The 47,159-nt window shown below is 73.3% G+C and carries 40 protein-coding genes and 1 pseudogene; 12 read left to right on the forward strand and 29 right to left on the reverse strand.

Annotated features, from left to right (window positions below; translation table 11 throughout):
* Positions 1–208, reverse strand: a pseudogene (locus ACFV1L_RS22660) (IS110 family transposase); the annotation flags it as partial.
* A gap of 244 nt (positions 209–452) precedes the next feature.
* On the opposite strand from ACFV1L_RS22660, the gene ACFV1L_RS22665 reads away from it, so the two are divergent.
* Entirely contained in the window at positions 453–1,022 is a 570-nt protein-coding gene (locus ACFV1L_RS22665) for a DUF4240 domain-containing protein (RefSeq protein WP_380368377.1), read from the forward strand.
* Between the two features lie 28 nt (positions 1,023–1,050).
* Here the strand turns inward: ACFV1L_RS22665 and ACFV1L_RS22670 are convergent, their stop codons facing one another.
* A complete protein-coding gene (locus ACFV1L_RS22670) occupies positions 1,051–2,727 on the reverse strand; it encodes a PP2C family protein-serine/threonine phosphatase (protein WP_380368380.1) in 1,677 nt (558 codons plus the stop codon).
* A 331-nt stretch (positions 2,728–3,058) separates the two neighbouring features.
* On the opposite strand from ACFV1L_RS22670, the gene ACFV1L_RS22675 reads away from it, so the two are divergent.
* From ACFV1L_RS22675 to ACFV1L_RS22685, 3 genes are all read left to right on the forward strand, one after another.
* Positions 3,059–4,165 carry a TerD family protein gene (locus tag ACFV1L_RS22675; protein WP_380368383.1) on the forward strand — a complete coding sequence of 369 codons (1,107 nt, stop codon included), beginning with the start codon at positions 3,059–3,061 and terminating at the stop codon, positions 4,163–4,165.
* Between the two features lie 385 nt (positions 4,166–4,550).
* Entirely contained in the window at positions 4,551–5,567 is a 1,017-nt protein-coding gene (locus ACFV1L_RS22680) for a LacI family DNA-binding transcriptional regulator (protein WP_380368386.1), read from the forward strand.
* Between the two features lie 129 nt (positions 5,568–5,696).
* The gene (locus ACFV1L_RS22685; RefSeq protein WP_380368389.1) at positions 5,697–6,083 is read left to right on the forward strand and encodes a hypothetical protein; all 387 of its coding nucleotides are present in this window, start codon (positions 5,697–5,699) and stop codon (positions 6,081–6,083) included.
* 17 nt (positions 6,084–6,100) lie between these two features.
* On the opposite strand, the gene ACFV1L_RS22690 is transcribed toward ACFV1L_RS22685, so the two are convergent.
* Positions 6,101–6,958, reverse strand: a complete 858-nt coding sequence (locus ACFV1L_RS22690) for a sigma-70 family RNA polymerase sigma factor (RefSeq protein ID WP_380368392.1) — start codon at positions 6,956–6,958, stop codon at positions 6,101–6,103.
* Positions 6,959–7,112: 154 nt separating this feature from the next.
* On the opposite strand from ACFV1L_RS22690, the gene ACFV1L_RS22695 reads away from it, so the two are divergent.
* Positions 7,113–7,469, forward strand: coding sequence for a DoxX family protein (locus ACFV1L_RS22695; RefSeq protein ID WP_380368394.1), 357 nt, complete (start codon positions 7,113–7,115; stop codon positions 7,467–7,469).
* Between the two features lie 484 nt (positions 7,470–7,953).
* Here the strand turns inward: ACFV1L_RS22695 and ACFV1L_RS22700 are convergent, their stop codons facing one another.
* From ACFV1L_RS22700 to ACFV1L_RS22725, 6 genes are all read right to left on the reverse strand, one after another.
* Positions 7,954–9,387 (reverse strand): dihydrolipoyl dehydrogenase family protein, encoded by a 1,434-nt coding sequence (locus tag ACFV1L_RS22700; protein WP_380368397.1) that lies wholly within the window; start codon positions 9,385–9,387, stop codon positions 7,954–7,956.
* 93 nt (positions 9,388–9,480) lie between these two features.
* On the reverse strand, positions 9,481–10,068 hold the full coding sequence (locus tag ACFV1L_RS22705; RefSeq protein WP_380368398.1) for a hypothetical protein: 588 nt from the start codon (positions 10,066–10,068) through the stop codon (positions 9,481–9,483).
* A gap of 95 nt (positions 10,069–10,163) precedes the next feature.
* Complete coding sequence (locus ACFV1L_RS22710; RefSeq protein ID WP_380368401.1) at positions 10,164–10,328, reverse strand: hypothetical protein; 165 nt, start codon at positions 10,326–10,328, stop codon at positions 10,164–10,166.
* 112 nt (positions 10,329–10,440) lie between these two features.
* Positions 10,441–11,286: a hypothetical protein gene (locus tag ACFV1L_RS22715; protein ID WP_380368403.1), complete on the reverse strand. Its 846-nt coding sequence runs from the start codon at positions 11,284–11,286 to the stop codon at positions 10,441–10,443.
* A complete protein-coding gene (locus ACFV1L_RS22720) occupies positions 11,283–15,866 on the reverse strand; it encodes an AAA domain-containing protein (protein ID WP_380368404.1) in 4,584 nt (1,527 codons plus the stop codon). The genes ACFV1L_RS22715 and ACFV1L_RS22720 overlap by 4 nt, the downstream gene beginning before the upstream one ends.
* 158 nt (positions 15,867–16,024) lie before the next feature.
* On the reverse strand, positions 16,025–16,441 hold the full coding sequence (locus ACFV1L_RS22725) for an SsgA family sporulation/cell division regulator (RefSeq protein WP_380368407.1): 417 nt from the start codon (positions 16,439–16,441) through the stop codon (positions 16,025–16,027).
* A gap of 146 nt (positions 16,442–16,587) precedes the next feature.
* Between ACFV1L_RS22725 and ACFV1L_RS22730 the strand changes: the two genes are divergently transcribed.
* Positions 16,588–17,013: an ATP-binding protein gene (locus ACFV1L_RS22730; RefSeq protein ID WP_380368409.1), complete on the forward strand. Its 426-nt coding sequence runs from the start codon at positions 16,588–16,590 to the stop codon at positions 17,011–17,013.
* Between the two features lie 90 nt (positions 17,014–17,103).
* Here the strand turns inward: ACFV1L_RS22730 and ACFV1L_RS22735 are convergent, their stop codons facing one another.
* Complete coding sequence (locus tag ACFV1L_RS22735; RefSeq protein WP_380368412.1) at positions 17,104–17,655, reverse strand: YceI family protein; 552 nt, start codon at positions 17,653–17,655, stop codon at positions 17,104–17,106.
* A 407-nt stretch (positions 17,656–18,062) separates the two neighbouring features.
* On the opposite strand from ACFV1L_RS22735, the gene ACFV1L_RS22740 reads away from it, so the two are divergent.
* A complete protein-coding gene (locus tag ACFV1L_RS22740) occupies positions 18,063–19,265 on the forward strand; it encodes an IS110 family transposase (RefSeq protein ID WP_380368414.1) in 1,203 nt (400 codons plus the stop codon).
* A 44-nt stretch (positions 19,266–19,309) separates the two neighbouring features.
* Positions 19,310–19,588, forward strand: coding sequence for a hypothetical protein (locus ACFV1L_RS22745; RefSeq protein WP_380368416.1), 279 nt, complete (start codon positions 19,310–19,312; stop codon positions 19,586–19,588).
* A gap of 156 nt (positions 19,589–19,744) precedes the next feature.
* Here the strand turns inward: ACFV1L_RS22745 and ACFV1L_RS22750 are convergent, their stop codons facing one another.
* The 10 genes from ACFV1L_RS22750 to ACFV1L_RS22795 all read right to left on the reverse strand — a co-directional run bounded on the left by ACFV1L_RS22750 (position 19,745) and on the right by ACFV1L_RS22795 (position 31,528).
* Complete coding sequence (locus tag ACFV1L_RS22750; protein WP_380368419.1) at positions 19,745–20,638, reverse strand: phosphate ABC transporter ATP-binding protein; 894 nt, start codon at positions 20,636–20,638, stop codon at positions 19,745–19,747.
* 59 nt (positions 20,639–20,697) lie between these two features.
* On the reverse strand, positions 20,698–21,582 hold the full coding sequence (locus ACFV1L_RS22755) for a sortase domain-bontaining protein (RefSeq protein ID WP_380368422.1): 885 nt from the start codon (positions 21,580–21,582) through the stop codon (positions 20,698–20,700).
* Between the two features lie 91 nt (positions 21,583–21,673).
* Positions 21,674–23,356: a substrate-binding domain-containing protein gene (locus ACFV1L_RS22760; RefSeq protein ID WP_380368423.1), complete on the reverse strand. Its 1,683-nt coding sequence runs from the start codon at positions 23,354–23,356 to the stop codon at positions 21,674–21,676.
* Between the two features lie 41 nt (positions 23,357–23,397).
* Positions 23,398–24,570, reverse strand: coding sequence for a phosphate ABC transporter permease PstA (gene pstA / locus ACFV1L_RS22765; RefSeq protein WP_380368426.1), 1,173 nt, complete (start codon positions 24,568–24,570; stop codon positions 23,398–23,400).
* A gap of 14 nt (positions 24,571–24,584) precedes the next feature.
* The gene (pstC, locus tag ACFV1L_RS22770; RefSeq protein WP_380368429.1) at positions 24,585–25,598 is read right to left on the reverse strand and encodes a phosphate ABC transporter permease subunit PstC; all 1,014 of its coding nucleotides are present in this window, start codon (positions 25,596–25,598) and stop codon (positions 24,585–24,587) included.
* Positions 25,599–25,718: 120 nt separating this feature from the next.
* On the reverse strand, positions 25,719–28,256 hold the full coding sequence (locus ACFV1L_RS22775) for a hypothetical protein (RefSeq protein WP_380368432.1): 2,538 nt from the start codon (positions 28,254–28,256) through the stop codon (positions 25,719–25,721).
* A 320-nt stretch (positions 28,257–28,576) separates the two neighbouring features.
* The gene (locus ACFV1L_RS22780) at positions 28,577–29,161 is read right to left on the reverse strand and encodes a hypothetical protein (protein ID WP_380368434.1); all 585 of its coding nucleotides are present in this window, start codon (positions 29,159–29,161) and stop codon (positions 28,577–28,579) included.
* A 236-nt stretch (positions 29,162–29,397) separates the two neighbouring features.
* Positions 29,398–30,420, reverse strand: coding sequence for a substrate-binding domain-containing protein (locus ACFV1L_RS22785; RefSeq protein ID WP_380368437.1), 1,023 nt, complete (start codon positions 30,418–30,420; stop codon positions 29,398–29,400).
* A gap of 341 nt (positions 30,421–30,761) precedes the next feature.
* Positions 30,762–31,160: a hypothetical protein gene (locus tag ACFV1L_RS22790; RefSeq protein ID WP_380368440.1), complete on the reverse strand. Its 399-nt coding sequence runs from the start codon at positions 31,158–31,160 to the stop codon at positions 30,762–30,764.
* A complete protein-coding gene (locus ACFV1L_RS22795) occupies positions 31,157–31,528 on the reverse strand; it encodes a DUF1508 domain-containing protein (RefSeq protein ID WP_380368443.1) in 372 nt (123 codons plus the stop codon). Before ACFV1L_RS22795 ends, ACFV1L_RS22790 begins: the two co-directional genes overlap by 4 nt.
* A gap of 616 nt (positions 31,529–32,144) precedes the next feature.
* Here ACFV1L_RS22795 and ACFV1L_RS22800 point away from each other — a divergent pair.
* Positions 32,145–34,247, forward strand: coding sequence for a hypothetical protein (locus ACFV1L_RS22800; protein WP_380368445.1), 2,103 nt, complete (start codon positions 32,145–32,147; stop codon positions 34,245–34,247).
* Positions 34,248–34,389: 142 nt separating this feature from the next.
* On the opposite strand, the gene ACFV1L_RS22805 is transcribed toward ACFV1L_RS22800, so the two are convergent.
* Together ACFV1L_RS22805 and ACFV1L_RS22810 are read right to left on the reverse strand one after the other, a co-directional pair.
* A complete protein-coding gene (locus tag ACFV1L_RS22805; protein WP_380368448.1) occupies positions 34,390–34,923 on the reverse strand; it encodes a hypothetical protein in 534 nt (177 codons plus the stop codon).
* A gap of 139 nt (positions 34,924–35,062) precedes the next feature.
* Positions 35,063–35,707: a GNAT family N-acetyltransferase gene (locus tag ACFV1L_RS22810; RefSeq protein WP_380368451.1), complete on the reverse strand. Its 645-nt coding sequence runs from the start codon at positions 35,705–35,707 to the stop codon at positions 35,063–35,065.
* A gap of 184 nt (positions 35,708–35,891) precedes the next feature.
* On the opposite strand from ACFV1L_RS22810, the gene ACFV1L_RS22815 reads away from it, so the two are divergent.
* Both ACFV1L_RS22815 and ACFV1L_RS22820 read left to right on the forward strand, forming a co-directional pair.
* Entirely contained in the window at positions 35,892–36,944 is a 1,053-nt protein-coding gene (locus tag ACFV1L_RS22815) for a sensor histidine kinase (protein ID WP_380368454.1), read from the forward strand.
* Positions 36,941–37,591 carry a response regulator gene (locus tag ACFV1L_RS22820; RefSeq protein WP_380368457.1) on the forward strand — a complete coding sequence of 217 codons (651 nt, stop codon included), beginning with the start codon at positions 36,941–36,943 and terminating at the stop codon, positions 37,589–37,591. The genes ACFV1L_RS22815 and ACFV1L_RS22820 overlap by 4 nt, the downstream gene beginning before the upstream one ends.
* 83 nt (positions 37,592–37,674) lie before the next feature.
* Here the strand turns inward: ACFV1L_RS22820 and ACFV1L_RS22825 are convergent, their stop codons facing one another.
* The 5 genes from ACFV1L_RS22825 to ACFV1L_RS22845 form a co-directional block, all read right to left on the reverse strand.
* Entirely contained in the window at positions 37,675–38,316 is a 642-nt protein-coding gene (locus ACFV1L_RS22825; RefSeq protein ID WP_380368459.1) for a hypothetical protein, read from the reverse strand.
* A gap of 196 nt (positions 38,317–38,512) precedes the next feature.
* The gene (locus tag ACFV1L_RS22830; RefSeq protein ID WP_380368462.1) at positions 38,513–40,897 is read right to left on the reverse strand and encodes a beta-glucosidase; all 2,385 of its coding nucleotides are present in this window, start codon (positions 40,895–40,897) and stop codon (positions 38,513–38,515) included.
* A gap of 76 nt (positions 40,898–40,973) precedes the next feature.
* Positions 40,974–41,849 (reverse strand): carbohydrate ABC transporter permease, encoded by an 876-nt coding sequence (locus ACFV1L_RS22835; protein ID WP_380368464.1) that lies wholly within the window; start codon positions 41,847–41,849, stop codon positions 40,974–40,976.
* 3 nt (positions 41,850–41,852) lie between these two features.
* Positions 41,853–42,827, reverse strand: a complete 975-nt coding sequence (locus ACFV1L_RS22840; protein WP_380368467.1) for a carbohydrate ABC transporter permease — start codon at positions 42,825–42,827, stop codon at positions 41,853–41,855.
* 2 nt (positions 42,828–42,829) lie between these two features.
* On the reverse strand, positions 42,830–44,101 hold the full coding sequence (locus ACFV1L_RS22845; RefSeq protein ID WP_380368468.1) for an extracellular solute-binding protein: 1,272 nt from the start codon (positions 44,099–44,101) through the stop codon (positions 42,830–42,832).
* A gap of 290 nt (positions 44,102–44,391) precedes the next feature.
* Here ACFV1L_RS22845 and ACFV1L_RS22850 point away from each other — a divergent pair, with 290 nt between their 5' ends.
* Complete coding sequence (locus tag ACFV1L_RS22850; protein WP_380368470.1) at positions 44,392–45,423, forward strand: LacI family DNA-binding transcriptional regulator; 1,032 nt, start codon at positions 44,392–44,394, stop codon at positions 45,421–45,423.
* A 244-nt stretch (positions 45,424–45,667) separates the two neighbouring features.
* Here the strand turns inward: ACFV1L_RS22850 and ACFV1L_RS22855 are convergent, their stop codons facing one another.
* Positions 45,668–46,321: an ankyrin repeat domain-containing protein gene (locus tag ACFV1L_RS22855; protein WP_380368471.1), complete on the reverse strand. Its 654-nt coding sequence runs from the start codon at positions 46,319–46,321 to the stop codon at positions 45,668–45,670.
* Between the two features lie 84 nt (positions 46,322–46,405).
* On the reverse strand, positions 46,406–46,852 hold the full coding sequence (locus ACFV1L_RS22860) for a DUF6210 family protein (RefSeq protein WP_380368473.1): 447 nt from the start codon (positions 46,850–46,852) through the stop codon (positions 46,406–46,408).
* Between the last annotated feature and the right edge of the window lie 307 nt (positions 46,853–47,159).

The following is a 47,159-nucleotide window of genomic DNA, read 5'->3' on the forward strand; positions in this document are numbered from 1 at the left end:
TGCCTTCCACGCCGACGGCGATCACCTGGCCGTGCGCGTTCAGGAAGGCCAGGGCCGCCGCGTATCCCGCGGCGGTGGTGGTGAACTCGGCGTCCACGAGGTGGCCGCCGTTGTCGCTGATGACCGCGACGTGGAGGGTGTCGGCATGGGAGTCGACCCCTCCGAACACGTACTGGTCCGCGGTGTCCGCTGCGACCGCTGATGTCATGCCGATGACGCCTTCCCGCCGGTGGACGGCACCGGCCGGGGGCGCAGACAGGACATTGAGGAGGCTTCCGGCCAGGCTCCTATCAGGTCATGTTCCACCCGGCCGGAGCCATGAGAACAGGTCCCGGTGGTCGGACAGAACAGCTTGAGGACAACCCAGCAGGGCGTCAGTCAGTGCCCGAGCCACGACCACCGGAACCTGAGTATCAGCATCAATGTCAGTGCCTGCGGGCAGGCTGACCGCCATGGACAACGACGAGTTCTGGCAGCTGATCGACACCGCGCGGGCGGCGGCCACCCCCGGCCTCCCCGTCGAGCAGGCGCTGGTGGACGTGCTGGCCGGCCTTCCCGAGCAGGAGATCTTCCGCTTCGAGGACCGCTTCGTGCGCCTGCACGACGCCCTGTACCGGTGGGACGTCTGGGCGGCGGCGTACCTGATCGGCGGCGGCTGCTCCGACGACTCGTTCATGGACTTCCGGGCGGGCGTGATCTCCGAGGGCCGCACCTGGTACGAGAAGGTCCTCGCCGAGCCGGACGCGATCGCCGAACACCCCGCCGCCGCGGGCGAGGACCCCTTCGACGCGGAGGGGGTGTTCTTCAACGAGGCCGTCAACTACGCGGCCGCGCACGCCTTCGAGCGCCGCACCGGCGACCGCTCCGCCTTCTACCCGGCGTACGACCTGCACCGCACCGAGCAGGGCCTGGAACGGCCGGCCGACCCGGAGGCGGGCATGGGCGAGGAGTTCGACTTCGACGACGACGCCGAGATGGAGCGCCGCCTGCCCCGGCTGGCCGCCCGCTACCTGCTCGACTGACCTCCCCCGCCGCCTGCCCGACGGCCCGTCAGCGGTCGAAGCGGAACGCCAGCAGCGTCGCGTCGTCCTCCGACAGCGGGCCCGACATGTCGCGGACCACGGCGTCCACCAGCGTCTGCAGGACGGGCTCGGCGGCGTGCGCCTCGACCGCCGCGCAGAGGTCGTCGAGGCGCACGTCGATGTCCTGGTCGCGGCGCTCGATCAGGCCGTCGGTGTAGAACAGCACGGTGTCGCCGACCCGGACCAGCGTCTCCACGGCCCGGTAGGCGACCGCCTGGAGCACGCCGAACGGCGGGCCGACCTCGGTGGGCAGCAGCGAGGCACGTCCGTCGCGGAGCAGGACCGGCGGCGGGTGGCCGGCGCAGATCCAGCGCAGCAGGTGCCGGTCGGGGTAGTAGCGGGAGACGATCGCGGTGGCCGTGGACTCGTCGCTGTCGTCGCAGGCGATCCGGTTGAGCCAGCCTCCGAGCGACTCCACCAGCGCGCCGGTGAACGCCAGCCCCGCCAGCGCGTGCCGCAGCATCGACATCAACGCGACCGCGTCCAGCCCGTGCCCGCGGGCGTCGCCGACGGCCAGCAGGGCACGCCCGTCCGGGAGTTGACGGACCTTGAACCAGTCGCCGCCGACCCGGCCCTCGGCCGGGCGGTAGGCGACGGCGGAGGTCACACCGAGGCCGACCAGGGTGGCGGAGCGCGGCTGCAGGGCGTCCTGGAGGCGCTGGACCACGCTGTGCTCGGCGTCCGCCCGGCGGGCCTGACGCTCCGTCTCCTCCTGCTGCTCGCGCAGCCGGCGCTGGCTCTCGTACAGCTCGGTGACGTCCTGCAGGACGGCGCGCAGGCCCTCGATCGGACCGTCCTCGTCGCGCAGCACCTCGGCGACCAGCCGGATCCGGCGGGGCCGGCCGACGCCGTACAGCTCGGTGAGCACGTCGATGTCCGCGCCGCTGGTGAGCAGCCGGTCGAGCTCCCGGTACAGCGCGGGACGGGCGGTCTCGGTGACCCGGCCGAGCACCTCACGGGTGGTCAGCGTCTCGGTGTCGGGGCTGCGGCCGAGCAGCACGGCGAGTCCCGGCGAGACGTCGAGCCGCCCGTCGCGCAGGTTCCACTCGGCCCAGCCGACCCGGGCGATCCGCTGCGCGGCGCGGGCCACCTCCTCCCTCCGGTCGTCGGTCCACAGCAGCAGCAGACGGCGGCCGAGGCGGTGCACGGTGAGCCGTTCGCGACGGCTGCGGGCGCTGCCGTCCGGGCCCGCGCCCTCCCACCGGACCGCCAGGCCGTGCGCGGCGTGCCCGGTGCGCAGCACCTCGGCGACGGCCACCGCGACCTGTTCGGTCCACAGTCCGGGGTACGACTCGCGCAGCGACACGCCGTGCCCCTCGGCGGCCCGCCCCGCCAACTGCTCCGGGTGGTACGGGTGCCGGGCGGCGGACTCGTTGACGATCACCACGGCCAGGTCGCGCAGGGCGCCGTCGCCGTCGCGGACGGGTTCGGCGAGCAGCGACGCCTGCGGGACGGCGTCCAGCAGGCGGTGCAGGTCCTGGTCCGGCGGGCGGGCGAGGTCCGGGTCGAGGGCGGCGTCCGGCACGATCTGCGGCGGCGGGCCGGGCGGTCGGCCCGAGGCCCGGCCGGGGAGCTCCTCGCGCAGCCGGCGGACGGTCCGGCGCAGCGCCTCGCCCCAGTCGGCCTGTTCGGCTCGCCCGTACAAGCCCCGCCCCTCTCCGCTCGGCGTTCCCTGACACTGTTCCGGCCCGCCCCACCGCCCGGCGACCGCACCGGCCCGGACGGGTGAGCCCGGCCGTCCGGCAGGTCCGACGATACGTCACCACCCGCCCCGTGGACCGGGAACTGCCTGCTCAGGCGGGGCGTTGTCGACTCGGAACGATCTTCGGAGCGCTCCTCGGACCGACCGTCCGGCCGGTCTTCGGACAGGCCCCGGGCGGGCCTGCCGGACTGGTTGCCGGACGGCCTGCCGGTCGGTCCCGGGGAGCGCGTCGGACGATCTCCGGAACGATTCACGGCTCGACTGGAGGAGCAGCATGTCAACGGCCTTGGCGAAGGGCGCCAACGTTCCCGTGCTCCGGGACGGCAAGGGCCCGGCGACCGTCCTGATCGGCCTCGGCTGGCAGGCCGCCGACGCATACGACCTGGATGCGAACGCGCTGCTGTGCGACAACGACGGGAAAGCCCTTTCCGACCAGCACTTCGTCTTCTTCAACAACCTCACCAGCCCCGACGGCGCCGTCACCCACCTCGGTGCTCCCGGCGACGGCACCGACCGCGAACAGCTGCGCGTCGACCTCGGCGCGGTCGAGAGCGCCGTCCAGCGGATCGTCTTCACGGTCGCCATCTACCAGGCCGACCAGCGCCGCCAGGCGTTCGGCTCGGTGCGCGGCGCGTACGTCCGTGTGGCGGACGCGGCGGGCGGCGCCGAACTCGCCCGCTACGAGCTCGGCCCCGAACTGACCACCGAGACCGCCGTCGTCTTCGGCGAGCTCTACCGGCACGGCGGCGGCTGGAAGTTCCGCGCCATCGGCCAGGGCTACTCCTCCGGCCTGGCCGGCATCGCCACCGACTTCGGCGTCGCGGTCCTCGCGCCGGCGCCGGCCCCTGCCGCCGCCCCCGCCGCCGTGCCGGCCCCTGCCGCCGCCCCCGCCGCCGTGCCGGCGCCTCCCGCCCCGCCGACGCCCGCAGCCGCGCCCGCCGTCGCACCCGCGGCGGCCGCGCCGTTCCCCGCCCTGCCCGACTCCTCCGGAGGTTCCCCGGTGACCTGCTTCTTCGACCCCTCCCACGGCCCCGGCACCACGGCCGTCCTCTGGTCCCCGCAGTGGGGCGTGCCGCGCCAGATCCACTCGTGCGGGGCCTGCGCCCAGCGCGTCCAGACCACCCCGCCGCCGTACTACACGGCTCCCGCCGCCCCCGGGTACCCGCAGCAGGGCTACCCCGCTCCCCAGCACGGCTACCCGGCCGCCCACCAGGGCGGCTACCAGGGCGGCTATCCCTCCGAGCAGCCCCAGGGCCGCCGCTACGGCACCGGCGCCCTGATCGGCGCCGGCGCCGCCGGCCTGGTCGGCGGTGTCCTCCTCAACGAGGCGCTCAGCGACGACAGCCCCGACGTGATCGTCAACAACTACTACGAGGAGTAGCCCCTCACGCGGGCGCCCCCGGTCCCGCACCCGTCCGGGCCCCGGGGGCACCACGCGACCGCGAGGCAGCCGGTTCCGCGGCCCTCCGTCGGGCACCTGGTCGTCGCACGTCCCGACGGCCCCTCGACTTCTCAGCCGGATCCGCTGCCCCTGGTGTCCCTCGTGTCTCGAACCGGTCGGTCGGGCTCCGGGGGCGGAGGCCGGTGCTGTGCGAAGTCTTGACGGTCCACCGACGACGCCCCTACGGTGCGGACACCGGTGGCCCCGGGCGGGTGGCCACGGCATCCCCCGTTCCGCGCCAGGAAGGGCGGCCGTGTTGCCCGTTCACCCGCTCCCCCACCCGAGCGGTACCAGCCCCGTGCCGGGCGGTGCCGTCCCGTCGCCGATGTCCGACCGGTCCGGTCCGGACGGCCCGCCGGGCTGCCCAGGGCCGACGCTCGCTCAGGTCGCCGCCCGCGCCGGCGTGTCCAGCGCCACCGCCTCGCGGGTGCTGAACCGGTCCGCGCCGGTCTCGGCGCAGATCGCCGCCCGCGTCGAGTCCGCCGCCCGCGAGTTGCACTACGTGCGCAGGCGGGCGCCCGCGGCGACGGCCCGCGACACCGGGGCGATCGCCGTCGTCGCGTTCGCCGACGTGCTCCGCTTCCACGCCGACCCGTTCCCGGTGCGGCTCCTCGCGGGCGCGCAACGCGGCGTCCCCGACCGGGAGTTGGTGGTCCTGACGGCAGGACCGGGGCCGGCCCGGCCGTCGCTGGTGCGGTACCTGTGCGGCGGCCACGTGGACGGGGTGCTGCTGGTCGGGCGGTGGGGGGACCCCGCGCTGCCGGGGCTGTTGCAGGCGGCGGGCGTGCCGGTGGTCTCGCTGGGGCGGCCGCCGAAGTCGCAGCGGCTGGCGCACGTGGACGCCGACAACCTGAGCGGGGCGCGGGCCGCCGTCCGACTGCTGCACCGGGCGGGGCGGCGGCGGATCGCCACCATCGCGGGGCCGCCCGACACCGCCGCCGGCGCGGACCGGCTGGCCGGCTACCGGCGCGCCCTGCTCGACCACGGCGACCCGGCCCGGTGCGCCGTCGCGTACGGCGACTTCGGGTCACGCTCCGGCGAGCACGCGATGCTCCGGCTGCTCGACCAGTACCCGGACGTGGACGCGGTGTTCGCCGCCTCCGACGCGATGGCGGTCGGCGCCCTGCGGGTCCTGCGCCGGCTGGGCCGGCGCGTCCCGGACGACGTCGCGGTGGTCGGCTTCGACGACTCCCCGGCCGCCGCGACCGCCCGACCGGGCCTGACCACCGTCCGCCAGCCCGTCGAGGACCTCGGCGCCCGGGCCGTCGAGCTCCTCCGCGACCCGTCCCCCACCCGCTCCGTCGTCCTCCCCACCCACCTGGTGGTCCGTCAGTCCTGCTGACGCCAGTGCCGACGGCCCGCCGACCGGAACCGGCGGGCCGCGGGCGGTCCGCGACGCGCGGCGCGGGCCTGCGATCATGGGCAGCCGGGTCCGCGCGCGGGCGCCGGAACGACGGAAGGGGGGAGCCGGGTGGAGCGGAGCGGGACGTGGCGCCGGCTGCAGCCGCTGCGGGTGGCGCCCAGCTGGGTGATCGACATGAACAGCCTGTACGGCGTGGACCCTTCGCCGGAGACCATGGAGTGGTTCTACGGATCCGTCCTGGTGAGCGGCCACTGCCGCCACGACGGGCTGTGCTTCGACGTGCGGTGGGAGCCGGAGGGCGATCCCGACGGCTGCTTCACGGCCGACTTCCTCCGGCTCGGCGGCTTCGGGCGGCGCGGACCCGCTCCCGGCGACCACACCCACCTCGGCACCTGGACCACCCGCAGCCGATCCGAACTCGTGGCGGTCCTGGAGGAGTTCATGTTCACCAGGAGACCGCCGGCCGGCCTCACGCCGCCGCCCGAAGCGACGTGACCTGACGCTCCTTCAGGTCACGGACGCGGATCGGACAGCGGTCGGCGAGGGCGCCGCCGCGCGGGGACGATCTCGATCCGGGTGACCAGGCCGTCGCCGTCGAGCCGCAGGCGGATCAGTGCGAACGGACGGCCGCCCGGGGCGATCACCGCGCCGGGGCGGCCGTCCAGCAGCAGCGGGACGGCGAGTGCGATGCGGGCGGCGAAGGCGCGGGTCTCGGTGGCGATCGCCGCCGCGCCGTGCACCTCGGTCGGGGCGCCGGGCGGGAGCAGGCCGGGATCGGCGAGGCGGACGGCGTCGGGGGCCAGCAGGGCGACCAGCCGAGCCAGGTCGCCGCCCCGGGCCGCGGCCAGGAAGGCGTCCACGATGCGCAGGTGGGACGCGGCGGGGGTGCCCGGCGCGGGCCGGGCGGCCCGCAGCGCGGCGCGGGCCCGGCTGGCGAGTTTCTTCGCCGCGTCCGGGCGGACGTCGAGGACCTCGGCGATCCGGTCGAACGGGACGGTGAACAGGTCGTGCAGGACGTACGCCACCCGCTGGCGCGGCGGGAGGGCGTCGAGCAGCACCAGCAGCGCCCGGGAGACCTCCTCGCGGCGCAGGAAGGCCTCCTCGGCAGCGAGTTCCTCGGACTGGAAGTCCTGCTCCGGCAGCGGGAGTTCGGGGCGGCGGGCCCGGGACCGCAGGAGGTCGACGCAGAGCCGGGCGGTGACGGTGGTGAGCCAGGCCTCCGGGTTGTCCAGGGTGTCGGCGTCGACGCCGTTCGCCCTGGTCCAGGTGGTCTGCACGGCGTCCTCGGCGTCCTGGTGGGAGCCGAGGATGCGGTGGGCGAGCGAGAGCAGCCGGGGCCGGGCGGCCTCGAAGTGTGCGATCAGTTCCACGAGGGGGTCACCTTTCGGGTGCCGGGGTCGTCGGGAGGGGTGAGAGAGACCGACGGTCGGCCGTGCGGGCCGATGACCTGGCCCTTCGAGGAGTCGAGATGAGTCTAGCGTTCATGGATCTGCCGTTCCGGCAGGCGGGACCGGCCCGGGAACGGTGGGGGCGGTGAGCGCGGCGGTGCTGTTCGCCCTCACGGTGTGCTGCGTGCTGGCGAACGCCTTCGAGGTGGGGGCGAAGCTGCTTCGGGCCCGGTTCGTGGTGCAGAACGCGACGGAGATCGGGCTGGACCCGCGCCGGCTCCCGATCCTCGCCCTCCTGGAGGGCGCGGGCGCGTTCGGCGTGCTGGCCGGCCTGTTCGGACTCCGGCAGCTGGGCCTGGCGGCGGCCGTCGGCCTGGTGCTGTTCTTCGTCGGCGCGGTCCTCGCCCATCTACGCGCGCGCGTCCTGCACAACCTGGCGTTCCCCCTGGTGTTCCTGGCGCTGGCGATCGCCCCGGTGCTCCGCTTCGGGTAGTCGCCGGTGGACAGCAGCACCGCGAGGACGCCCGTGGCTGCCTTGAGCAGCGCCGGGTCGACGGCTGCCAACTTCTCCAAGGCGGGCGGGCGTTCGGCCAGGCGACCGGTCAGCCGGTTCCGCGGGGCGTCCGCCGCGGGCAGGTCGGCGCGGCGGGCGAAGGCGTCGGCCGGGGCTGGTTCCCGCGCGCTGGTGGACCGGTCGCTCCCGCGTCGAGCTCGGCCGACGGCAGCGGGCGGTTGGTGCGCGACTCGGCGCGGACGGTCCGTCGGCGGAGAAGCCGTGGGCGTGCACGCGGGGCGCGCCGCGCGTACGTGGCGCTGTGGCGGGTGGACGACGCCGCGTACGCGCAGACCGGGGCGAGCACGGGCCCGGCGGTGGAGCCGCGGCGGACCGGGCACCGCCAACGCCGCGGCTCCACCGTCGGGCCGGCTCACCCCCTTCGCTCCTGCTGGAACGTCACCTCGGATCCGCAGGGCGGCCGTCAGCCCCGGTAGGCCTCCAGCAGGCGCAGCCAGACCTCGCTGATCGTCGGGTAGGCCGGCACGGCGTGCCAGAGCCGGGACAGCGGGACCTCTCCGGCGACGGCGACCGTCGCGGAGTGCAGCAGTTCGGCGACGCCCGGGCCGACGAAGGTGACACCGACCAGGGTCTCCCGGTCGAGGTCGACGACGGCGCGGGCGCGGCCCCGGTAGCCGTCGGCGTACAGCGAGGCGCCGGCCACGCTGCCGAGGTCGTAGTCGACGGCGCGCACCCGCAGGCCGGCGTCCTCGGCCTGCTGCCGGGTCAGGCCGACGGCGGCGACCTCGGGGTCGGTGAAGACGACCTGCGGGACGGCCGCGCGGTCGGCGGTGGCGACGCTGCGGCCCCAGGGGGCGAGGTCGAGCGGGCGGTCGGCGGCGCGGTCGGCGATCACCTGGCCGAAGATCCGCCCCTGGTACTTGCCCTGGTGGGTGAGCAGCGCGCGGTGGTTGACGTCGCCGGCGGCGTACAGCCAGCCGCCGGGGACGTCCGTGGCGAGGCCGGTGTCGTCGGTGGTGATCCAGCTGCCGGGGGTGAGGCCGACGGTGTCCAGGCCGAGGTCGGCGGTGTTCGGGACGCGGCCGGTGGCGAACAGCACCTCGTCGGCGGGCAGTCGGGTGCCGTCGTCGAGTCCGAGGGTGATCGTGCCGTCCTCGGCGCGGTGCACGGAGGTCGCGGACACGCCGAGGCGGATGTCGACGCCGGCCGCGCGCAGGCCGTCCGCGACCAGCTGCCCGGCGAAGTCCTCGGTCCGGTCGAGCAGTCGGCCGCCGCGCACCAGCAGCGTCACCTCGCTGCCCAACGCCCGCCACGCGTAGGCCATTTCGACGGCGACGACACCGCCGCCGACCACCGCGAGCCGGCCCGGGACGCTGCTCGCGGACGTCGCCTCCCGGCTGGTCCACACCTTGGCCTCGGCGAGGCCCGGCAGGTCGGGCAGCGCGGCGCGGGTACCGGTGCAGACGGCGACGGCGTGCCGGGCGGTGAGCGTGCGCCGGCCGCCGTCCGGCGTCTCGACGGTGACCCGACGTTCGCCGTCGAGGCGCCCGCGGCCCCGGACCAGGTCGATGCCGGCGGAGGCGAGCCACGCCGCCTGCCCGTCGTCCTGCCAGTTCGACGCGAACCCGTCCCGCCGCTTCAGCACCGCCCCCGCGTCCAGCTCCCCGGTGACGGCCTCACGCGTCCCGGCCAGCCGGCGGGCGTCGGCGAGTGCGGCGGCCGGGCGGAGCAGCGCCTTGCTCGGCATGCACGCCCAGTACGAACACTCGCCGCCCACCAGTTCACTCTCGACGATCGCCACGCTCAGCCCGCCGGCCCGGGCCCGGTCCGCCAGGTTCTCACCCGTCGGCCCGGCCCCGACCACCACCACGTCGTAGCCGTCCCCGTCCGCACCCATCAGCAGCCGCCCTCCCGTCCGTCTCCCGCCGGCCGCACCATGACGGCCCGTCAGCCCATTCGTACACCACGGGCGGCCCCGTTCCCGTGCGCCTCACTGACCGGACACTGTCCCCACAGCGCCACGTCCATCCGGAGGCCAGTGGATGACCCCCTCGAAGCGCCGCTCGGTCTCCTCGTCCGACAGGTCACCCCCGACGACGTGCCAGCGCGTGAACCTTCCGGCCACGGCGAGTGGGATGCCGAACCCCCGTGCCATGTAGGTGACGACCTGGAACGCCGTTCCCGCACGGTCGTCGGACGGGCCCAGCTCGTCGACCAGCTTGCGCAGCACCGCGACGACCGAGCGCTCGGAGATCCAGCAGCCCCGGATCGACCGAATGACCCGGGCGCGAGTCCTCTCGTACTCCTCGGCCTCCAGATCGCCGCCCGGCCCACCCGACGTCTGCGCACTCCCGCCGCCGGGCCGCCCAGCCGTGCTCGCGGCCTGCTGCAGTGCCTGTCGCAGATTGTCCGGCAGCCGGTCGACCAGCGCCTGCGCGCGTTCCCGGTTCTTCGATCCCGCCGGGTGGCGCAGGGCCCAACGCAGTGTCGGCACGGCATCGGGTGTGCGCAGGAACTCCCGCACAGCGGCGGCCTCGTCGCCCACCTCGGCCAGGGCGATCCACGCGGTCAGAGCCACCGGCACGTCCGTGACGGACCCGTCGAGGTCGGCGTCCCGTGGCCGGGAGCTCAACCGCAGCCTGCCGTCCCGGGTCTCCCCCAGCACCACACAGGTCAGTCGCTGCCCGATCGCCGGCCAGTCTCCGCGCCGCTCGCCGGGTCGTCCGAGACGGCCTCCGCAGCGACGAATCCGGGAACGTCGCCGGACGTGGTCCGTGTCCGCGGCCCGTAGTGCTGATGCCCGATCACCACACAGTCCACCAGCGCGTACTTGTCCATGTGCGAGCCCCCCTTCGCGTCCTCCTCGGAATTCGTGGCGCGTGCGGCGGGTTCCCGCCGGAACGGGCGGCCTGCCTCCACCGCGGCCGCCCGTTCCTTCCTGCCGACGCGGCTACCTGGCCGGTGCCGAAGCCGCGAGATCGTTCAGAGCGGCATTGACGACCTGCCAGCCGATCCCGAGGGTGTCCCGGTCGGGACGGCTCGGCTCGTCGGCTTCGGCGGCGGGGTGGACGAAGTTGCGGTAGCGGCGCAGAACGTGACTGAACTTCTGCGCGTCCGCATCGAGCCAACCGGCCTTGTGGCACACGTCGATGAGCGTCTCGAACCTGGCGTTGCGCACCGAGCTGTTGCCCAGCAGGGAGCGATCGCGCTCGAGTACGACCTGGAGCAGGACGCCTTCGAGCAGGCTGCCGAGCATCACCAGGGCCGCCACGTGTGCGCCGTTGGCGTAGCAGGTGCGGGCCTCGTCGAGGCGGCGTTGGAGCAGCAGGGCCATCTTGGGGTCGGCGACGATGTCGGTCATCGCGGCCTTGAGTTCGGAGGCACCGTACTCGGAGGGGTGCGCGAGGGCCGGGTCGCAGGGCAGCAGGCGGGGGCCTCCGCCACTGCTCTCCAGCCGGTAACCCTCGTGCACGAGGAAGGAGTTCACTGCGGTGACCACGTCGGCGAGCAGTTCCGGCTCGTCCAGGTATTCGCGGGCGTCGGCCAGCCGCAGCAGGACCTTCTCGATCTCGGCGGGCTGGTCGCGTCGGCCCATCAGCAGTTCGAGCGACCACTCGCGCCGGAACTGTCCGTCGTACTCGGGCACGTCCTGCCAGCCGGCGCGGCGCAGGAACCCGGCGATCTCGTAGCCCTTGCGGTAGTACAGGTCGTCCTCGCCGGTGACCACTCGGGACAGTTCGACGATGGTCTTCTCGTCGAGCGGCGGGTTGTCGGGCAGCGTGCGTGCAGAGCTCATCGGTTTCCTTCGGTGGTGACGGTCTGAGTGTTGTAGGTGGAGGGGTCGGTGTCGTCGGCGGTGTCGGTCTCCTCCGACGCCTGCTCGTCGCCCGGTTCGGGCAGCTGCAGCGGCGACCAGGGCTCGTCGTGGGCGGGGGCGGGGCGCGGCTGGTGGTAGTTGGCCGGCCGGATGCCCTGGCGGTCGAGCTCCTGCCAAAGGCCGGCCAGTGCCTGGTCGGGATCGAAGCGGAACTCGCTCTCCGGGATCCGCCAGAACCGCCAGCCGACGCGCTGGAGTTCGCGGTCGCGCTGCTGGTCGTGGCGGAGCTGTTCGAGTGTGGAGTGGTAGCGGTCGCCGTCGCACTCGACGCCGAGCCGGCCGCGGGCGCCGACCACGACCAGGTCGATCCGCTTGTTGCCCGCGGGGTACTGGGGGACGACGTGGTAGCCGCGCTCCTTGATCCGCAGGTAGACCTGCTGCTCGAACAGCGAGTCGAAGGGCTTGCGCGGGACGTCCGGCAGCACCGGGCCGAGGTCGTCCGCCTCGGCGAGCGCGGCAGGCGGGTTCTGCATGTAGGAGAGCAGGTTGAGCCGCAGGTCGCCGGACTTCAACTGGTCAGGCGGAACGGAGTAGAACAGCCGCATCTGGTCCTGGGCGCGGCTGGCGGCGACGTTGTACGCCTGCTGTTCGCTGCGCTGGCCACCGGCGATCTTGCGGACCCGGTCGACCACCATGGACAGCAGGATGACGTGGCGTTCGTCGCCCTGGAACATCGCGGCGGTGCCGACCCGAATGTCGTGCCGCTCCCGTACGGGTGCCGGGATTCGTTGCTGGATCAGCTGCTCCAGAAGTTTCACCTGGCCGCCGAAGCCGCCCTGGAGCACGATGACGCCCATGGTCCGGCCTTCGTAGGCGGGGTCGGCGGTGAGTTCGGCCAGGCAGTCGACGATCGCCTCGGCCTCCTTGCGGTTGCGGATCCGGTGGTCGCGGCCCTCGGCGACGCCGTCGGCGACGTAGTGGGTCAGCAGCGGGTCGAGCCGGTCGCCACCGTACTGGCGCAGCGGGATCAGTCCGGGCGGGTTGTAGAAGGTGGCGGAGGACCAGCCGATGATCTCCGGCATGCAGCGAAAGTGCTCCTGGAGGCGGATGGTGGACGGGAAGAAGGTGGACAGCAGCTGGTAGAGGTTCGAGTGCGGCATGTACAGCTGCCTCAAGTGCCTCGGTACGTCCGGGAGGTGGGCAGTGAGGCGGTCCTGGATCTGCTGGGTGCGGCCGAACCCGGTGACCGGCGGGGTGCACTGCTTGTCGTCGCCGACGACGATGATCCGGGGTGCCAGCCAGAGCAGGAACAGGGCGTCCATGCCGGCCTGGCTCGCTTCGTCGACGATCACCACGTCGAACGCGTCCTGGCGGGGTTCGATCATCTCGGCGACCCGGGAGATCGGCATCACCCAGGCGGGGACGGCGCTCTGCGCCACCTGCATGGCGCTGCGGGCGGCGGCCCCGAACTGGGCGGCGCTCTTGCCGGTGCCCCTTCCGTAGGACGCCATGTGGGAGCGGTAGGCCTGCAGGGCGGAGCGCTGCTCGTTGGTCATCCGCTCCAGGCAGTGCAGGCGGCCCTTCGCGGCGGCCAGATCGCCGGTCAGCTCCTCCAGCTTCGCTTCGTGTTCGGTGAGTTCGGCGTCCAGTCGCTGTTCCCGGCCGGGGGCGCGTTCGTCCTCGACGAACCTGCGGGCGGCGGCCCAGGCCCAGGCGTCGTCGAGGCGGGCCAGGCGCTGCGGCCACTCGGGATCGTGGCATTCGTCGGCGAGCCGACCGGCCAGGGCGGGGGACGCGGCGGCGAGTGCGTCGAGCAGCTGGGTGCAGCGTTGGCCGCGCATCAGCCGGCTGTGGGCGGCGGCGTAGGCGTCGAGTTCCTTGGTGTACCGGTCCAGGTCGCGGTCGGCGACGGCCTCGGCCATGGCGAGCGACTCGGGTGTCGGTGACGAACCGTCAGCGGGTGCGCGCAGGGTCCGTTCCCAGGCCGCCAGCCGTTCGGCGGCGTCCTCGGCGCGTTGACGGCCGGCCATCGCGGTGACGGCGGAGGCGAAGTCCTGCCATGCCTGGGGGCTGGTCAGATCGAGGAACATCGCGCGGCCGACGAGCAGTTCGTCGATCCGCTCGCGCAGCCCGCCGAATTCGGTGATTGCGGCGAGGTGCCGGTAGCGCTCCTGGAGGTCGGCGAGGCGCACCTCGAGCGGTCCGTCGTCGAGCGGCGCACCGGCCTGGGCCCAGCGAACGGTGACGGTGGTCAAGGTCAGGTGGGCGCGCAGGTGGGTGAGGACGGCGTCCAGGTCGGCGGGATCGGCGGGGCGGCGGCCGTCGACCCGGCAGCCGCCCAACAGCTCCTGGGCCTCCCGCAGTGACCTGGGGGTGAACAGTCCCCGCAGGCTCCGCGCTCCGGCGAGGTGTCTGCGCAGTTCGAGGGCGGCGGCGGCGATCCGGTCCGCGCTCTCCGGTGTGAGGCCGGACGGCAGGGTGACGGTGCGGACGCCGACGGAGTTCAGGGCACCGGCGGTGGCGGCGACGACGGGCTCGGCCTCGGCGACGCGCTGCCACAGGTCGTGACGGCGACGGGCCAGACGGTCGGCCAGGGCGCGCCGGCGCCACTCGGCGTCTCCCCAGTGCCGGGCGTCCCAGGGCACACCGAGCCGGTGCAGCAGGCCGCGTCCGGCGTTGAGCAGGCTGACCAGGTGATCCGTGGTGGGGGTGTCGAGGGTGGCGAGCCGGGCCCGGAGGGCGGTGGCCTCGGCGGACAGGCCGGAGACGCCGGGCCGGGCGTCGGCGATGGCGGTGGCGACCTGGCCGGGGGTGGGCAACAACCCCGGTGCGGGCGGCAGCGGGCCGGTGGACCGGTCGGCGGCGCCGTCGCGGAGCAGGACGAGCACCTCCTCCGCTTCGACGGGGGTGAGCGGCGGCCGGGCGGGTGCCTGGTCGGACAGGCTGCCGATCCATTCCAGCGCGGGTGCGGCGTCCTGGACGCGCTGCACGATCGCGGCGAGGGTGCCGGAATAGCCGGGTGCCACCTCGGGGTGCTGGTAGAGCTCGGCCTCTCGCAGCGCGATGATCTTTTCGGTGAGGAGCTTCTGCCGGCTCTGCAACTCCTGTCGGCTGCGGGTCAGCCGCCGGATCTCGTCGCGCAGTTGGGCGGGGTCGCCGGAGGCGGCCTGGTCGCTGAGCGCGTTGACGGTGCGTTCCAGTTCACTCGCGCCGTCCTGCCGGGCTCCGGACAGCAGCAGGACGCACAGGTCCCGGATGGCGGGCGGCAGTTTGTCGCGCAGCACGGTCAGGGCGTGGTCGCGGGCGCTGGTCACCAGGACCCGCTGGCCCTGCGCGAGCAGTGCGCTGAGCAGGTTGGCGATGGTGTGGGTCTTGCCGGTGCCGGGCGGGCCCTGGACCACCACGCCGGTGTCGCGTTGCAGGCGGTCCAGGACGGCGCGCTGTTGGGCGTTGGTCTTGAGCGGGAACAGCGGATCCTCGTCGAACAGGCCGCGGGTGGGGGTGTCGCTCCAGGCGGCCCGCTCCTGCGGGTCGAGCGTCATCACCAACTGGGCCAACCCGAGCGGGGCCTGGCGTTCGGACACCACGGCCTGGGCGATCCGCTCGTAGCAGCGCAGTACCGCATTGCGGTCCAGCGGACGCAGCATGAGCGCCGGGGCGAAGGTCAGCCGCAGGCCCGCGTCGGGAGCGGCCGGGGGCCGCCAGCCGGCGTTGAACGAGACCGGCCGCGGCAGCACCAGCTCCTGCCAGCGGGTCAGGCACTCGAGGGCGGCCTCGCCGAGCGGGTGCACGGGGTTGGCGGAGAGTTCCTCGGCGAGGGCGGTGGAGCGCTCCTGCACCAGACCGTCGTCGCTGTCCAGGAAGTCCTGGTCCTCCAGCCGCATCTCGCCGTCGGTGGTGAGGTCGACGGTGATCCGGGCGGTCCGACGGTCGATGTGGGTGACGACCCGGCGGGTGAAGATGTGCCGGTGCAGGGTTGTGCCGCGCGGCTCGCTCCAGGTCAGCAGGCCCGTCCCGAGGACGAGTTCGACCTGGTCGTCCTGCTGCACCAGGCGCTGGTGCCAGCGATACACGGTCTCGTACAGCGCACGCAGCGGCCGCTCGGCCCGCTCACGTTCCGCCCACCGGCGCCAGCGGCCCAGCCAGTTGCCGTACGCGCGCAGCACCTCGCCGGCAGCCTCGCGCTCCACCGTCGCGCCGGTGTCCTGCCAGAGCTCGAGTTCGCCCCGGCTCCGTTCCGGGCCCTGCTCGGCCAGCAGGGGATCGCCGCCGTCCGGGTCGCCGCAGGCGTGCTCGTCGAGCCAGCCGCGAAGTTCTGCGGGCACGTCGGGCGGCGCGCTCTGCGGGACGGGATCGAGCACCAGCAGCGAGCGGTCCGGTTGGTCACTCGGCCTGGCGAACACGGCGGGCAGGTCACTCAGCCACAGCTGCTCCCAGGAACGGGTGTCCCGGGCCCGCTGGGTGCCGCTCTGCACCACCTCGCGCAGGAAACCGAGCAGCGCGGCGGTCTGTGCGATGACCTCCGGATTCCGCGCGTGCAACCGTTGAACGTCCACCATTCTCCCCTCGGTCGGTGACGAACGTTCCAGGATGACCATGGACGTTCCGGCCGGGGAGAGTTGCCGACAAAGTGGCTTGATTCACACCGCGTCATGGCTTGGACACGATGCGCTTCCGCCTGTGGTCCGCATTGCCCGCTCGACGCCGGTGGTGTGCCTCACGGGTGATCGGTCGTCAGGTCCGGGGTGGCGGGGAAGAGGGGGGACGGGTCGGTGGGGATGGGCTGGTGGGCGGGTTCGGCGCCCGGGGGGACGAGGGTGTGGGTGGCGGTGAGGAATTCGGTGAGGGCGGCGGTGGGGGCGAGCACGGTGGCGCTGGTGCCGTCGGCGCCGCGGAAGGCGAGGCGGATGCGGCCGTTGGGCCACGGGCGGATCCGGACGGTGCCGTCGCCGGCGGGGCCGGCGAGGCCGGCGGTGAGCAGGTCCCGGGCGACGGTCCAGGTCACGGCGGCGTGCGGGAAGGCGAGCCGGACGGCGTAGGGGTCGAGGGGCTGGTAGCCCAGGATCATGACGCGGCGTCCCCCGGCCGCGCCGAACACGTGGACGGGCAGGTGGCGTTCGACGCACGTGCGCATCAGGCGGTCTCCTCGTTCCGATGTCCGCAACCGCCTTGCCCGGGTGGGGCGTTGTATGCGTCCGGAAGACGGACGGGCGGGCCCACATGGTACGGCGCGGGCGGGGCATCCGAGGGACGAGGCTGCACGCCGTCCAGGGAGGAACGATGACGGAGGAACACCACGCCAAGGTGAGAGCCCTCGGCTGGGCCCGCCGGATGCCGGTCGCCGGCGGGGTCCGGGCCGGGCGGCGGTGGGCGCGCGCCCACCTGGACGCGCTGGGCTGGACGGCCGACGCGCCGGAGGTGGCCGACGCGGTGGTGCTCACCGTCTCCGAACTGATCACCAACGCGCACATCCACGCCCGCAGCAACGCCGACCTGGTCCTCACCTGGGACGGCAGCTGTCTGTACGTCAGCGTCCACGACGGCTCGCCGACACCGCCGCGCCCGCGCGCCGCCGGCCCGGACGCCCAGTCCGGTCGCGGGATGGCGCTGGTCGACCAGCTCTCCGACGACTGGCAGGTCCACGGGGACGACTCGGGGAAGTTCGTCACCGCCTGCTTCCGCGTCCCGCCCGAGGCGGCGCAGTGACCGCCCGGGCGGAGCGGGCGCGAAGGCAGAGCGGAAGCGGAAGCCCCCGAGGCGGCGGGAAAGCGGTTTCCCGCAGGACCGGACGAGCCGTCAGCTCTGCTTGATGGCGGAGACGTCGAACTCCAGCACCACCTTGTCGCCGACCAGCACGCCGCCGCCCTCCAGGGCGGCGTTCCAGGTGACGCCGAAGTCCTTGCGGCTGATGGTGACCGAACCCTCCAGGCCGACCCGCAGGTTGCCGTACGGGTCGACCGCGTTGCCGGTGTACTCGAAGTCGATGGTGACGGGCTTGGTGGTGTCCTTGATGGTGAGGTCGCCGGTGACGCGGTAGTCGGTGTCGGACTTCTGCTCGACCTTGGTGGTGCGGAAGGTGATCTCGGGGTAGTTCGGCGCGTCCAGGAAGTCGTTGGTCCGCAGGTGCTGGTCACGCTGCTCGACGCCGGTGTCGATGCTCTCGGTCTTGATCACCACCTGGCCGGAGGACCGCGAGGGGTCGGAGCCGTCCAGGTGCGCGGTGCCCTCGAACTGGTGGAAGGCGCCGCGAACCTTGGTGACCATGGCGTGGCGGGCGACGAACCCGATCCGGGTGTGGGTGGCGTCGAGGACGTAGTCCCCGGTGAGCTCGGGCAGGCTGACGGTCATGGTCGGCGCTCTCTCCTCGTGGCGTGACGTGGCACGGTGACGTGGCACGGTGACGTGACTCCTGCGGGCGCACCGGCGGCGGCATCGCACCGGTCGCCCGGTCCACGCTAGGCGCTCCCGCCGCCCGACCCGGCCGTGACACACCGTCGGCCGGGCCGGTCGCCGACCGCCCCCCCCGTTACCTTCTTCGTGGCCCCGCAACGGGGCTCCCGGCCTCCGGCTCGGCATGACTGTTCCCCCCTGTAGTTCGCATGATCCGGGGGGTGGTGTCACCGGGCCGGAGGCACCGGTAGACCGCTGATAGGGGCAGGACCACCAGCTCGCTGGGAGGCTCTTCGTAACGTGGATGCCGGCGACTGGTGCCACGCCAACGAGGCCGGGACAGCACGACCTCGTAAGGGAACAGCGTGATCGGCACCGGCGACGTGGACGTCTTCCTCGGCCTGGACGTCGGCAAGGGCGAGCACCACGGAACCGCCCTGACTCGGGCGGGCAAGCGGGTCTTCGACAAGCGGCTGCCGAACAGCGAGCCCAAGATGCGGGCCGTGCTCGACAAGCTCACCGCCAAGCACGGCACCGTCCTGGTCGTCGTCGACCAGCCCGCCTCCATCGGCGCCCTGCCCCTGGCGGTCGCCCGGGACGCCGGCTGCCGCGTCGCCTACCTGCCCGGTCTGACGATGCGCCGCATCGCCGACCTCTACCCCGGCGAGGCCAAGACCGACGCCCGCGACGCGGCCGTCATCGCGGACGCCGCCCGCACCATGCCGCACACTCTGCGCGGCATCGAGCTCACCGACGAGACCATCGCCGAGCTGGAGATGATCGTCGGCTTCGACGACGACCTGGCCGGCGAGGCGACCCGCATCGCCAACCGCCTGCGCGGATTGCTCACCCAGATCCATCCGCACCTTGAGCGCGTGCTGGGGCCCAGGATCGACCACCCGGCGGTGCTGGCCCTGCTGGAGCGGTTCGGCTCACCGACCGCCCTGCGCAAGGCCGGACCTCGCCGCCTGCTCGGCGTCGCCCGGCCCCTGGCCCCGCGCATGTTCGAGCGCCTGGTCGAGGACATCCTGGTTGCGCTCGACGAGCAGACCGTCATCGTCCCGGGCACCGAGGCGGCCGCGCTGATCGTGCCGAGCCTGGCCGGCTCGCTGCGGGCCGTCCTCGACCAGCGAAGGCTCCTGGAGAAACGGATCCAGGAACTGCTGGACGAGCACCCGCTCTCCGCGATCCTGACCTCCATGCCCGGCATCGGGACGCGGACCGGCGCCCGCGTCCTGATCGACGTCGGCGACGCGAGCGCCTTCCCGACCGCCGCCCACCTCGCCTCCTACGCCGGCCTCGCCCCCGCCACCCGCAGCTCAGGGTCCTCCATACGCGGCGAGCAACCCTCCCGCCGGGGCAACAAGCAGCTGAAACGGGCGTTCTTCCTGGCCGCGTTCGCCTCGCTCGGCGACCCGGCATCCCGCGCCTACTACGACAAGAAGATCAACCAAGGCAAAAGGCACACCCAAGCCCTCCTCTGCCTGGCCAGACGCCGGACCGACGTCCTGTTCGCCATGCTCCGCGACGGCACCCTCTACGAATCCCGGCCCGCGGCCGCGACGTGATGCTGCCTCTTGTTCACCGGCAGCAGCCGTGATCCGCTCTGCCCATGAGCACCGACAACTCCGAGCACATGAGGACCATCGACCGCTGGCTCGCCGGCGAGGTGGTCAACAACACCGTCGGCATCAAGATCGTCGGCGGCCCGTTCGACGGCCAGACCAAGATCGTGCTTCTCGGTGAGGACGGGAGGCCGCCCGCCGCCATACGCGCATCCGGCGGGCCGGCCGGCCCGAGTCGGCATGCCTACGAGGCGATCCGCTCCACCGACGTCCGGGCCGGTTGGATCTACGCCTACACCGGTCCTGAGCCAACCACCGAGAGCTGAGGAACAACCTCGAACCGCTTGACCAAACACATAGGGGCACCCCCCACCCCGCACCCCGCAGCCCACCGTCCGCCGCCCCGCGCGCCGCCCGTCCCCCGCGCCGCACGCCGACCGCCGCTCGCGCCGGCCGTCCGAACCGCCCGCCGCCCGCGTCGGTCACCCGAACCGGCCGTTGACGTAGTCCGCGGTGCGCGGGTCGGCCGGGTCGGTGAACAGTCGGGCGGTGGGCCCGGCTTCGACGATCCGGCCGGGGGTGTCGTGGGTGGCGAGGAAGAACGCGCAGGACTGCGAGACCCGCTGCGCCTGCTGCATGTTGTGGGTGACGATGACGATGGTCAGCCGGTGGCGCAGCTCGGCGATGGTCTCCTCGATGCGGCGGGTGGAGGTCGGGTCGAGCGCCGAGCAGGGTTCGTCCATCAGCAGGATCTCCGGGGAGACCGCGAGCGAGCGGGCGATGCACAGGCGCTGCTGCTGGCCGCCGGAGAGGGCGCCGCCGGCGGTGCCGAGCCGGTTGCTGACCTCGTTCCACAGGCCGGCCTGGCGCAGGCTGGACTCCACCAGGTGGTCGCGTTCGTCGCGGCTCGCCCTGATCCCGGCCAGCTTCAGGCCGCTGATCACGTTGTCGTACAGCGACATGGCGGGGAACGGGTTGGGCCGCTGGAACACCATGCCGATCCTCCGCCGGACGTCGGCGGGACGTCGACCGGGCGCGTACACGTCCTCGCCGTCGAGCAGCACCTCGCCGGCCAGTGCCGCGCCGCGCACCATCTCGTGCATCCGGTTGAGGATCCGCAGGTAGGTGGACTTGCCGCAGCCGGACGGCCCGATCAGTGCGGTGATCTCGCCGGCCCGCATCCGCAGCGAGACGCGCTCCAGCACCTTGCGCTGCCCGAACCAGGCGGTCAGGTCGCGGGTCTCCAGGCCGGACAGCGGCCCTGACGGCCCGTCGGTGCCGGTGCCGGGCACGGGCGGCAGCGGCACCGTCGGCGGGTCGGCCGGGTCCTTGCCGAGCTCTGGTGCGCCGTACGGGGGTTGTGCGGTGTCGGTCATCGTCGGACGGGTCCTCTCCGGCGGGCGGGGCGGCGGCTGGCGGTTCATCAGGAGGGCGGTCAGTACACGTTGGGCAGCAGGGCGGCGGCGTTCTCGTACACCGACCAGAGCAGCGCGGCGGCCACCGGGGCGAGGCACAGGTACGTGGCGGTGCGCCGCCAGTGGCGGGCTGCCAGGCCGGCCGCGACCACGGTCAGCAGCAGGGCCAGTGACCACAGTTGCAGCGCGGACAGGGCGCCCTTGTCGGCGGCCAGCGCCTTGTCGGCGGGCGTGGCGGCGGGGCGGCGCGCGCCGGGCGGCTGCGGCTCGCCGTCCAGGCGGGCACCGATCAGCACGGTGCTGGTGGGGATCCAGTCGGAGTCGCCGGTGACCAGCACCAGCCGGTTGGGGGCGCTGTCGGTGATCGGGTGGTCGCCGTCGCCGGACGCGTTGACGGTGTAGTGGAAGCTGCCCTGGCCGGTGGTGAGGTCGATGCCGTCGCCGGCTTTCAGCCCGCCGAGCCCGGCGAACGGCGCGCCGAACGAGGTGGAGCGGCCGAACAGCACGGTCACGCCCGGCTGTCCGGGCAGCACGGTGTCACGCCGGTGGCCGGGCCCCCGCATCAGGTCACGGCCGCTGGTGCCCTCGACCACCACGGCCTGGCGCAGCCCGAGGGCCGGGATGTCCAGGACGGCCAGCGGCGCGCCGTCGGTGGTCGGCCCGGTCGGCGCGGTGGCCTTGCCGAGCTGGTCGCGCAGCGTGTTGTAGGCGGTGGACTGGTGCCGCGCCTCCTGCAGGCCGGACAGCGCGAACAGGTAGCCGGCGAAGCCCAGCAGCAGAACGGCGGCGAGCGTCACCGACCAGGCGGCGGCCAGCAGTTGGTGCCGTCCGCGCCCCCGGTGCGGTGTGCCGGCGGCGGGCCGGGCCGGTGCCGAGGTGGGCCGCTCCAACGCGGTCGCGGTCATCTGCTCTCCTCGGAAGTGGTGGCGGGCGCGTGCGGGTGGTCGACGGCCCGTGCGGCGCCCGCGGTCGGATCGGGTGTCGGCCGCCGTCCGGTCATCGGGGCCCCGCCGCGGTGCCGCGCCGCCGCCACCAAGTGGCCAGCAGCGGCGGGACGGTGACCACGCCGAGCAGTTCCAGCGCGGTGAGGGTGGACAGCAGCCAGTCCTGCGGGCGACCGCCGAGCGCGACCACCGTGGCGGGCGCGTTGCCGCCCGAACCGCCGCCGTCGGCAGCGGAGTCGGCGACCGGTTCACCGGTCAGCGGGTCGACGGCCTGGGCTCCCGGGCCGCCGCCCGTTCCCCCGGCCGGGCCGGCCGGGCCGGCCGCTCCCCCGCCGCCGCTGCCGCTGCCGCCCGAACCGGCCTTTCCGCCACCGGAGTTGGTGCCGCCGGTCTTCACGGCCTGCCCGTTCTGCACGGTGCAGTCCAGCGGGCTGCCCTTCTTGTCGCACGGGCTGGGCTGCGGGGCGTTCTTCAGGACGATCAGCTGGCCGGCCGAATCGAAGGTGGGGTTGGGGCAGTTGGAGAGCGTGTTGGGGTCGACGGGGCTGGCGTTGCCGGGGATGTGCTGGGTCTGCAGCAGTCCGCCGCGCACCAGGTTGCGCGGGATCGGCGAGTAGCCGAGGTCGTCCGCCTCGCGCTGCCCGGCGCACAGCACGTAGGCGAGGTAGCGGCTGAGCGCGCCGCCCTTGTCGTTGGTGAACTTGGGCGTCACCGGCAGGCTGCTGCCGGACCGCGGCACGATCAGGTAGCTGTAGGAGGAGATCGGGTAGGAGCGCGGGTCGTTGTTGGTGTAGACGCCGTCGAGGTTCTGCTGCAGGTAGTCGGGGTCGTTGGCGGAGGTGTTGTCGTCCACGCCGCGGATCTTCGCGGCGGTCAGCGCGACCGCGACGTTCGAGGCGCTCGGCAGGGTGTAGTACCCGGCCGGGTTCAGCACCTTGACGACGGGCCAGCCGGTGCGCTTGGCGAACGCGTACTCGTCGTAGCCGATCGCGCCGATGCCGGTCGGCGACTGGACGTAGTTCGCCACCACGTCGGAGCCGTTCTGCGCGGTCATCCGGCCGGCGGCCGGGAAGAACTCGGTGTAGTCGCCGCAGGTGACGCCGTTGACCTGGGTGCAGTAGGCGTCCCACTCGCTCTTGTGGGTGTGCTCCATCCAGCGCGTGAACTGGGCGCTGGCGCCGGAGCCGTCGGAGCGCACCACCGGCGTGATCGGGATCTTCGGCAGGGTGCGGCCGTAGTCGGCGGTGATCCTCGGGTCGTCCCAGGAGGTGATCCTGTTGGTGAAGATGCCGACGATGGTGTCCGGGGACAGCCGCAGGTCGGTGACCTTCTTGCCGCCGACCTCCAGGTGGTACATCAGCGCGGTGCCGCCGGCGGTGATCGGCACGTACGAGTAGCCGTACACCGGGTTCTCCGGCTGGCCCTGGCCGTTGCTGGCCCGCCCGCCGTCCACGCCGGTGTCGGCCTTGGACCGGAACGGCACGTCGGAGGCTGTGAAGTCGTCCTGGCCGATGGACCACTGGACGCGGCCGGCGGCCGAGCCGTTGCCGGTGAAGTCGATCTCGATGCCCATCGGCTGGACGTCGCGCCGCCACTGGTCGATGGCCGGCCCGGCCCAGCTGGAGCCGTCCGCCTTCAGCGAGGTCGAGGCGTGCGCGGGTGTCGCGCCGAACAGTGCGGCGGGCAGGGCGAGCGCGGCGGCGAGCAGCGCCGAGGTCAGGTGACGGAGTCGCACGGGGCGGTTCTTCCTTCTCGGACGGGCGAGGTGAGGGGTCATCAGCCGGTCACCGCTTCGAGGGAGTCGGCGCGAGCCGCCGCCCGGCGCAGCGGGCGGCGGGTGCGCCGGTCGGTGGGGGTGCGGTGCCGGCCGAGGACGCGGGCGGTGACGAACAGGATCAGCACCACGGCCATCAGGGTGAGCGCGCCGGCGAACGCCCGGGCGACCATGTCGGGGTAGGGCTGCTTGACGTAGTTCCAGACGAACAGCGGCAGGCTGGTCTGGTTGCCGTGGAAGGCGTCCGGGTTCAGCCGGGTGGTGAAGCCGGCGGTGAGCAGCACCGGGGAGGTCTCGCCGACGCCGCGGGCCATGCCGAGCACGACGGCCGTGGTCAGTCCGGGCCGTGCGGTGGGCAGCACGACGTGCCACACGGTGCGCCACTGGCTGGCGCCGAGCGCGTAGGACGCCTCCTTGAGGGTGCCGGGGACGAGCCGGACGACGACCTCCGCGGCCCGGGTGACGATCGGCATCATCATGACGGTGAGCGCGAGGGACGCCGCGAAGCCGCTCTTCTCCACGCCGAGGGTGAGGACGACGACGCCGAGGACGAACAGTCCGGCGACGATCGACGGCAGTGCGGTCATCGCCTCGACCAGGACCCGCACCGGCCTGACCAGGCGGGCGCCCCGCCGGGTGTTCCCGGCCTCGACCAGGAAGACGGCGGTGAGGATGCCCAGCGGCACCGAGAACAGGGTGGCCATGCCGAGTTGTTCGAGCGAGCCGACCACGGCGTGCAGGCAGCCGCCGGAGGTGATCGGGTCGAGCGCCGCGGTGCTGCGCATGGTCTCGGTGAAGAAGTTGAGGTGGCGGGCGGCGTGCAGGCCGCGGAGCACCACGAAGCCGATCTGTTCGAGGATGACGGCGACCACCAGCAGGCCGGAGCTCCAGGCGAGCGCGGTGGCGAGGCGTTCGCGGACCGTCAGCGCGTCCCACTGGAGGCGTCCCGCGAGGGCGTAGAAGGCGAGGAACAGCAGGTACCAGCAGAGCAGGAAGCCGAACGCGCCGCTGAACGGGAGGACGCGTTCGTACAGCAGCCAGTCGAGGGCGAGCGATCCGGCGGCGGCGCCGGCCATGGTGAGGACGTCCTCGCGGGTGATGCCGCCGAGCCGGATCCGTTGCTGCTCCGGGGGCGGGCCGTCCTCGGCCGGGTGTGCCGTTGCGGGAGTTGACATGTCGTTTCCTCCGGTCAGTCCGAGGTCGAGGCGCCGGACCGGGACCGGCTGATGATGAACCCGGCGGCCACGTTGACCAGCAGGGTGAGGGCGAACAGCACCAGTCCGGCGGCCATCAGCGCGGACAGCGAGAGGCTGTCCGACTCGCTGAAGCGCAGCGCGATCAGGGCGGAGATCGAGTTGCCGCCGTTCTCCAGGACGTGCCAGGAGACCCGGAACACCGGTGAGATGATCAGGGCGACGGCGATGGTCTCGCCCATGGCGCGGCCGAAGCCGAGCATCACGGCGCCGATCACTCCGCCGCGTCCGAACGGCAGCACCACGGTGCGGACCATGCCCCAGCGGGTGGAGCCCAGCGCGTAGGCGCCCTCGCGTTCGCCGGCGGGGGCCTGCGAGAACACCTCGCGGCTGAGCGAGGTGATGATCGGAATGATCATCAGTGAGACCACGGCGCCGGCGATGAACGTGGACGAGGTGTACGAGGTGGCGATCTCGCCGGTGCGCACCTCCAGGAACGGCAGCGCCCCGCCGAGGTGGACGGCCAGCCAGCGGCAGACGCCGACGATCCGCGGCTGCAGGAAGAACAGGCCCCACAGCCCGTAGACGATGCTGGGGATGGCCGCCATCAGGTCGACCAGCGAGATCAGCATGGGCCGCAGCCGGACCGGCGCGTACTCGGAGATGAACAGCGCGGCGGTGATCGCGACCGGCACCGCGATGCACAGCGCGGTCACGGCGATCAGGATGCCGTTCGGCAGCACGGCGGCGATGCCGAAGGAGTGCGCGGCGGTGCGCCAGCGCTCCTCGGTGAGGAAGGACCAGCCGACGGCGCGCAGCGCCTCGGTGCCGCGCAGCAGCAGGAAGAACGCGATCAGGCCCATCAGGGCGAACACGGAGAGCCCGGCGGTGCGCAGCACGCCGCGGAAGGCCCGGTCGGCGGGCGAGGCGGGGGCGGCGACCGGCCGGGGCCGGTCGGCTTCGGGCGGCGGCGGGACGCGGGTCCCGGCCGGCTGGACGGCGGCGGTCATGGTGTCAACTCTCCGCGCGGTGAGGGTTCCTGGGATGGTGCGAGGACGTGGGCGGCCGGCCGGGGGCGATGGCCGGTCGTTCGTGGCCGGGCGGGCGCCCGCCCGGCCGGGGCCGGCGGGTCAGCCGTTGCGGCCGAGCAGGCGGGCGCGGATCCGGCCGGTGCGGCTGCGCAGTTCGGCGCCGGCGGCGGTGCCGCCGAGGAGCAGTGCGGCCGGCCCGCCGACCAGCAGCACGGCCCCGGTGGCGAGGACGACGGGCAGCAGCAGCCGGGCGAGGCCGGCCCGGTCGGCGGCGGAGCGGCCGACGGCGCTCGCGCCGAGCGTGGGCGAGGCGCTGCCGCCGCCGGACTTGGCGCCGTTGCCGGCGCCGGCGCCGCCCGCCGGATCGCCGCCGGTGCTGCCGGCGGGGCCGTCGGCGACGTACGTGCCGCTGCCCGTACCGGAGTTGCCGCCGCCGTCGCCGCCGGCCGGGCCGCCGTTCGGGCCGGGGCCGGCGGTGCCGCTCCCACCGCTGCCGGGCTGGGTGCGGTTGCCGGGCAGGGCGCCGTCCTGGGCGGCGGCATGGCCGGCGGCGGCCTTCGCCGCGGCGACCTGGGCATCGGTCAGTCCGGCGAAGCCGACGGCGAGCTGCCCGGGCTGTCGACCGTAGATCTGGCCCTGGGCGGGGTCGGTGACGGTGCGCAGGAAGCGGGCGACGGCGTCCGCCTTGCCCTGCGGCAGGCCCTGGGTGGGCACCATCGCGTACTGGACCATGGTCAGCGGGTACGCCTTGGTGTCCTTGGCGTACGCCGAGTCGGCGTCGCCGTACGGCAGTTGCTGGGTGCCGGTGGCGGCGTCCAGCGGCATGTCGTTGACGGCGGCCTGCATGGCACCGATCGTCGGGGTGGTGAACCCGCCTGCGGGATTGGGGAGTTCGGCCTCGGGCAGGCTCATCGCCTGGGCCTGTCCGGCGTCCATGATCGCGAACAGGGCGCGCTTGCCGTTGTCCTGGCTGATGCACTTGGCGTGCTGGCCGGCGACCTCGTCGGGGTTCAGGCAGGACGGCCGGGTCTCCAGGGTCATCCGCAGCACCTGGCCGAGTCCGCCGATCACCGGGTTCCACTCGTACTGCTTCCAGTTCTTCGGGCCGGAGAAGTCCTGCGGCTGGAACGCGTCGACCGGGAAGCCGGGGTAACTGGAGCGCAGGTACTTGGTGTTGAGGTGCATGCCCCACGGGTCGGCGGCGCCCTGGAGGAACTGGGCGGCGTCCGGATCGGCGGCGATCCAGGCGGTCAGCCGGGCGACCAGGTCGGTGGTGCCGCCCACCACGACCGGGGCGGTGGCGGCGAAGGTGCCGCCGGCCAGGCAGCCGGGCCAGGTCGGGCCGTTGTCGCCGCCGGGGTTGAGCCGCAGGAACTCGGGGTCGGTGAACAGGCACACCGGGTTGCCCTTCACGCTGTCGGTTTCGTCGCCGGTGTCGAGCCGGTAGCTCTGGGTCAGCATCTTGGCCAGCAGGCGCTGATTGAGTCTCAGCCTGCGGATCTGCCGGTGGCTCTCGCCGTCGTCCACCAGGTGGACCACGGAGATCGCGCTGTTCGCCAGCGGCGCGTACACGTACGGGCGGGCGGGCGCCTCGCGGTCGGGCACCGAGGTGAGCGCGACGTCGCCGCCGGAGCGGCGCAGGAAGGCGGCCCGGGCCTGCGGCTCTCCGCCGCCCGAGGTGTACTGCACGGTCAGCGGGTTGCTGCCCTGGCACAGGCCGGTGCGCCACTGCTGGACGGCCCGGTCGGCCATCTCCAGGCCGATCGCGGAGAAGTCGGCGTTCTTGGCGGCGCAGGCCGCCGGGGTCGGTCCGAAGGACAGCGGCACCACGACGTGGTTGCCCCAGGCGCAGGCTTCGCCGCTGGCGTAGCGCTTGCCGCCGGTGTTCTCGACCGCCACCACGTTGTCGCTGGCCGTGTTGAACAGGCCGTCGGAATCGGCCGAGTGGTCCTCGCAGTTGATGTCGCCGGGCGTCGCCTGGTAGGCGCCGACCGAGTCGCCGCCGTAGTTGGCCTCGATCACCAGCGAGCACTTGTGGGTGGGGTCGCAGCCCAGGGTCTGGCTCTGCTGCGCGGTCCACACCTCGATGTCCGCCTCGCCGGTGCCGTCCGGGCGGGTCGCGGCGATCACCATGTTGGACGGGAACTCCGGCGTGGTGGTGCCGGGTGCGGGGAACGGCTGCAGGAAGCCCTTGGCCGGGTCGGCGTTGTACAGGCTGGAGCCGTAGCAGTCGGTGACCTTCGGCTGCTCGCCCCGGCACTGGTAGACCCGGACCGGGTAGCGGGCGACCTTGTCGAAGCCGGAGTTCCCGTGCGGGTTGAGCACCACCGGGACCGGCTGGAAGTCGGCGTCCACGGTGGGCGTGAACCCGGACCAGCTGACGTGCAGCACCTGGTTCCCGAGGCCGCTGGTCGGCGACACGGTGACGGCGCCGAGCGGGCCGTTGGTCCAGGTCAGCGGGTCCCAACGGGCGGGCCCCGGCACGGTGGTGCCGGACGCGGCCTGCGCCTGCTGGACGCCCGTCCCCGCGAGCGGCAGGAACACGGCGGCCGCGCCCAGCGTCCACACCAGGACGGCCGCCAGCCAGGCCTGGAGCGGGCGCGATCCGGTTCTCGGCCCCGACGGGCGGACTCTCATGGGCACGGCACCTCCGGCGACGGGCGCACCGGAGCAGGCACGCACGGGATGACAGGGAGCGGAGCTGCGGCGTTCGGCGGCTCCGACGATATTCGGCCAGTGACGTCTGACCGGGTGCTGTCCACCAGGTGTACGAGGCCCCAATTGGTGCTCGAATCACAGGAACTGACGTCTCGTCAGTGCCCGTAGAACGCGCGCACCGCCCGACCGGGCGGGTCGGGCGGTGCGGGTGCGGCGCTTGGTGCTGGTGGTGCGGTGTCCCGGGCGTCTGCCCCGCCGCCGGTCGATCGGGCCTCCGCCGACCGCTGCGTGATCGGGTGTCAGGAGGCCGGGGTGTAGCTGACCGTGAAGGAGCCGACGCTCTGACCCGCGGTGAAGAACGAGGTGCGCAGCTTGCCGTCCAGGTACTGCGCGCCGGCCGGGTCGAGCGCCAGAGAGGCGGCGGACAGGTTCTGGGTGGCGCCGGTCCGGGTGACCACGGTCTCGCCCGCCGGGGCGAACAGTGCGACGGGGGTGGTGGCGCCGTCCGGGACGCCGGTGACCTGGTAGCTGTCGGAGGAGAACGCCAGCTGGTGGAAGGCGACCGCGCTGCCGGTGCGGGCGTCGACGAACAGCAGGCCGCCGCCGAACTGGATGCTCCCCCAGAACTCGGCGAGGCTGCCGGTGCCGTCCGTGACGGGGAAGCTCGCCGACAGGCCGGTGCTCGGGTCGTACCCGGCGGTCGCGGCGGGCAGCGGCACGGCCACGATGCCGGCCTGGGCGGCCTGCTGGAAGAGCGCGTTGCTCTCGTGGATCACCGCGTTCCCGGCGGCGGGCGCGGCCGAGGCGGTGGTCGCGGAGGCGGCGGTGACGGCGAGCGCGAGGCCGGCGGCAGCGGCGGCGATCCGGGCGAACGTGCGGGACATCGTGGCTCCTTCGAGCTGGGTGCGGGGCTGGTTCTTCGGTGCGGGGCTTGCAGTTCGGTGCGGCGTGCGGGGCTGGTTCCCAGCGGGGTGCGGGGCTTGCTGTTCGGTGCGGGGCCGGTCCTTCGGTGCGGGGTGTGTCGTGCACGGCGGTTGTGCCGCCAAGGGGCCGCCGCCCGTCCCGGTGGCTGCGGGACGGGCGGCGGGGTGGCGCAGGGCGGACCGGGACTGACGCGACGTCAGTGGATGATCACGCCGCAGCCGGTGGTGGGAAGGTTCAGGAAGCCGTAGCTGGAGATGTCGGAGCGGCCGGCGGTGGAGCAGATCCAGCCGGTGTTGCTGAAGATGTTGCGCAGCGCGGTGCCCTGGGTGGTGGCGGCGGTGTAGTCGGCGTCCCGCACGACGTTGAACAGCACGCGGCCGAAGCTGCCGCCGGCGAAGGCCGGGTTCAGGGTGTTGGTCGTGGTCAGCGGGGAGACGCCGTTGAGGTTGCGCAGCGTCAGGTTGCCGGGGGCGTCGGTGGCCGTGGTGTGTCCGTTCAGCTGGCCCACGTAGTGGCCGACGGAGTACGGGAAGACGGCGTCGGCGTTGGTCAGCAGCCGCGAGTCGGTGCCCTCGTTCTCCTCCGGGCCGGAGACCACGCAGGAGCCGGGGGTGATGTTGCCGAGGGCCTGCAGGAAGAACGAGCGGGTGCCGGAGCCGCTCTGCGGCAGGAACGGCTGGATGGTGCCGGCGGTACCGCCGAACTGCGACCAGTTGGTCTTGGCGCAGGTGTAGATGTCGACCAGGTTGGCGGTGGTCAGGTTCGCCGGGGCGTGGCCGCCGCTCACCGCGGACCAGGTGACGGCGTCCTTGGCGAAGGCGATGAAGTCCAGGCCGGTCGGGTCGGTGGCCTGGGCCGCGCGGGAGGAGCGGGCGAAGTCCAGCGTGGTGTTGGTGGTGGTGTTCAGCGCGCCGATGCCGGCGCCGGAGCCGTTCGGGCGGGCGATCGTGGAGCCGCCGGCCTTCGGGGTGATCGGGCTGGTGCCGGTGGCGTCCCAGCTGTACAGGCGCGGCGTGGTGGTGTCGCTCGCCGGAATGGTCGCGTTGTAGTCGGCGGAGAACTTGGTGAACAGCGCCTGCGTGGTGTCCGAGCCGACGCCCACGATGTCCTTCGCGGCGGGCAGGCCGGCCGGGTCGGCCACCGCGGGAACGGCGGCGACGGTGGTCAGGGCGGCGGTGAACGCAACGGCCGCGAGCGCCTTGGCAGCGGTGTGACGCATGGTCCTCTTCCTCCGAGGGGGATCGTGCCTCGCTGGACCGGTCCTGGCGGGGTCCGGTACCGGGAGGCTCCGCGGCGTCCCGGCGGAGCGATCCTCCATGCCGCCGGCCGCCGCCCGGAAGGCTCGGCCCGCTCCCCCGGCCCCCCGCCGGGGCACCGCCCGTCGCCCGAACTTCGCTGCTGGGAGCGCGGATCGACGCGTCTTCACGCGTCGTCCTCACCATGGACACGTTCTTCTCCAGGTGTGCTCACGGGGGCACCTCGGCCATCTCCGCTTCACCCCCGCACCACCGACAACGGCCGGCCGCGCACGAACCCCCGGACGCCGGCGGGGCACTGGACTCACCACGGGCTGCCGGGAGTTCGCCGCATCCGCTGCACGTGCTCGACGCCCTGCAGGAACCCGGTCACGCTCTGCCGGCACTGGTCCCGGCGCAGGTAGCCGCGGGCGCTGCGGGCGACCGGCTCACCGCCGCCCGCCCCCGCCCGGGTGCTGCGGACCGGCAGGTAGGCGGTCCAGGTCCACTGCCGGTCCTCGCGCTGGCTCAGCACGAACCGCAGCGCGGCCCGCTCCGCCAGCAACTCCGCCACCCCCGAAGCGAGTTCCCGCTCCGACCGGTACCCGCGGACGGCGGCGGCCAGCCGGCGCCCGTTGGCGGCCACCAGCGACCAGCCGGCCCGGCCGTCCGCGCCCCGCAACGGCACCAGCCGCGGACCGCGCCCGGCCTCGGCGCTGCTCACCGCCCCGCTCCGGGCGCGCCGCCGGGCACCGCCGCGGCGGCCTCGGAGAGCCGGGCCAGCAGCGCCATGAACCGGCGGAACGCGTTCTGGCAGGTCGCGTAGCGCTCGTACGCCCGGCTCGACCTGACCAGCGGATTGCCGCGCGCCCCGGGCACCACCCAGGTCCAGCCCAGCCCGTCCCGGACATGGGTGATCCGCGCCACCAACGCCGGCCCCAGCGCGACCAGTTCGGCGAACGCGCGCTCGGCGTCCCCGGCGGTCTCGTAGACGGAGGCGGACACCGCCACCACCCGCCCGTTCATCGCCTTCAACTGCCACTGGAACCGACCGTTCGGCGCCCGCTCCGTGAACAGGCCCTCCCCGCGCACCGCCCGCTACCCCCCGGGTCTCCGCCGGCCCGAGGCCCGTCCTCGGCCGCAGCACCGCATGCCCGCCCGGCCCGAGCACTCCACGATCCGGACGCACATCGTCACGCTGCGAACGCTATGTGTGCACGGACGACGTCCGGAAGTGGAATCCGCCCCGGGCCGCCTCTGTTCGCCCCGAAGTTCTCCCTTGTTAATGCACCGCCGCCGACCGCTTCCTGACGGCCCGTCCGCCGACCCCCTCGCCCACAGTCCAGCCCCGCCTCGCCCTCCTGCATGCTTCGAGCCTGACCGTGGAAGCCGCAGTACCCGTGGCGGAGACGTCGGCCCGATCGGCAGTGAGGTCCCGCCCCGCCGGTCGTCACTCCTGCCTTGGACGCTTGGAGGCGCTCGTCACCGGGCGGAACATCGTCGCCCTGGTCGGGAGAAACGAACTGCTCGCTCGATCCGACATTTCCAGCCCATCAGCGCACCTCAGGGCCGCCGGTCCGATCGTCCACTGCCCCACCCCGCGAACCACATCGCGTCCTACCCGTCCGGCACGTGATCAAGCCGCTATGGTGGAAGGCCATGTGAGTAGGCATCAGTTTTTGGAGCCAGTCCAGGGGAAGACAAGAAGATGGCGAACCCCAAGCACTTTGGTCCGACCGCCGAGCAATCGGCCACCGATTCCAACGCGACCACTCTGGCAGTCCAGCGAAGCAAATGGATGCAGCAGGCGTCGTCCGCTCCAAACCTCCTGTGCGCTAAAGATGAGATGTTTCCGCTCACTCTTGAACTCGTTCGGATGATCGACAACGGCGAAGCCGTCGACCTCGACGCGCGCCCGCCGTTGTCGATTGTGGACTCGCCGAGGACCTGGCGGCAATACTCGTACGCACTCGGCCAGATGGGACTGGTCCAGAATCGAAAGGGCATCCTCCACCTGACTGCCGAGGGCTCCGACCTGCTCGCCGACGGGTCACGCTCACGTCTCGCCTCCCTGATGGCCGATCGGATTCGCCTTTTCGCCGAGGCACTCGGGCTTCTCGTGCGCGAGCCCATGACCGTGGAAGAAGTCAATGCCGAACTTGTCGAATCGTACAATCTCAACTGGAAGTCCCTAAATAATACCCGGCTCCGGATGACGTGGCTCGAAGTCCTGGGAATGATCGAATGGCTCGGGGCACACAAGCAGAGCGCCACTCCGGACGGGCGCGCGCTCTTCGAAACTTGCGACCTCGTCACTCCTTCCGCGCTCACCGTCCATGACGCGGGCGCGACGATCGATGTCCCCGAAGCCCCGAAGGAGATTTCCGCACTACTGGACCGCCTGGCCGCAGATCCGGCGGCCCAGGAATCCAGAAACACTTACAATATCTGGGTTCCGAGCCCCAAGGAAAGTCCAAATAAGATCGCAAATATGCGGACGAGCATTGCGGCGGCAACCGATCCGGTTGGCAAGGATGAGCTCCTGACCTTCATCGCCGACCACTTCGGACTGAAACGTACCAGCGTGGATTCGATGCTGCCATTCATGCGGGCCGCCGGGCTCCTGCAGGAGATCCGCCGAGGAGTATACTCCGCCACACCCGCAGCAAAAGCATGGCTACAATCTGGATCCGATATCGACTTCGTCCGAATCCTTCACGCCCATATGAAATTCGTCGGTGAACTGATCCGCGCAGCCAAGGTCAACACTTCCCGCAGCGATGTCTACCAGGAGGGCACCAGGTACGGCCTGAACAAAGACAAGGTGCGTTGGCTCACGGCTTTTCTGGTCGAGTCGGGCCTTCTTATCGAGACGTCCTGGTCATCAATTCAGGCAACACCGACTGGACTTCGCCTTATCGACTCTCTGCCTCTCGCCGATCCCAGCGGGACGGAGGATGGAAACGAGCACGATCAAACACACCAGACAAGCCCGAAAAATCAGGTCGCGCAGGACGAAGTCCTTGCCATCAGGCAATCGCTGACACAGGCTTCGGTCGATCCTTCCGCCGACGAACAAGGGCCCGGAGCAGCGTTCGAGAGGTGCATCGAGAGCGCTTTCAGACACATGGGATTCCATGCGCAACGAATCAGCGGCCCCGGCGACACCGACATCCTGGTGCAGTGGTACGACGGCAATGGGGAATTGCAGACGGCCATCGTTGACGGGAAGTCGACCTCGTCCGGCCGCGTCTCCCACACCCATGTCAGCGATGTGGCGATCGAAACTCACAGGGAAAAGCATTCCGCAAAGTACGTTGCAATCATTGGCCCGTCCTTCAATGGTAACACGATCAAGAATATGGCCCTGAAGAAGCACTGGGCACTCATCACTGCCGAAGAGCTGGGCCAGGTGGTGATCTCTTCCGATTCTCTGGGCCTGCGGCCCGCTGACGTGGGAATGATGTTCGAGGTTCCGGACGGATTGTCAAGGCTGGCCGCCCTGGTCGAAACCCGGCAGCGCGAGCTCGATGTCTTGTCCCTCGTAATCGCCCTGCTGAAGAGGGAGTCGGAGACAGCGGAGGCTTTCTCGGCTCGTGATATTTCGCTGATAGAGCGTAAATCTCAGCTGGCACCGAACATGGACGAGCTTCTTGAGCTTTTCAGGCTGTTCGCCCGCCTCGACCCGGACATTGTGCGAAACATCGAGAACACGCCGGATCCTCGCTACTCGACGTATCGAATCGGAGACGCCCGACCGGCGGCAAAGCGCCTTCGCGCTCTGGCGGCGGCGATCGAGAAGGGCCTCTGACCGCCCCGTGCCCTCGGGCCCGTACCGTCTCCCGCCCTATGTGATCCGCACCCGGGCAGTGCCCGTGCTTCGGGGATCGGCCGACAAGCGGCAAAATCCGGCTCGACTGGTCTGTCCGAGGGTCGCCGTCGGCGACGGCGCATCAGGTTCGGGCGGGCAGGCGGCTGTTGACGGCGCGGCGGGCGTGGTCGACGGTGACGGCGGCCAGCAGGGGGCCCCAGGCGAGCAGGGGCAGGTAGCAGAGGGTCATCAGCAGGCCGGCGAGGCCGTGCGGGGAGTCCGGGTCGCTCATGTTGTGCTGCCAGGGGCCGGTGGCGGCGGACCAGGTCACGAAGGTCACGGCCAGGGCGCCGAGTCCGGCCGGGGCGAGGACCGCCCAGGCGGGGAGTCCGCGGCCGCCGAGGCGGGGCACCCAGCCGGGGACGCGGCGGCCCCAGGGGCGGACCAGGCCGAGCGTGAGGAACGCCAGGGCCTCGGCCGCCGCACTCAGGGCCAGCACGTAGACGGTGCCCCAGCCGGGCATCCAGCGGGCGAACATCTCCTCCAGCTCGCCGTGGAAGCCCACCGGCAGGCCCACTCCCAGGGCGACCCGCCACAGTCCGGACGGCACCACCGTCCAGGCCGCCGCCCGCGCCGCCCGCACGGCCCATCGCGGTGCCGGCTCCATGGTCTCCATCACTGGCCTCCTCAGGTCCCGGCCGGGGCCCCGCCCCGGCAACACCCGGAAGCCTGCCGCCGGGCCCGCCGCGCCGGCAGATGCCGAACGGCCGGACGTGCGGCACCCCGGTGTGCCGATCGGCACACCGGGGCGGCCGTCAGACCAGGCCGAGCACCGGGAGGCACTCCTCGACGCCGACCAACTCGATGTCCTCACGGCGGACCCGCTCCCAGGCGTCCCGGGTCAGCAGCCAGCGCCGGATCGGCGCGGCCTCGCCCCGGCGGGTGTCCCAGGTGGTGCCGTTCGGCCGGTAACCGAGGCTGCGGGAGACCTTGTTGGAGGCCCGGTTGTCGGTGAAGGCGTCGCTCTCCGCCTCGCGCGCGCCCAGCCCGGCGAAGGCCAGGTGCAGGACGGCCGCGCGCATCTCGGCGCCGATCCCGCGCCCCCGGTGCTCCGGGGCGAGCCAGGAGAAGGAGGTGACCGTCCCGTACTTGGCGAAGTCGACGCCGATCAGGTCCTGCATGCCGATCGGCTCACCGTCCAGCAGCACCACGAAGTACAGCCGCCAGAAGCTCTCGCTCACCCGGCCCCGGCCCGCCCACACGGCCCGCAGCCAGCGCCACTCCCGGTCGGGGCTGTCCAGGTAGAACGAGCTCGGGTCGTCGAGCGGCCACGGCTCGGCGTCGGCGACACCGGCCCGGACGGTCGGGACCAGCCGCTCCAGCAGGTCGTCGGTCGCCCCGGCCAACGTCAGCCGCGGCGTGCGCACTTCGAGGTTCAGCGGTGGGTAGCTGTGGATCACCCCCGGGACCGTACGCGGCCCGGACCGCCGCCGCCACCGAATTCGCCGTCCGCCCGCCGGAGTTCGGCGCGTCACACCGGCTCTCCTTGATCACGGCCGAACGCCCTCCTTAGGGTGAGCGCATGAACGGGGACACGGGGGAACCCCCACGCACGCACGCACGCCTGCCCGCCGGCGGCTTCCGGTGAGCGCCGCACTCGCCTGGACCGCGGCCGGGACGGCGGTGTCCGCCGCCGTCGCCGGCCTGGCGCTCGCCCGGCCGAGGCGGCCGGAGCCCGCCGCGGGGCTGTCCCTCGCGCTCACCTGCGCCGCCGGCTGGGCCGGACCGTACCGCGGCGGCGCGCCGGTGGCGGGGACCGCCGGGGTCGTCGAACTCGCCGCGCTGCTGGGCCTGGTGGCGCTGGCGGTCCGGCACGGACCGCACCGCGCGGCGCTGTGGCCGGTGCTCGCCGCGGCGGCCTGGCCGATGCGGTACGTCGGGTTCGAGCCGCCGCTGCTCGGCTTCGGCGCCCTCGCGGTGGCGGCCGCCGGCGCCGTCGGCCGGTACCTGCACGCGCTCGACCGGCAACGCGAACGGGCGGTGGCCGCCGCCCGGCACGCCCAGCGGCTCGAACTCGCCCACGACCTGCACGACTTCGTCGCCCATGACGTCAGCGGCATGGTCGCCCAGGCGCAGGCCGGGGCGCTGCTGGTGCAGCAGTCGCCGGAGCGGGCGGCGGCCCTCTTCGCCCGCATCGAGCAGGCCGGGCAGCAGGCGCTGGCCTCCCTGGACCGCACCGTCGACCTGCTGCGCGCACCCGACCGGGCCGAGGACGGCGGCGGCCGCAGCCCGCACGGCGGACTGGCCGAACTCCCGGCGCTGGCCCAACGGTTCACCGCCACCGGCGGCCCGACCGTCCAACTCGCCCTCGGACCGGGCCCGGTGGGGCGGGAGTGCGCCGCGACCGTCCACCGGATCGCCGTCGAGGCGCTCACCAACGTCCGCCGCCACGCCCCGTCCGCGCGCACCGTCCGGATCGAACTCGTCGACACCGGAGGTCGGTTGGAGCTGCGCATCCACAACGACGGCGCCGCGGCGGCCCGCCGCCTCCGGCCGCGCGGGGGTCACGGCCTGGCCGGCCTGGCCGCCCGGGTCGAGGCGCTCGGCGGCACCTTCCGGGCCGGCCCGGTCGCCGACGGCTGGCAGCTCACCGCAACGTTCCCACCCGCCCCGACCAGTCCCGCGGAGAAGCCGTGACCATCCGGATCCTGCTCGCCGACGACCACGAGGACATCCGCTCCGCGTACCGGATCATCCTCGACGCCCAGCCGGACATGCAGGTCGTCGGCGACGCGCCCGACGGCCGCACCGCGCTCCGGCTCGCCCGCCGGCTCCGGCCGGACGTCGTCCTCGCGGACATCCGCATGCCGCACCTGGACGGCCTGGACCTCACCCGCCGGCTCGCCGGCCCGGACGTCGCCGACCCGGTCCGGGTGGTCGTCGTCACCACCTTCGACCTGGACGAGTACGTCCACACCGCGCTCCGCAACGGGGCTGCCGGCTTCCTGCTCAAACGGTCCGGCCCCGCACTGCTCGCCGAGGCGGTCCGCGCCGCGGTGGCCGGCGACACCCTGATCAGCCCGCAGTTGACGCTCCGTCTGCTGCGCCACTACGCCCCGCCGGAGCGCAGCCAGCAGCCTCCGCTGGAGGCGCTCAGCCCGCGCGAGCGGCAGGTCGCGGCGCTGGTCGCGGACGGCGCGACCAACGCCGAGATCGCGGCCGAGCTGTTCCTCTCCCCCGGCACCGTCAAGAACCATCTGGCCAACGTCCAGCGCAAGTTGGGCGCTCGCAACCGGGTCGGCGTGGCGGCCTGGGCGCTGGCCCACCGCAGTCCGCTCGGCTGATCGGCCCCCCGCTCGGGTGATCGGCGCTCCGCTCGGCCGATCGGCGCTCCGCCGGGGGCGGCGGGCGCCCCGCGCGCGGGCGGTCAGTCGAACAGCTTCCGGCCGGCCGGGGTGAGCCCCCAGTCGCCCAGCGGGTTCTCGCCGACCCGCACCGCGTACAGCACGCCGCCCGGCCCGAAGTGGAACGCGGCGACCGGGCCCCGGCGGTCCTCGCCCGCGTAGCCGAGGGTCTTGGGGGCGTCCGGCGCGGGGTCGCCGTACACCACCGACGGGTCGCCGAACTCGGCCAGCACCTCGGGCAGTCGGCGGCCGTCCTCGGACCAGTCGAGGGCCCGGTCGAGCAGCGCCCGCAGGTCCTCGTCGGCCAGCGCCCGGTCCAGGCGCAGCCAGCCGCGCCGGTGGGCGTCCTCGCCGTACTGGGAGGCGACCAGCGGCGGGTCGGCGTCGCCGAAGCTGTCGCGCAGCAGGGTGGAGACGGTGGGCGCGTCGGTGCCGGGGGTCCATCCGGTGCCGCGGTCGCCGTCCGGGTCGCCGTCCGGGTCGGCGGCGGCCAGCGCGTCGAGCAGTGCGACCACGGCCGCCGGGCCGCCGAAGAGTTCGGGGCGGCGGACGGCGTCGTTGAACGCGTCGAGCAGCTCGGCCCGCCCGGTCTCGGTGAGTGGCCGGCCGGCCGGGCCGGTGGTCGGGGCGAGGTGGTCGGCGGTGGCGGGGGTGACGGAGCTCATGGGCTCCAGTCTGCCTGCCCGCCGCCCGGCGGACGGCGACGGGGCAGCTCAACGGCCGTCCGGGTGCCGTCTCCCGCCGGGCGGAGGCGGGTCGGCGCGGGGCGGCGCGGGTCGGCGCGCCGAGCGGAACGGGCCCGCCGGGCCTCGGGGAGCGGCTCCCGGGGGCCCGGCGGGTGCACGGGGCGGTGGCGGGTGCTCAGTCCACCGTCACGGGGCAGCTCATCCGCCGGCGGTGGTCCAGCTGCCGTTCGGGGCCGGTGAGTTCGAGCGTGACGGTGTGGCGGACGTCGGCGCTGGACGCGGCCAGCCGCAGCTGAAGTTCGCCGGGTTCGACGATCCGCCGGCCGTCGGGGCCGGTGTAGGAGGCGAGGTCGGCGTGGAAGCGGAAGCGGACCCGGCGGCTCTCGCCGGGCGCGAGCGGGACGCGGGCGTAGCCGATCAGGCGGGCGTCCGGACGGGTGGTGCGGGCGACGGGGTCGTGCAGGTAGAGCTGGACGGTCTCGATGCCCGCGCGGTCGCCGCTGTTGCGGACGGTGAGCTGGAGGTCCGTGCTCGCGTGGGTGGGGAGCTGCCGCAGCGGGTCGGGTCCGGGCGTCCATGCGAAGGAGGTGTAGGACAGGCCGTGGCCGAACGGGTGCAGCGGGGTGGGGTCGAGGTTGCTGACGCCGCTGGCGAGGCCGAGCGGGGGCTGCAGGTACGTCCAGGGCTGGCCGCCGGGGTCGCGCGGGATGCTGACGGGCAGTCGGCCGGACGGGTCGGCGGCGCCGGTGAGGACGGAGGCGAGGGCCGGCCCGCCCTCCTCGCCGGGGAAGAACGCCTGCACGGCGGCGGCGCACCGGCCGTCCCAGCGGCCGAGCGCGTAGGGGCGGCCGGTGAGCAGGACCAGCACCACGGGGGTCCCGGTGGCGAGCAGGGCGTCGATCAGTTCGCCCTGGACGCCGGGGAGTCGGAGGTCGGGGGCGTCGCAGCCCTCGCCGGAGGTGCCGCGTCCGAACAGGCCGGCGCGGTCGCCGAGGACGGCCAGGCACAGGTCGGCGCCGGCGGCGGCCCGGACGGCGTCGGCGAAGCCGTCGGTGGCCGTTCCGTCGACCTCGCAGCCGGGTGCGAAGTCGAGTTCCGTGTCGGGGAGTTGCTCGCGCAGGGCGTCGAGGACGGTGGGGATGTCGAGGCCCAGCGGCACCTCGGGGTGGCTGGTGCCGACGTGGCTGGGGAAGGAGTAGCAGCCGAGCATCGCGAACGGGTCGTGGGCGCGCGGGCCGACGACGGCGATCCGGCGGGTGGCGGGGGCGATCGGCAGGACGCCGTCGGGGTTGGCGAGCAGCACGACGGACTGTTCGGCGATCCGGCGGGCCAGGGCGCGGTTGACGGGCGGGTCGAGGTCGATGCTGCCGCGGACGTCCTCGGGGGCGGTGTCGGTGCCGCAGCCGGCGGGCAGTGCGGCGGGCAGCGGGCTCCAGTCGGGGTCGAGCAGGCCGAGCCGGCACTTCTGCAGCAGGACGCGGCGCAGCGCCCGGTCGACCAGCGCTTCGGGGATCCGGCCGTCGCGGACGGCTTCGACCAGGCTGTCGCCGTAGGCGCGGACGGTCGGCAGTTCGACGTCGATGCCGGCGGTGAGGGCGAGCCGGGCGGAGTCGGCGCGGTCGGCGGCGACCCGGTGCAGGGTCTCCAGGAAGCCGACGCCGAAGTAGTCGGCGACCACGGTGCCGGTGAACTGCCAGGTGTCCCGGAGGAGTTCGGTGAGCAGGGCGGGGTCGGCGGCGACCGGCAGGCCGTCGATCTCGGCGTAGGAGTGCATGACGGAGTCCGCGCCGCCCTCGTGCACGGCCATCTCGAACGGGGGCAGCAGGACGTCGGCGAGTTCGCGGCCCCCGGCCCGCACGGGGGCGAGGTTGCGGGCGCCGGCGGAGGCGGAGTAGCCGACGAAGTGCTTGAGGGTGGCGACGATGCCGGCCGAGCGCAGTCCGTGGACGTAGGCGGTGCCGATGGTGGAGACCAGGTAGGGGTCTTCGCCGATGGTCTCCTCGATGCGTCCCCAGCGCAGGTCGCGGGCGACGTCGAGGACGGGGGCGAGGCCCTGGTGGATGCCGACGGAGCGCAGGTCGCGGCCGATCCGGTGGGCCATTTCGGAGATCAGTGCGGGGTCGAAGGTGGCGCCCCAGGCGAGCGGGACGGGGTAGGCGGTGGCGCCCCAGGTGGTGAAGCCGGCCAGGCACTCCTCGTGGGCGAGCGCGGGGATGCCGAAGCGTCCGGCGTCGGTGAGCTGCTGCTGGGCGCGGGCCAGCGCGAGGGCGCCGACGGCGGGGTCCACGGGGGCGGTGCCGAACGGGCGGGTGAGCTGGCCGAGGCCGTGGGCGGAAAGCGCTTTCAGGTCGACCGGGTCGCACATCTCGTTCTGGTGCGGGGCGACGCCGTCGCCGCCCGCGTCGGCGCCGACCCACACGCCGTACAGTTGGGCGGTCTTCTCCTCCAGGGTCATCCGGCCGATCAGGTCCTCGACCCGGAGGTGCGGGGCCTGCGCGGGGTCGCGCCAGGGGCCGGCCGGGTGCGGATCGGTGGCGGCCGGGGCGGGATGGGTCGTCATCGGACGGCTGGTGTCCTTCCTGTACTGGGTGGTTGACGTCGTGTCGGGCGGGTCGCCGGGCGGACCGGCGGGTCTCTCAGCCCTTGACGGCGCCGGCCATGCCGCCGACGATGCGGCGTTCGGCGAAGACGAAGAAGCCGAGTGCGGGCAGCATCGACAGTGCGGTGTAGGCGAGGATGCTCGCGGTGTCCTGCGAGTACTGGGACTGGAAGGTGGCGACGCCGAGCGGCAGGGTGAAGTGCGACTGCTCGTTGAAGACCAGCATGGGCAGCTGGTAGCCGTTCCAGGAGCCGAGGAAGGCGAGCACGGCGACGGTGACCAGGGCGGGGCGGGCCAGCGGCAGCATGATCCGCCACAGGAAGCCGAGCCGGGTGCAGCCGTCCACGGCGGCGGCGTCCTCCAGTTCCGCGGGGATCGCGGCCATGAAGGGCCGCAGGATCACGACGGTGACCGGCAGCCCGAACGCCGCCTCCGCCAGTGCGACGCCGAACCAGCTCTCCAGCAGGTCCAGTTGGCGCAGCAGCAGGTAGACGGGCAGCGAGGCGACGCCGAGCGGGAAGAGCAGTCCGGCGGAGAACAGGGTGTACACGCCCTCCCGGCCGCGGAAGCGGTAGCGGGCCAGCGCGTACCCGGCCATCGCGCCGAGTCCGCAGGTGAGGACGGTGGCGGTGACGGCGATCAGGGCGCTGTTGCCCATCAGCCGCCAGAACATCGACGAGGCCAGGATGGTGCGGTAGTTGCCGAGCACCCAGGGGTGCGGCAGCCCGGTCGGGTCGGCGTTCAGCTGCGCGTTGGTGCGGAAGCCGCCGAGCACCACGAAGGCGATCGGGACCAGCGTCACGCCGACCACCAGCAGGGCGGCCAGGTACCGTCCGGGAACGGCGAGTCGGCGGCCCGACAGCCTTCTCGGGCGGGCGGGCGCGGGGTGTGCGGCCAGGGGGTGTGCGGTCACGGGTCAGTCCACCCTTCCGGTGAGCGCGCCGTCGGTGTCGCGGCGCAGCGCGAACCGCTGGTAGGCGAGCGCGAAGGCGAAGCAGACCGCGAACAGCACCACGGCGACGGCGCTGCCGTAGCCGAACTGGTAGCGGCGGAAGCCGCGGTCGATGACGTAGGTGGCCATGGTGGCGGAGGATCCGGCGGGACCGCCGAGCGTCATGATCCAGACCAGTTCGAAGAGTTGCAGCGATCCGATCACCGAAAGGAAGATCCAGATCCGGATGGTCGGGCCGAGCAGCGGCAGCACCACTTTGGTGGTGGTTTGCCAGGCGGAGGCGCCGTCCAGGGCGGCGGCCTCGCGCAACTCCGCCGGCACGCCCTGGAGTCCGGCGAGGAACAGGATGATGCCGAAGCCGAGGTACTTCCAGGTGGAGACCACGAACAGGGTGTAGAGCACCAGGTGCTGGTCGGCCAGCCACTGGTGGACGAGCGGGTCCAGGCCGACCGAGCGCAGGGCCTGGTCGACGGCGCCGCCGGGCTGGAGCATCACCAGCCAGGCGACGGCGGTGATCGCCTCGGAGAGCACGTACGGGGTGAAGGCGATCAGCCGCAGCACGGCCCGGCCGCGCAGGCGGCCGTTGAGCAGCAGGGCGAGTGCGACGGTGAGCGGCAGTTGGACCGCCACGGACAGCAGCGCGAACACCACGTTGTGCCGGATGGCGCCCTGGAACACCGGATCGGCGAGCGCCTTGCGGTAGTTGGCGAGGCCGACCACCTTGCTGGGCGGGCCGAAGCCGTTCCAGTCGAAGAAGCTGTAGTAGACGGCGGCGGCGATCGACACCAGGACGAACAGCGCGAACAGGGCGAGCGCGGGGCCGAGCAGCAGGGCGAGTTCGGCCCGGGTGCGGGTGCTGGTGCGCCGCCGGGCGGGGCGCTTGCGGGGTGCTTGGGCGGGGCGGGCCGGGGCGGCCCGCTCCTCCTCGACGGTGCTCACGGTCAGCCTGCCGAGTTCACCGCGCGGGCCACCGAGCCGGCGTCGCCCTTGCCCGCGAACAGGTCCGCGGCCGCGTCGTTGAGGGCCTGGCCGACGGCGGTCGGCAGGGCGACGTCGAAGTACACCTGCACGTAGCTCGCCTTGGCGTTGTAGTCGTAGATCTGCTTCACCAGCGGGTCCTTGATGGCGCCGACGGCCGCCGGGTTGACCGGGATGGTGGCGGCGCCGGAGTTGATCAGTTCGGTCTGCACGTCGGCGCCGGTCAGGTACTTGAGCACCTGGGCGCAGTCGGCGGCGCGCTTGACGGTGCAGGAGAAGCCGTCGCCGCCGCCGAGCGCGACGCTCGGGTCGCCGGCCCCGCCGGTGACCGCCGGGAACGGGAACCAGCCCAGCTGGTCCTTGTAGGACGGGTCGGCGGCCAGCGCCTGCATGACGCTGGGGTTCCAGTCGCCCTGGAGTTCCATCGCGGCCTGGCCGGCGGCGACCAGGCCGGCCGAGCTGCCGGTGCCCTGCTGGGCGGGCGTGCCGTTGAAGCCGTCCTGGAAGGGCTTGAGGGCGATCAGGTCGAGCACGTCCTGGCCGGCCTTGGTGAAGCACGGGTCGGTGAACTTGGCGGCCTTCACCGAGGACTTGAGGGTGTCGACGGAGCACTCGCGGACGGCGAAGTAGTCGTAGTAGAAGGCGTCGGGCCAGCGGTCCTTGCCGCCGAGCGCGATCGGGGTGCTGCCGGCCGCCTTGAGCTTGCCGATGTCGGCCTTCAGCTCGTCCATGGTGGCGGGCGGCTGGGTGATGCCGGCCTTGGCGAACAGGTCCTTGCGGTACCAGAAGCCGACCACGTGCGAGTCGTAGGGGACGCCGAGCTGCTTGCCGTCGGCGGCCCAGCCCTGGGCGGCGGGGCCGAGGTCCTTGATCCAGTCGGCGGTGAGCGCGGTCAGGTCGGCGACCCGGCCCGACTGCGCCTGGGTGGCGAGCAGGCCGCCGCCCTGGTTGAAGTAGATGTCCGGCGGGGTGTTCGACTGCAGGGCCAGCGGGATCTTGGTGGGGAACTGCTCGTTCTGCATCGGCACCACGTCGAGCTTCGAACCGGCGTGGTCCTTCTGGTAGTTGGCGGCGGCGTGGGCCCAGACCGTCTTCAGCGGGTCCTGGTTGCCGTTGTGCCACCAGGTGAGCGCGCCGCCGCCGCTGCCCGAGCCGTCGCTGCCGCAGGCGGTGAGCAGGGTGAGCGCGGTCGCGGCGGCCAGCGCGGCGACTGGCAGGCGTCTGCGAACGAACATGGTGGGGGCCTCCAGGGGCAGGGAGCTGCTCGAAAGTTTCGGTTCCGACGGCGCGGGCGGTGCCGGGCGGGACATCGCCCACGCCGTCGTGGCGGTGCTGAGCTGCGGAGAGTCCCGCCGCGCGGGGGCGCGGCACGGGACGGGTCGAACTGGCCGAATGTTTCGGTTGTGGTTCGAATGTTGCGAGGAAGCTACGGCGGCCCGGCAGGCAAGTCAAGGCTTCCGACCGAACCGGCCTCCGCTCCCTGCGCCGCCCCGCGCGGACCGCCGGGGGCGCTACTATCCGTGCCATGAGCGCCGCAGAACTCGAACCCGACCCCGCGCCGACCCTGTCGGAGATCGCCCGGGCGGCCGGCGTCTCGGCGCCGACAGTTTCGAAAGTCCTGAACGGACGGGCGGACGTCGCGCCCGCGACCCGCGCCAAGGTCGAGGCGATCCTGCGCCGCACCGGCTACCAGCGGCGCCGCACCGCCGCACCGCCGTCCCGGCTGCTCGACCTGGTCTTCCACCAGCTCGACAGCGCCTGGGCGGTGGAGGTGATCCGCGGCGTGGAGAACGTCGCCCGGGACGAGGGCCTGAGCATCGTGCTGTCCGAGTCCGCCGGGCGGCTCACCCCCGGCCAGACCTGGGTGGACGGCGTGCTGGCCCGCCGGCCCGCCGGAGTGGTGCTGGTGCTGTCCGACCTGGACGCCGCCCAGCGCGACCAACTCACCAGCCGCGACATCCCGTTCGTCGTCCTCGACCCGGCCGGCGACCCGGCCGACGGGGTGCCCGCCGTCGGCACCGGCAACTGGCAGGGCGGCCTCGCCGCCACCCGCCACCTGCTCGACCTCGGGCACCGCCGGATCGCGATGATCTCCGGCCCGTCCGGCATGATGTGCAGCCGCGCCCGGGTGGACGGCTACCGCACCGCGCTGGAGACCGCCCGGCTGCCGGTCGACCCGGAACTCGTCCACGAGGGCGACTTCCACCACGAGGCCGGGTACGCCGCGGCCCGGACGCTGCTGTCCCGCCCCGACCGGCCCACCGCGGTCTTCGCCGGCAACGACCTGCAGGCGCTCGGCGTGTACGAGGCCGCCCGCGAACTCGGCCTGCGCGTGCCCGAGGACCTCTCGGTGGTCGGCTTCGACGACCTGCCGCTGGCCCGCTGGGTCGGCCCACCGCTCACCACCGTCCGGCAGCCACTGGTGGAGATGGCCGAGACCGCCGCCCGCATGGCCGTCGGCCTCGGCCGCGGCGAGCACCCCGCCGCCACCCGCGTCGACCTCGCGACCAGCCTCGTCGTCCGCGCCTCCACCGCGCCGCCGCCCGACCTCCCCTGACGGCCCGACACCTCCCGACCCGTCAACTCCGGCCCGCCGCCGACCGGTTGACGGCGCTGCCCGGCTTGCCTACCGTCTTCGTCCGGAGCGCGCCGGAACATTCGCCACCAAACCGAAAGTTTCGCCCCCGTCACGCGGTGCGCCGCTCCCCACCCGCTCCGGTGGCCGGGCACACCCGCCCAGCACCACGCCCGGCCACCGGCCGCCCCGGGGCGCCACCGGTCGCGGCGCACCGTCGGAGCGGCTACCAGCCGGACTCGACCAGCGCGCAGCCGTCCGCCGTGATGTGGTGCGTCTGGCCCGAATAGCCGGCGACCCGGCAGTGGCTGCTCACGCTCAGCCGCGGCGAGGTCTCGGCGTCCTCCAGGGCGATCGAGAAGCCGCCGTACATGCCGGGCACGGGGAACCACACCTTCCCCTCGGGCAGTTCGGTCAGCACACTGATCTGCGGGAGGTTCAGGGCCAGCTTCACGCCGAAGTCCGCGGTGCGGATCCGGACCAGGGCGTGCAGGTACTCCTCCATCGCCCGCAGGGACCGGTCCGCCAACGGGCGCAGGGGCGCCGGCTCCAGCAGCCCCACCAGCTCGTGGCGCTCCAGCCGGACCGCGACGTCGACGGGACGCTCCCCGTCCGCCGCCCGCAGCGTGCGCCACGCCCCGGCCCGCAGCAACTGCCGGACGACCTCGGGCGGGGCGCCGTGCCAGGCCGCCTGGTGCAGCGGCGCCCAGCCGCTGCGCCCGCCGGTGCGACGGGTGTTGGCCAGGCCGGGCGACTTCTCCACGACGGCGACCAGGGCCGGCCAGTCGCCCCGGTAGGCCGCGTCGGCCACCTCGTCCAACTGGGCCTGGTACGCCTCCTTGTACTGGCCCCGCTCCGCCACGCCGTCCCACTCGGCCATCAGATCCCCCTCGTTCCGCAGTCGCCCCATGCTAGGCCGTGCCACCAGGCACCCGACCGGGCCGGGGGCCGGCAGAGCCGGGCGCTAGTCGGAGTTCTCCCAGACGAGGATCCCCGGGCCGTCCGGCGTCAGCACCGGAACCCACGCCTCGTCGACCTCGGAGAGGCGGGACTCGTCGAGGGCGAGCGGTGGAGGGAACATGTCGTCCTCGCGGCCGGAGCCGTACACGCCGAACCGGGCGACCGTCGCCCGGAGGCGGTCGAGCAGGGCGGGCGGCCAGTCCAGGCGCCGGGATCCGCAGCCCTTCAACTCCCCGACGAAGATCTCCCGCAGGGGCTCGTCCAGGCCCGGCCCGAACAGCGGCACCAGGTAGCCCTCCTGCCGGTACTGGATGCACCCGTACCCGCCGCCCTGGCTCCGGTACACCACGCCGGTCGGCGCGGCCACGATGACGAACATCCAGCCCTGGTCCGCCCCGCAGCCGTCGGGGTCGAGGAAGATCTGCCGCTTGCCGGGGTCCGCTTCGGTCATGAGCGAGAGCGTCGCACACAGCCGCAGCGGGCTGCCACGCCGTTTTCCCGGGCAGCCTCGAACGGCCTCACACGCCGTCGGGCTGCCAGAGCGACGCCGGATCGGTGCGCAGACGGTCAACGGTGGTCAGGGCCGCACCCAGCACCGGACCGCGGCGGGCCAACGGCGAAGCACGGAGCGCCTCTTCGGGCCACGGGCGGACGCGGCTCCGTCCTCGAACGGCCTCACACGCCGTCGGGCTGCCAGAGCGACGCCGGATCGGTGCGCAGACGGTCAACGGTGGTCAGGGCCGCACCCAGCACCGGAC

This window comes from Kitasatospora sp. NPDC059646 (genome assembly GCF_042734615.1).
Classification (GTDB): domain Bacteria; phylum Actinomycetota; class Actinomycetes; order Streptomycetales; family Streptomycetaceae; genus Kitasatospora.

What these genes read in the sequence shown, in the direction of transcription:
- ACFV1L_RS22745 (WP_380368416.1), top strand. Translation starts at nt 19,310, where the DNA reads ATGAGCACCGACAACTCCGAGCACATGAGGACCATCGACCGCTGGCTC.
- ACFV1L_RS22675 (WP_380368383.1), top strand. Translation starts at nt 3,059, where the DNA reads ATGTCAACGGCCTTGGCGAAGGGCGCCAACGTTCCCGTGCTCCGGGAC.
- ACFV1L_RS22680 (WP_380368386.1), top strand. Translation starts at nt 4,551, where the DNA reads ATGTCCGACCGGTCCGGTCCGGACGGCCCGCCGGGCTGCCCAGGGCCG.
- ACFV1L_RS22785 (WP_380368437.1), bottom strand. Translation starts at nt 30,420, where the DNA reads ATGCGTCACACCGCTGCCAAGGCGCTCGCGGCCGTTGCGTTCACCGCC.
- ACFV1L_RS22775 (WP_380368432.1), bottom strand. Translation starts at nt 28,256, where the DNA reads ATGAGAGTCCGCCCGTCGGGGCCGAGAACCGGATCGCGCCCGCTCCAG.
- ACFV1L_RS22800 (WP_380368445.1), top strand. Translation starts at nt 32,145, where the DNA reads ATGGCGAACCCCAAGCACTTTGGTCCGACCGCCGAGCAATCGGCCACC.
- ACFV1L_RS22850 (WP_380368470.1), top strand. Translation starts at nt 44,392, where the DNA reads ATGAGCGCCGCAGAACTCGAACCCGACCCCGCGCCGACCCTGTCGGAG.
- ACFV1L_RS22755 (WP_380368422.1), bottom strand. Translation starts at nt 21,582, where the DNA reads ATGACCGCGACCGCGTTGGAGCGGCCCACCTCGGCACCGGCCCGGCCC.
- ACFV1L_RS22710 (WP_380368401.1), bottom strand. Translation starts at nt 10,328, where the DNA reads ATGGACAAGTACGCGCTGGTGGACTGTGTGGTGATCGGGCATCAGCAC.
- ACFV1L_RS22780 (WP_380368434.1), bottom strand. Translation starts at nt 29,161, where the DNA reads ATGTCCCGCACGTTCGCCCGGATCGCCGCCGCTGCCGCCGGCCTCGCG.
- ACFV1L_RS22725 (WP_380368407.1), bottom strand. Translation starts at nt 16,441, where the DNA reads ATGCGCACGTGCGTCGAACGCCACCTGCCCGTCCACGTGTTCGGCGCG.
- ACFV1L_RS22825 (WP_380368459.1), bottom strand. Translation starts at nt 38,316, where the DNA reads ATGAGCTCCGTCACCCCCGCCACCGCCGACCACCTCGCCCCGACCACC.
- ACFV1L_RS22845 (WP_380368468.1), bottom strand. Translation starts at nt 44,101, where the DNA reads ATGTTCGTTCGCAGACGCCTGCCAGTCGCCGCGCTGGCCGCCGCGACC.
- ACFV1L_RS22715 (WP_380368403.1), bottom strand. Translation starts at nt 11,286, where the DNA reads ATGAGCTCTGCACGCACGCTGCCCGACAACCCGCCGCTCGACGAGAAG.
- ACFV1L_RS22805 (WP_380368448.1), bottom strand. Translation starts at nt 34,923, where the DNA reads ATGGAGACCATGGAGCCGGCACCGCGATGGGCCGTGCGGGCGGCGCGG.
- ACFV1L_RS22830 (WP_380368462.1), bottom strand. Translation starts at nt 40,897, where the DNA reads ATGACGACCCATCCCGCCCCGGCCGCCACCGATCCGCACCCGGCCGGC.
- ACFV1L_RS22730 (WP_380368409.1), top strand. Translation starts at nt 16,588, where the DNA reads ATGACGGAGGAACACCACGCCAAGGTGAGAGCCCTCGGCTGGGCCCGC.
- pstC (WP_380368429.1), bottom strand. Translation starts at nt 25,598, where the DNA reads ATGACCGCCGCCGTCCAGCCGGCCGGGACCCGCGTCCCGCCGCCGCCC.
- ACFV1L_RS22750 (WP_380368419.1), bottom strand. Translation starts at nt 20,638, where the DNA reads ATGACCGACACCGCACAACCCCCGTACGGCGCACCAGAGCTCGGCAAG.
- ACFV1L_RS22665 (WP_380368377.1), top strand. Translation starts at nt 453, where the DNA reads ATGGACAACGACGAGTTCTGGCAGCTGATCGACACCGCGCGGGCGGCG.
- ACFV1L_RS22860 (WP_380368473.1), bottom strand. Translation starts at nt 46,852, where the DNA reads ATGACCGAAGCGGACCCCGGCAAGCGGCAGATCTTCCTCGACCCCGAC.
- ACFV1L_RS22720 (WP_380368404.1), bottom strand. Translation starts at nt 15,866, where the DNA reads ATGGTGGACGTTCAACGGTTGCACGCGCGGAATCCGGAGGTCATCGCA.
- ACFV1L_RS22855 (WP_380368471.1), bottom strand. Translation starts at nt 46,321, where the DNA reads ATGGCCGAGTGGGACGGCGTGGCGGAGCGGGGCCAGTACAAGGAGGCG.
- pstA (WP_380368426.1), bottom strand. Translation starts at nt 24,570, where the DNA reads ATGTCAACTCCCGCAACGGCACACCCGGCCGAGGACGGCCCGCCCCCG.
- ACFV1L_RS22700 (WP_380368397.1), bottom strand. Translation starts at nt 9,387, where the DNA reads ATGGGTGCGGACGGGGACGGCTACGACGTGGTGGTGGTCGGGGCCGGG.
- ACFV1L_RS22735 (WP_380368412.1), bottom strand. Translation starts at nt 17,655, where the DNA reads ATGACCGTCAGCCTGCCCGAGCTCACCGGGGACTACGTCCTCGACGCC.